This window comes from Sulfuriroseicoccus oceanibius, from assembly GCF_010681825.2.
In the GTDB taxonomy this organism is placed as follows: Bacteria; Verrucomicrobiota; Verrucomicrobiia; order Verrucomicrobiales; family SLCJ01; genus Sulfuriroseicoccus; species Sulfuriroseicoccus oceanibius.
On sequence record NZ_CP066776.1, the window covers coordinates 807,399 to 865,069 of the forward strand.

At 58.2% G+C, this 57,671-nt stretch carries 49 protein-coding genes and 1 tRNA gene (2 of these 50 cut by a window edge); 38 read left to right on the forward strand and 12 right to left on the reverse strand.

Annotated elements, in window-relative coordinates:
- A protein-coding gene (locus G3M56_RS03085; protein WP_164363214.1) for a discoidin domain-containing protein crosses the window boundary here: on the forward strand, nt 1-785 show its 3' portion. 2,380 nt of this gene lie to the left of the window's left edge; the window shows 785 of its 3,165 coding nt (coding positions 2,381-3,165); its start codon lies beyond the left edge, outside the window; its stop codon occupies nt 783-785.
- Nucleotides 786-1,127: 342 nt separating this feature from the next.
- Nucleotides 1,128-2,873: a PP2C family protein-serine/threonine phosphatase gene (locus tag G3M56_RS03090; protein WP_164363215.1), complete on the forward strand. Its 1,746-nt coding sequence runs from the start codon at nt 1,128-1,130 to the stop codon at nt 2,871-2,873.
- Between the two features lie 27 nt (nt 2,874-2,900).
- Here G3M56_RS03090 and G3M56_RS03095 read toward each other — a convergent pair whose 3' ends face one another.
- A complete protein-coding gene (locus tag G3M56_RS03095) occupies nt 2,901-3,395 on the reverse strand; it encodes a hypothetical protein (protein ID WP_164363217.1) in 495 nt (164 codons plus the stop codon).
- Between the two features lie 126 nt (nt 3,396-3,521).
- On the opposite strand from G3M56_RS03095, the gene G3M56_RS03100 reads away from it, so the two are divergent.
- Nucleotides 3,522-3,905, forward strand: coding sequence for a transmembrane 220 family protein (locus G3M56_RS03100; protein WP_164363218.1), 384 nt, complete (start codon nt 3,522-3,524; stop codon nt 3,903-3,905).
- 346 nt (nt 3,906-4,251) lie between these two features.
- On the opposite strand, the gene G3M56_RS03105 is transcribed toward G3M56_RS03100, so the two are convergent.
- Nucleotides 4,252-5,070, reverse strand: a complete 819-nt coding sequence (locus tag G3M56_RS03105) for a hypothetical protein (protein ID WP_164363219.1) — start codon at nt 5,068-5,070, stop codon at nt 4,252-4,254.
- Nucleotides 5,071-5,208: 138 nt separating this feature from the next.
- Here G3M56_RS03105 and tyrS point away from each other — a divergent pair, with 138 nt between their 5' ends.
- A complete protein-coding gene (tyrS, locus tag G3M56_RS03110; protein ID WP_164363221.1) occupies nt 5,209-6,378 on the forward strand; it encodes a tyrosine--tRNA ligase in 1,170 nt (389 codons plus the stop codon).
- Nucleotides 6,379-6,462: 84 nt separating this feature from the next.
- Complete coding sequence (locus G3M56_RS03115; RefSeq protein ID WP_164363222.1) at nt 6,463-7,095, forward strand: adenylate kinase family protein; 633 nt, start codon at nt 6,463-6,465, stop codon at nt 7,093-7,095.
- Nucleotides 7,096-7,180: 85 nt separating this feature from the next.
- Here G3M56_RS03115 and G3M56_RS03120 read toward each other — a convergent pair whose 3' ends face one another.
- The 6 genes from G3M56_RS03120 to G3M56_RS03145 all read right to left on the reverse strand — a co-directional run bounded on the left by G3M56_RS03120 (nt 7,181) and on the right by G3M56_RS03145 (nt 12,841).
- A complete protein-coding gene (locus G3M56_RS03120) occupies nt 7,181-7,720 on the reverse strand; it encodes a hypothetical protein (protein ID WP_164363223.1) in 540 nt (179 codons plus the stop codon).
- Nucleotides 7,721-7,741: 21 nt separating this feature from the next.
- Nucleotides 7,742-8,896, reverse strand: a complete 1,155-nt coding sequence (locus G3M56_RS03125) for an ABC transporter permease (RefSeq protein WP_164363224.1) — start codon at nt 8,894-8,896, stop codon at nt 7,742-7,744.
- 22 nt (nt 8,897-8,918) lie between these two features.
- Nucleotides 8,919-10,058, reverse strand: a complete 1,140-nt coding sequence (locus G3M56_RS03130; RefSeq protein ID WP_164363225.1) for an ABC transporter permease — start codon at nt 10,056-10,058, stop codon at nt 8,919-8,921.
- Nucleotides 10,059-10,070: 12 nt separating this feature from the next.
- Entirely contained in the window at nt 10,071-10,766 is a 696-nt protein-coding gene (locus G3M56_RS03135) for an ABC transporter ATP-binding protein (RefSeq protein WP_164363226.1), read from the reverse strand.
- Nucleotides 10,767-10,785: 19 nt separating this feature from the next.
- On the reverse strand, nt 10,786-12,189 hold the full coding sequence (locus G3M56_RS03140; protein ID WP_164363227.1) for an efflux RND transporter periplasmic adaptor subunit: 1,404 nt from the start codon (nt 12,187-12,189) through the stop codon (nt 10,786-10,788).
- Between the two features lie 208 nt (nt 12,190-12,397).
- Complete coding sequence (locus G3M56_RS03145; protein WP_235203562.1) at nt 12,398-12,841, reverse strand: hypothetical protein; 444 nt, start codon at nt 12,839-12,841, stop codon at nt 12,398-12,400.
- 113 nt (nt 12,842-12,954) lie between these two features.
- Between G3M56_RS03145 and G3M56_RS03150 the strand changes: the two genes are divergently transcribed.
- The gene (locus G3M56_RS03150; RefSeq protein WP_164363229.1) at nt 12,955-14,109 is read left to right on the forward strand and encodes a transposase; all 1,155 of its coding nucleotides are present in this window, start codon (nt 12,955-12,957) and stop codon (nt 14,107-14,109) included.
- A 294-nt stretch (nt 14,110-14,403) separates the two neighbouring features.
- Here G3M56_RS03150 and G3M56_RS03155 read toward each other — a convergent pair.
- A tRNA-Gly gene (locus tag G3M56_RS03155) sits at nt 14,404-14,478 on the reverse strand.
- Between the two features lie 150 nt (nt 14,479-14,628).
- Between G3M56_RS03155 and trpC the strand changes: the two genes are divergently transcribed.
- From trpC to G3M56_RS03170, 3 genes are all read left to right on the forward strand, one after another.
- Nucleotides 14,629-15,432, forward strand: a complete 804-nt coding sequence (gene trpC, locus G3M56_RS03160; RefSeq protein ID WP_164363230.1) for an indole-3-glycerol phosphate synthase TrpC — start codon at nt 14,629-14,631, stop codon at nt 15,430-15,432.
- A 20-nt stretch (nt 15,433-15,452) separates the two neighbouring features.
- Nucleotides 15,453-16,310: a formyltetrahydrofolate deformylase gene (gene purU / locus G3M56_RS03165; protein ID WP_164363231.1), complete on the forward strand. Its 858-nt coding sequence runs from the start codon at nt 15,453-15,455 to the stop codon at nt 16,308-16,310.
- A 428-nt stretch (nt 16,311-16,738) separates the two neighbouring features.
- Nucleotides 16,739-18,028, forward strand: coding sequence for an MATE family efflux transporter (locus tag G3M56_RS03170; RefSeq protein WP_268840013.1), 1,290 nt, complete (start codon nt 16,739-16,741; stop codon nt 18,026-18,028).
- A gap of 405 nt (nt 18,029-18,433) precedes the next feature.
- On the opposite strand, the gene G3M56_RS03175 is transcribed toward G3M56_RS03170, so the two are convergent.
- Nucleotides 18,434-19,162 (reverse strand): thermonuclease family protein, encoded by a 729-nt coding sequence (locus G3M56_RS03175; RefSeq protein WP_164363234.1) that lies wholly within the window; start codon nt 19,160-19,162, stop codon nt 18,434-18,436.
- A gap of 24 nt (nt 19,163-19,186) precedes the next feature.
- Here G3M56_RS03175 and G3M56_RS03180 point away from each other — a divergent pair, with 24 nt between their 5' ends.
- The 28 genes from G3M56_RS03180 to G3M56_RS03315 all read left to right on the forward strand — a co-directional run bounded on the left by G3M56_RS03180 (nt 19,187) and on the right by G3M56_RS03315 (nt 52,923).
- The gene (locus tag G3M56_RS03180; protein ID WP_235203563.1) at nt 19,187-19,324 is read left to right on the forward strand and encodes a hypothetical protein; all 138 of its coding nucleotides are present in this window, start codon (nt 19,187-19,189) and stop codon (nt 19,322-19,324) included.
- Between the two features lie 58 nt (nt 19,325-19,382).
- Nucleotides 19,383-19,967 carry a methyltransferase domain-containing protein gene (locus G3M56_RS03185; RefSeq protein WP_268840014.1) on the forward strand — a complete coding sequence of 195 codons (585 nt, stop codon included), beginning with the start codon at nt 19,383-19,385 and terminating at the stop codon, nt 19,965-19,967.
- Nucleotides 19,968-20,096: 129 nt separating this feature from the next.
- A complete protein-coding gene (gene dnaE / locus G3M56_RS03190; protein WP_164363238.1) occupies nt 20,097-23,687 on the forward strand; it encodes a DNA polymerase III subunit alpha in 3,591 nt (1,196 codons plus the stop codon).
- 225 nt (nt 23,688-23,912) lie between these two features.
- Complete coding sequence (locus tag G3M56_RS03195) at nt 23,913-24,452, forward strand: GbsR/MarR family transcriptional regulator (protein ID WP_164363240.1); 540 nt, start codon at nt 23,913-23,915, stop codon at nt 24,450-24,452.
- Between the two features lie 32 nt (nt 24,453-24,484).
- Nucleotides 24,485-25,027: a transcription termination/antitermination protein NusG gene (gene nusG, locus G3M56_RS03200; RefSeq protein ID WP_164363242.1), complete on the forward strand. Its 543-nt coding sequence runs from the start codon at nt 24,485-24,487 to the stop codon at nt 25,025-25,027.
- Nucleotides 25,028-25,600: 573 nt separating this feature from the next.
- The gene (locus tag G3M56_RS03205; protein WP_164363244.1) at nt 25,601-26,512 is read left to right on the forward strand and encodes an SgcJ/EcaC family oxidoreductase; all 912 of its coding nucleotides are present in this window, start codon (nt 25,601-25,603) and stop codon (nt 26,510-26,512) included.
- 862 nt (nt 26,513-27,374) lie between these two features.
- The gene (locus G3M56_RS03210) at nt 27,375-28,388 is read left to right on the forward strand and encodes a hypothetical protein (protein ID WP_164363246.1); all 1,014 of its coding nucleotides are present in this window, start codon (nt 27,375-27,377) and stop codon (nt 28,386-28,388) included.
- A 446-nt stretch (nt 28,389-28,834) separates the two neighbouring features.
- Nucleotides 28,835-29,215: a hypothetical protein gene (locus G3M56_RS03215; RefSeq protein WP_164363248.1), complete on the forward strand. Its 381-nt coding sequence runs from the start codon at nt 28,835-28,837 to the stop codon at nt 29,213-29,215.
- Between the two features lie 91 nt (nt 29,216-29,306).
- The gene (gene kdsA / locus G3M56_RS03220) at nt 29,307-30,101 is read left to right on the forward strand and encodes a 3-deoxy-8-phosphooctulonate synthase (RefSeq protein WP_164363250.1); all 795 of its coding nucleotides are present in this window, start codon (nt 29,307-29,309) and stop codon (nt 30,099-30,101) included.
- A gap of 81 nt (nt 30,102-30,182) precedes the next feature.
- Complete coding sequence (locus tag G3M56_RS03225; protein ID WP_164363252.1) at nt 30,183-31,151, forward strand: KpsF/GutQ family sugar-phosphate isomerase; 969 nt, start codon at nt 30,183-30,185, stop codon at nt 31,149-31,151.
- Nucleotides 31,152-31,198: 47 nt separating this feature from the next.
- On the forward strand, nt 31,199-32,296 hold the full coding sequence (locus G3M56_RS03230) for a DegT/DnrJ/EryC1/StrS family aminotransferase (RefSeq protein ID WP_164363255.1): 1,098 nt from the start codon (nt 31,199-31,201) through the stop codon (nt 32,294-32,296).
- 74 nt (nt 32,297-32,370) lie between these two features.
- Entirely contained in the window at nt 32,371-33,306 is a 936-nt protein-coding gene (locus G3M56_RS03235) for a UDP-glucuronic acid decarboxylase family protein (protein ID WP_164363257.1), read from the forward strand.
- A 134-nt stretch (nt 33,307-33,440) separates the two neighbouring features.
- Nucleotides 33,441-34,835: a UDP-glucose 6-dehydrogenase gene (locus G3M56_RS03240; RefSeq protein ID WP_164363259.1), complete on the forward strand. Its 1,395-nt coding sequence runs from the start codon at nt 33,441-33,443 to the stop codon at nt 34,833-34,835.
- A 213-nt stretch (nt 34,836-35,048) separates the two neighbouring features.
- Entirely contained in the window at nt 35,049-35,798 is a 750-nt protein-coding gene (locus tag G3M56_RS03245) for a WecB/TagA/CpsF family glycosyltransferase (protein WP_164363261.1), read from the forward strand.
- Nucleotides 35,799-35,816: 18 nt separating this feature from the next.
- Nucleotides 35,817-36,818 (forward strand): NAD-dependent epimerase/dehydratase family protein, encoded by a 1,002-nt coding sequence (locus G3M56_RS03250; protein ID WP_235203564.1) that lies wholly within the window; start codon nt 35,817-35,819, stop codon nt 36,816-36,818.
- Nucleotides 36,819-36,851: 33 nt separating this feature from the next.
- A complete protein-coding gene (locus G3M56_RS03255) occupies nt 36,852-37,619 on the forward strand; it encodes a WecB/TagA/CpsF family glycosyltransferase (RefSeq protein WP_164363263.1) in 768 nt (255 codons plus the stop codon).
- Nucleotides 37,620-37,699: 80 nt separating this feature from the next.
- Nucleotides 37,700-39,196, forward strand: coding sequence for a lipopolysaccharide biosynthesis protein (locus G3M56_RS03260; protein WP_164363265.1), 1,497 nt, complete (start codon nt 37,700-37,702; stop codon nt 39,194-39,196).
- Nucleotides 39,197-39,199: 3 nt separating this feature from the next.
- On the forward strand, nt 39,200-39,970 hold the full coding sequence (locus G3M56_RS03265) for a Stf0 family sulfotransferase (RefSeq protein ID WP_164363267.1): 771 nt from the start codon (nt 39,200-39,202) through the stop codon (nt 39,968-39,970).
- The gene (locus G3M56_RS03270) at nt 39,943-40,947 is read left to right on the forward strand and encodes a polysaccharide pyruvyl transferase family protein (protein WP_235203565.1); all 1,005 of its coding nucleotides are present in this window, start codon (nt 39,943-39,945) and stop codon (nt 40,945-40,947) included. Before G3M56_RS03265 ends, G3M56_RS03270 begins: the two co-directional genes overlap by 28 nt.
- Nucleotides 40,925-41,863, forward strand: coding sequence for a glycosyltransferase family 2 protein (locus G3M56_RS03275; RefSeq protein WP_164363271.1), 939 nt, complete (start codon nt 40,925-40,927; stop codon nt 41,861-41,863). The genes G3M56_RS03270 and G3M56_RS03275 overlap by 23 nt, the downstream gene beginning before the upstream one ends.
- Before the next feature lie 25 nt (nt 41,864-41,888).
- Entirely contained in the window at nt 41,889-43,061 is a 1,173-nt protein-coding gene (locus tag G3M56_RS03280) for a glycosyltransferase (protein ID WP_164363273.1), read from the forward strand.
- Nucleotides 43,058-44,650, forward strand: coding sequence for a hypothetical protein (locus tag G3M56_RS03285; RefSeq protein ID WP_164363275.1), 1,593 nt, complete (start codon nt 43,058-43,060; stop codon nt 44,648-44,650). Before G3M56_RS03280 ends, G3M56_RS03285 begins: the two co-directional genes overlap by 4 nt.
- Before the next feature lie 121 nt (nt 44,651-44,771).
- The gene (locus G3M56_RS03290) at nt 44,772-45,800 is read left to right on the forward strand and encodes an exosortase/archaeosortase family protein (RefSeq protein ID WP_235203566.1); all 1,029 of its coding nucleotides are present in this window, start codon (nt 44,772-44,774) and stop codon (nt 45,798-45,800) included.
- Nucleotides 45,801-45,835: 35 nt separating this feature from the next.
- The gene (locus G3M56_RS03295; RefSeq protein WP_164363279.1) at nt 45,836-46,552 is read left to right on the forward strand and encodes an exosortase-associated EpsI family protein; all 717 of its coding nucleotides are present in this window, start codon (nt 45,836-45,838) and stop codon (nt 46,550-46,552) included.
- Nucleotides 46,553-46,587: 35 nt separating this feature from the next.
- On the forward strand, nt 46,588-47,511 hold the full coding sequence (locus G3M56_RS03300; protein WP_164363281.1) for a UbiA family prenyltransferase: 924 nt from the start codon (nt 46,588-46,590) through the stop codon (nt 47,509-47,511).
- 77 nt (nt 47,512-47,588) lie between these two features.
- Nucleotides 47,589-49,307 carry a DUF2339 domain-containing protein gene (locus G3M56_RS03305; protein WP_164363283.1) on the forward strand — a complete coding sequence of 573 codons (1,719 nt, stop codon included), beginning with the start codon at nt 47,589-47,591 and terminating at the stop codon, nt 49,305-49,307.
- 130 nt (nt 49,308-49,437) lie between these two features.
- A complete protein-coding gene (locus tag G3M56_RS03310; RefSeq protein ID WP_164363286.1) occupies nt 49,438-50,850 on the forward strand; it encodes a sugar transferase in 1,413 nt (470 codons plus the stop codon).
- Between the two features lie 48 nt (nt 50,851-50,898).
- Nucleotides 50,899-52,923 (forward strand): O-antigen ligase family protein, encoded by a 2,025-nt coding sequence (locus G3M56_RS03315; protein WP_164363288.1) that lies wholly within the window; start codon nt 50,899-50,901, stop codon nt 52,921-52,923.
- Nucleotides 52,924-53,004: 81 nt separating this feature from the next.
- Here the strand turns inward: G3M56_RS03315 and recA are convergent, their stop codons facing one another.
- Both recA and G3M56_RS03325 read right to left on the reverse strand, forming a co-directional pair.
- Complete coding sequence (recA, locus tag G3M56_RS03320; protein ID WP_164363290.1) at nt 53,005-54,072, reverse strand: recombinase RecA; 1,068 nt, start codon at nt 54,070-54,072, stop codon at nt 53,005-53,007.
- Between the two features lie 123 nt (nt 54,073-54,195).
- Nucleotides 54,196-55,806 carry a beta-N-acetylhexosaminidase gene (locus G3M56_RS03325; RefSeq protein ID WP_164363292.1) on the reverse strand — a complete coding sequence of 537 codons (1,611 nt, stop codon included), beginning with the start codon at nt 55,804-55,806 and terminating at the stop codon, nt 54,196-54,198.
- A 610-nt stretch (nt 55,807-56,416) separates the two neighbouring features.
- On the opposite strand from G3M56_RS03325, the gene G3M56_RS03330 reads away from it, so the two are divergent.
- Nucleotides 56,417-57,671, forward strand: partial view of an exo-alpha-sialidase gene (locus G3M56_RS03330; RefSeq protein ID WP_164363294.1) — the 5' end (the start) only. It continues 4,631 nt past the right edge of the window; only the first 1,255 of its 5,886 coding nucleotides appear in the window; its start codon is at nt 56,417-56,419; the stop codon falls past the right edge of the window.

Here is a 57,671-nt window from a genome sequence, read left to right on the forward strand (position 1 = left end):
ATTCGCCGACAGGATGGACGGTGATTTCGGTTAGTAGTGAGGAGGGGGCTGAGCCTGGAAGTTATGCGATCGATGATGATCCATCGACCAACTGGCACACGGATTACGCTGCGGCGGCTGCGCATCCGCACCACCTGACGGTGGACATGGGAAGTGTCCGCTGGATTGGTGGGTTTTCCTACCTTCCTCGGGGTACTGGAGCCAACGGAATCGCGAAGAACTATGTGTTTGAAGTGAGTACGGACAACTCGGAGTGGACGACGGTGGCTACAGGCGAGTTCTTGAATATCAAAAACAACCCAGTGCTGCAGCAGGTGCCATTCGATGCGATCGAAGCGCGTTACTTCCGCTTCACCGCGAGCGATGAAGTGAATAATGCCAACTGGACCTCTGCTGCGGAGATTAATGTCCTGCCCGGTGGGTTTGATGGGTTCCGTCAGCAGCACGGACTCCAAACATCGGCGCCGACATCTGATTCGGATAACGACGGACAAGACTTGCTTGCCGAGTACTACTTTGGCAACAGCCCGGTGACGAAGGAGCAGATGCCGGTACCGATTGTGGCGGCTCCCGTTGCAGGCGGTGTGGCATTGGAAGTGGTACGCGATTCGTCGGCTGTCGGGGTGACCCCGAGATTTGAGATGACCGAGACGCTGGATGGCTGGGAGCCCGTGACACCTTCGTCTGTAAGCTCGACTGAGCTCGGAGGCGGGAAGACGCGCGACGTCTACAGTTTCCCTGTATCGGGGCTGCGTCGGTTCTTCCGCGTGCTGGTGCAGCCGTAGCTGAATATTTTAATTTGAGTTTCGGTTAACGCCTCGGCGAGGCTGTCCATAGGAAGGGTGACACAGTGCAAGATGTGACGATCACAGCGGTGCCTGAGCCTTCCCCTGCCTTTTTGCTCGGTATGGGAGGCTTGCCGTTGGCTTTGTTTCGTCACGGATAAGTTTGTTCTGTTGTTTGTTGCGTGTAGTCACCCCGGTCCGTTCTTTGCGGGCTGGGGTGATTTTTTGTGCTCTGATGCAGCCTTTGGTTGGATTTGAGACGTAGGGTGGGGGAGACGTTGGGGCATGGTGAGGACTGGGAGATTTACCGGCGTCTGAGAGTTTGTTTTTTCCCTCAGAGTGATGGCCATCAAGCATTTGTTTATCGGGGTGGTCGTTGGTTGGTCGGTGCTGGTGATTGCGTTGGTGGCTTTGGTGTGGGCATCGGGGGGGGCGCACAAGGATGTCGCTGTCGGGCAGCACCGGCGGTATGAATCGTTTCACCTGGCGGATGAATTGAGACAGAGCTCGGATGACCTGACGCGCTTGGTGCGGGCTTATGTAGCGACTGGCGACCCGCGCTATCGCCAGTATTTCTATGAGGTCGTGGCGATTCGTAATGGTGAGAGCCCCCGTCCGCAGCGTTATGAACGGTCGTATTGGGACCTGGTCGGGCGGGACGGTACCCGGCCCACCGAGCAGGGTGAGGCGAAGTCACTCGAGGATAGGATGCGTGAGCTGCAGTTTACCGACCACGAGTTTGAGTTGTTGCAGCAGGCGAGGGAGAAGTCGGATGCGCTCGCTACTGTGGAGGAAGACGCGATGCAGGCGGTGAATGGAGTGTTTCGTGATGAGGAGGGGAATTTCACCGTCCAAGCCGCACCGAACCAGCATTTGGCGATGCAGCTGGTCTATAATGATCGTTACCATCGAGCGAAGGCGGAGATCATGCGGACGATCAACGAGTTCATTGATCACGTCGATAAGAGGACATCGGATGAGGTGATGGCGAGCTTGGATCGCGAGCGTTTTTACCTCTATCTGTCGTGGCCTTTAGGGGGCTTGGCAGTGTTGGTGAGCCTGGCCCTTTTTGGTTTGATCGCGAAGTACGGGGTCGTGCCTTTGCGGCGGTTGCGGGCGGCTGTGGTGGAGTTTTCCGACGGGAAATACCATCGGCGTCCGCAGGGAGACCGTGCCGCGTTCTCTGAAGTCCAGGACTTGGCCAGATCGTTCGACAGTATGTCCGACGTGATCGTGCGTGATATTGACCACCGCAAGAAGGTGGGGCGTGAATTGGAAGTGGCGAAAAATTCGGCCGAAGCAGCATACCGTAAAGTGAAAGAGGACCTGGAGGCCGCGGCCAAAATCCAGCATGCGTTGCTGCCTTCGAATATGCCGGTTCTCAAGGGTTATAAGTTCGCCTTTGCGTATCAGCCCTGTGAGGAGTTGGGAGGAGATACGCTGAATGTGTTCCCGCTCGATGAGGATCGCGTTGGTGTTTACCTACTTGATGTGAGTGGGCACGGTGTGCAGGCGGCTTTGTTGGCCTCCACGCTGAGTCACGTGATGTCGCCGATGCGATCGGATGATTCGGTGTTGTGGCAACGGGATGTCGACGGAGGCTACACGTTGGCGCCTCCTCGGTTGGTAGCGCAGAGGCTGAATGTGCGGTTTCCGATCAACATGGAAACGGTCCAGTATTTTACGATCCATTACGGGGTGCTCAATGTACGGGAAGGCTCCTACAGGTTCATCTCCGCCGGGCATCCCGGGCCGCGGTTGGTCTCAGCCAGCGGGGACTGCCGGACTTTGGATGCGATGGGGCCTGGGATTGGATTGATCGAAGGTGCGAAGTTCGAGGAAGGGGAAGCCCAACTGGAGCGAGGGGACCGCGTTTTGTTCTTTTCCGACGGGGTTTTGGAGGCGGCCAATAGCGATGGAGAGTTGTATCAAGATGCGCAGTTGCAACGCTGTGTGAAGCGGTTGCGGAAGCATGGGCTGAAGGATTGTCTTCGGGCTCTGATTGTCGATGTCGTGGCGTGGTCGGACGGTGAGCAGGAAGACGACGTCTCGGTTGTAGCGATCGAAGTGACTGGGGATTCGGGATAAGTGGGGCGACGCATGGCCAGCCTTGGGCTAGCTGGCATCAGGTCCCTGGGTTCGTCCTTCCAATGCCCTGCGGAGGAGTGTGCGGGATCGGTGAGTGAGAGGAGCCAGACTGAGCACCACGCCACCCCCGCCCTTCAGATCAATGGTCAAATGAGGGGGCGCTTCGTCGATTTGAAGCCGCTTGATTTCGGACCAATGAATGATGCGGAAGTTGGTTGCCGGTCGCCAGAATGGAAAGATCTCAATCCCGAGGGGTGTGAGTAGCAAATAGGCGTGCACGGTGAGAAACGCTGCGGCCCAGAAACCGGCGGCCGCGACGACAGCCAGAGGGATCATCCACCACCAGGCGATGGTCGGAGTCAGTCCGGTGGCTGCCGCTTGCCAGTGGTTCACCGCGGCTACGATCAAGCCGGCCATTGCCAATCCGCCTACCGCCGCAAAGCCTGCAGCCTGTCGGGACCGGGTGAAGCGAAGTTCCTTTTCAGGTTCGGTGGGGGTGATTCTGGAGGCGGGGTTGAACATGGGAGAAGGCCAGAGGATGTGAGCGATGTCGCGACGCGTCAATCTTGGGGTTCGGTACTGTGAGGTTTGCGATGAACAGCATGAGCGGACTTGCGCCGGGCGGCCTCTTCACTAACATCAGCGCCTATGAGTGAGGGGGCTAAATCGCAATCCGGTAAGCTGAAAATTCTCCATGCGGGTGCAGCACTGCTTTTTCTAACGGTGGCCTTCGTGCAGATGAACGATCCAGATCCTTTGTATTGGATTGTCGTCTACTTGCTTGTTGCCGGCGTTGCGGTCGCTCGTTTCATGGGCCGACGCATGGACTCCGCGGTGAAGGTGGTCGTCGGGATGGTGATTGCGGGGTTGCTCGTATCGGGGCCTGGAGTTGTCGGTTATTTGACGTCAGGGGACTTTAACTCGATCTACGGACAAATGGCGATGGAGCGGCCCTACATTGAATCGGTGCGCGAGTTCCTCGGGTTGTTCGTCGCCGGGCTCTACCTTGTACTCGCAGGTGTCCGCCGATAGAGCGCAGGATTTCTGCCCGAGTGCGGCTCATCGACAGATACGTTCGACCAATCATTTGATGCCAGCCATCAAATAACGCGATGCTGATTTGTTGTCGGTAAAACCGTGGTTTGCGCGCGGATCGGGGACTTCCGTTTGGCGCAGGATTACACTAAATCAGGTGTGGTGAGGGGATCGAGCCCGCTGCCTGAGGTTCCGGGCAAGCGGAGGCTGGCATCTGCGCACGGACGTGGTGGGATGCAACGCAATTTGATGCCAGGCATCAAATGTGCGGGTGCGGCGGGAACGCTTGTGGTAGCGTGGATTTGGGGCTGAGCCGCTGGTGCGCAATTGGCGCAGAATGGGGCTAGCCGAGTTTGACCAGGTCTTTGACGAACTGAGCCCAGAGGAAGAAAAGCCCGCGTGGGGAGTAGCGGAAGAAGCCTTCACCTGCGGGACGGATGATGCCGCGGTCGAGGTTGTGGTCGACTTGCTCGCTGAACTCGATCTCCAGCTGGCGCGGGAATTCGTCATCGGCCGGGGTGACGATTTGTTCCGATGTGACGAGGTTGTCGTCGAGGAACTCGATGTGGCGGTCGATGAGCTCGTTGAACGATCGGGCTTCCGCTGCGCGCAGGGTGTGCTGGTTTGGCGGCATCACCATGCTGTAGGAGAATGGATAGTTCCACGTGCGGAAGAGCCGGCCGTCCTCAGTGCGGCTGGAGAGCGAAACGAAGAGAATGGCATGACCTGCTTGTTCGTGGAGGCAGAGCGTGGCGGTGGTGTGGTCTTCGTCGCGGTGGAAGATGCGGAAGAATTGCCGGGACTGGTCATCCTGCCAGCCGACGTTGTTCATTTGGCGGAAGCCGGCGTTGGCGATTTCCGTGGAGACTTCGTGAACCTGAGGGAACTCGGTACGGGTCGGGGGGAAACGTGAGTCGATGGACTTGCGGGTGGGCAGTCGCAGCTTGCGGATCCGGGTGAGGATTTCCAGCCATGGGAGCAGGAACCAAACCGAGAGGGAGATGAGTCCGCCGCCCCACGAGTTGCCGGAGACGAAGAATCCGATCAGAAATGAGGCGCCGAAGAAGGCGATCATCCCGAGCTTTCTGGGGACGGGGTGGCCGAAGGTGCGAAGCCCCAGGCCGAGGACGATCACGCCGATGATGTAAAGGAAGTCACTCACGTTGATTGAGAGGGAATTGCGTGGCGGATGGTAAACAAATCCGCTGATAGGTACGATACGGGAATCCTTCTGATGTGCAATTCGGCGTTTGTCTGTTTGCGGATCGCCAATTGGTGGGCAAATTGTGCATCTCCCGTCATGAACGCTGCAGAACAACTCGAACTACTCACCCGCGGAACCGCCAAGGTCATCAGTGTAGACAACCTGAAGGCCAAACTCGAGGAAGGGCGCCCATTGCGCGTCAAACTCGGAGTGGACCCGACCGCCCCGGATATTCACCTTGGTCACACGGTGGCATTTGAGAAGCTGCGTCAGTTCCAGGAGCTTGGGCATCAGGTGGTTTTGATCATTGGTGACTTCACCGCGACGATTGGTGATCCATCCGGCCGCTCCGCGACGCGTCCGCCGCTGACGCGTGAGCAGGTGTTGGAGAACGCGAAGACCTACACTGATCAGGCGTTTAAGATTCTCGATAAGGAGTCGACCGAGGTTGTGTTCAACGGTGACTGGTTCGGCAAGATGAGCTACCACGAGGTGCTTGAGTTGAACTCGAAGGTGACGATGCAACAGATGCTGCAGCGTGAGGACTTCCGCACCCGCGTGGAAAAGGGGCAGGAAGTGCGTTTGCACGAGATGCAGTACCCGATCATGCAGGGCTGGGACTCGGTGGTGGTGCGTGCGGATGTCGAGATCGGCGGGACTGATCAGTTGTTCAACATCCTCGTGGGCCGCGATTTGCAGAAAGAGCAGGGCATGTCGCAACAGGTTGTCATGCTGGTACCAATTCTCGAAGGCTTGGACGGCGTGAAGAAGATGTCCAAGAGCTTGAACAACTACGTCGCGGTGAACGATGCGCCTGATGACATGTTCGGCAAGTTGATGAGTGTTTCGGACGAGTTGATGTCGCGCTACTACACCTTGTTGCTTGGTGAGGACGTGCCGGAGATCCACCCGATGGACGCTAAGAAGCAGCTGGCGAAGCGGATTGTCTCGCGTTACCACAGCGATGCGGATGGCGATGCGGCTTTGGCTGCGTTTGAGGCGCGCTTTTCAAAGAAAGACGTCGATGCCTCTGATTGGCCTGAGTTCACGCCGCCGGCGGACCGCAAGGATCTGATCGCGGTGGTGGCGGCTGCCTATCAGAATGCCTACGATGCCAAGCGCTCGAACTCGGATGTGCGCCGATTGATCCAGCAGGGGTCGATTCAAATCAACGGCGAAAAGGTAACCGATCCGAAAGCCGAGCCTGAGCTGAAGGCTGGTGACGTGATCAAGCTCGACAAGAAGCGCTCGGTGCGCGTCGGCTAAGCTTCGGGACTGGAGCAGTTTTCGGTCGGGTGCCCCCTCCGGCCACGTAACCTATATTCAACCAACGACTATTTATTTCAGACCGTGACAGCTGCAGCTCATTCACATGGCAAGCATAAGAGCATTTTGATCTTTGGCGCTCCGGGGAGCGGCAAGGGTACCCAGGGGGTGATCATTGGCCAGATCCCGCGTTTCTACCACATGGCTTGTGGTGATGTGTTTCGCCAACTCGACACCCGGACCAAGATTGGTCAGGAGTTCGTGAAGTATTCCTCTAAAGGGCAACTGGTGCCGGATTCGGTGACGGTTGAGTTGTGGCACGCCGCGCTGGAAAGCCGGGTGGACAGCCACGCTTATAAGCCGGACATCGACTTCCTGGTGCTCGACGGAATCCCACGCAATGTCGAGCAAGCGCGCATCATGGAAGCGTACATCGATGTGGTGAAGGTGTTCCACTTGTCGTGCCCTAACCGCGAGGAGCTCGCCAAGCGCCTGCGCAAACGTGCGCTGAAGGACAATCGCCTCGACGATGCCAGCGATGAGGTGATTGAAAAACGCATCCGCACGTACGAAGCGGAGACCAAGCCTGTGCTCGATTTTTACGCTGGCGACCGCGTGTGTGAGATCGATGCGACGCGCCAGCCGGTAGAGGTTGCGCACAAGATTCTCGGCGAGATCATGCAGATGCCTGCGTGGAAAGAGTCGGTCACCGTCTAACGGTTGGGCTACATTTTATACTCAATGAAAAACCCACAGGTTCCGCGGAGCCTGTGGGTTTCTTTTTGATCTGATTTCGTGGCGCTTATGGCTGCACGTAGATCGAGCTGGCGTTGATGATGAGGTTGTCGCCGTTGGATCCCTCGGCGACGACGCCGGTCACGGTGAGTTGGCTCAGTTCTTTGATCCCGCCGACGCCCTTGATGCCTTGCTTGAGGAGCTTGCCTTCAGCGTCGACTACCTGGATGGTTGCGACGGACTGTTTGATGGTTTCCGGGTCGTCGCAGCAGACGTCCCATGGGGTTGGGCAGCCGTCGCCTTCGATCATGTCGCAGGATGTGATTTCGTTGGGGTCGCCAAGAACCAGCATGGCTCGTCCATCAACAAATGGGTCTTTGCGGCCCATGACCTTGCCTGAGACGGTGACTTCATCGCCGGGTTGCACGGAATCCTGCGCCTTGGCGATGGCAATGGCATCAGCGGGTGCGGTTGAGGCAATGATGGATTCGACTGTGATCGAGCTGGCAGCGTTGGCTGGCGTGGAGCTCTCGTTGGTGGCCTTTTCTCCACACGAGGTGAAGGCGAAGGTGGAGCAGAGAGCGACGAGGATGGGTGTGTATTTCATAGGTGTTATTTTCTACTGATTTTAGGAGGATCTGAGTGCTTTTGGAAGCGAGGGAGAGAGGCAGCGGATTGCCGGGGGCAAGGTGCCAAGTGTGCCGAGGAGCACGCCGGTAATGAGGCCGGTCGCGATCACCGATGGTGTGAGGTTGAGGGTGAAGGTGCCAATTGAAAATGGAACGGTCACGCCGTCGAGCAGGAAGTACGCAGCGACAAAAGCTAGCAAGGTCCCGGTCAGAGTGGCGAGCAGCGATTCCTGAACGAGCGAAACCATGAGCGCACCACGGGTGAATCCGATCGATTGGAGCGTGGCCATCTCGCGTATCCTGGAGGCAAAGGCCGCGTACAGGGTGTTGAGCCCGCCGAAGATGGCTCCTGTGGCTACCAAAGCGGCAGTAACCCAGGTCATGATTTTGATCGGTTGGTAGAAAACGCCGAGTTTGCCGTAGTAGTCGGACTCGCGGATGGCTGCCAGTTCCAGGTCGTTGCGCTGGAGGGTGAAAACCTGGACGTCATCGAATTCGGCGTCGTCGAGGCGGAGGGTGACCGACGAGAGGGTGTCGCGCTGGGTGAGGGAGGCGAGGTCGTTGCGGTCGAACCAGATTTCCGATTCAAGGACGGTGCCCGGGGCTTCGAAGATGCCGACGACGGCGACGGGCGATCGACCGAAGTAGAGAGTCTCGCCGAGGCCCGTGGCGTGAGATTCGACGCCGAGTTTGCGGTGGGCGAGCTTGCCGACCATGACCTCTCCGGGGCCGGGGAAGCGGCCGTCGATCAAGCGGACTGAGCGATGTACCAGTAGGGCCTTTTCGTTAACTCCGCGCAGCAGAGCCTGGCTTTCGTGATCGGTGGCGGTACGGATCGGCGCCATGTAGGTGATTTCTCCTGAGGCGGCGGTGACTCCGAGTTGTTCTTCGAGCCCGGCGACCGAGGTGGCGGCGCTGGATTCCGCCTCGAGATGAACCTCGGAACGTTCGACGGATTCCTCGGAGCCTTTGCTGAGCAGGATTACGTTTTTTGGAGATCCTGATGCGGATAACACCGAGTCCATTCCCTGAGTGAGGGCAACGGCCGCGACCAGCAGTAGAACGACGATTGCCGATCCTCCAACCGTTTGCGCCAAGCGCGTGGGGTCGCGGAACAAGTTTCGCAGTGCGTAGGTAAAGGGGAGAAGAGTCATGGGGTGAATGGGAAAGTGAGGGTCATGCCGCATTGAGTGAGTGCGTCAGTGGCTGCGACGTGGCTTTCCATGCCGGGTAGAGCGAGGCGAGTAGTCCCAGAGCCAGCGAGACGAGTAGGCCGGTGGCCATCACGCCAGCTGTGGGCGAGATCGCAAGAGTCAGCCCCTCGTTGCCCAGCGTGAAGGACTTGAAATGGAAGAATCCGGTGGCCGATGTGATGCCGAGCACTCCTCCGATGAGTCCGAGCAGCAGCCCTTCGCTGATGACGATGAGCGCGATGGCCGCGCGGGAGTAGCCGATGGTCTGAAGGATGGCAGTCTCTTTGACCCGTCCCCGGACGATGAGCAGCACTGAGTTGGCGACGAGCCCGAGGACCGCACAGACGGCACCGAGACCGAGCCATCGGGTGAAGCCGATCAGTTCGATCATTTCCTTTGCTGTCTCGGCGAAGAATGCCTTTTCGGGACGGGTGTGGGTTGGCTGCTGGTCGGACTTGAAGGTTTCGTCGATCTTGGCCGCCACGGAGTCGAGCTGGTCGGCAGAGTTTACGCGTACGTTGAACTGAGTGACCACTCCGAGCCCGACGCGGGAGGCTTGCTGTAGGAACGGTAAGTGGACGTAGGCGACGTTGTTGTCTTGTGGCGAATCGGAGCGGATGATGCCGGCGACGTGAACGTTGACTCCGACTGCTTCGAACTTACTTCCCGGCGTGAGTCCGCGGCGCTGGGCGAAATGCTCGCCAACCAGTGCGGCGTCGCTGCGCTTGGTGAACTCCTCGTAGGATCCGGACACCACGACGATGCCTGGGTTGTATGATTTGAGGGTTGCTGGAGGTACTCCGCGGAAGGTGATGACGTCGAGGGACGCGCCACAGTTGTTTACTGCGATCTGGATTGGGATCACGCTGCGGACGCCTTCGATTTGTTCGATCGTGGTCTGGTAATGCTCTGGCAGGCGCGAGGTCGACGGGCAGAACCGGTTTTCGCGGTAAACGACGAGGGTGGTGTCGTCTGCGTTGCTCCGGGTCGCGACTTCGAGCGACTGTTGCATGGTTTGCACCGAGGCATAGAGAAACATGCCGGCCGCGACGCCGAGGATCGTTAGCGTGGAGCGCAGACGATGGCGGGTCAGGTTTTTGAATGCGAGCGATAGCAGCTTCATAGCGATCTGGGGTTAGTGAGCTTGAGCCTCGGCAGCCTCGATCAGTTGACCTTTTTCCAGGTGGAGCGTGCGGTGGGCTGCTGCGGCGGCCTTGGGATCGTGGGTGACCATGACGATGGTCTTGCCGTGGTCGTTGGCGAGAGAATCGAGGAGCGAAAGGATGGAGTCCGCGGCTTCCCGGTCGAGGTCGCCTGTGGGTTCGTCCGCTACGAGGAGTCCGGGGTCGTGGACGATGGCGCGGGCGATGGCGACGCGTTGTTCCTGGCCGCCTGAGAGTTCGGATGGGCGGTGGTGTGCGCGGTCGGCCAAGTCTACGAGTTCGAGCGCGGCTTCGATTTTTTCCTTCCGCTGAGCTTTGGTGAAATTGCCGAGCAGTAGCGGGAGCTCGACGTTCTCGTAGGCGGAAAGGATGGGCACCAGGTGGTAGAGCTGGAAAATGTAGCCGACGTGGGTGGCTCGCCAGCGGGTGAGCTCGGCGCGGGACAAATTGGCGATGTCCCTGCCGTCGATGACCAGTTCACCCCGGCTGGGGGAGTCGATGCCGGCGATCAGGTTGAGCAGAGTGGTTTTGCCAGACCCTGATGGGCCCATCAGAGCGAGAAATTCGCCGCGTGGTACGTCGAGCGAGAGGTTCTCCAGTGGAGTGATGTGGCTCTTTCCTTTGGTGTAGGATTTGGTCAGGGAGTGAATGGAAATGAAGGGATCCATGGCGAGAAGGTGTTGGAGATTAACGAAGTGAGGCGCTTTTGACGCGGCTGCCGGGCTCGAGGTCGTCGTGAGGCGGGAGGATTATTTGTTCTCCCGAGCGGATGCCCTTGATCACGCGGCGGTGACCGTCGCGGGTGTCGTTGCCGAGGGTGAGTGGGCGTAGTTCGGCGGTGCGCTCGGGCGAGACAACCCAGACCGACGACTCGTTGACCAGTGCCTGTTCTGGAACGTAGAGGGCTAGACGGGTGGAGGTGTTGTTGTCGAGCGGGGCGCTGGCGGTGCCTCCGGTGAAGAACTTGCCGCGCACCAAGGTCTCGGGGCGGATGCGTGGGTCGGGGGAGTCGATGGCGACTTTGGCTTGTAGCGTATTGCGCTGAAGGTCGGCTTCTCCGGCGATGCTGGTTACGGTGCCGGTGAGGAGTTGGTCGGGAAGTAGCTCGCAGGTGAGCTCCACTGGCTGGCCGATGCGTAATCCTGCGGCTTCGTTGAGCGGCACGTCGATCCTGGCTTGGAGTTTGGTGGGATCGTAAAGCTCGACCACCACCGCGGAGAGAGGGTCGTCCGCGGCGAGGAGCCGCTTTTTGCCGGGCGTCGCGTGACGTCGTAGCACGATGCCGTCCATGGGGGCTTTGATCTGCGTGCGGTCGAGCGCCAGTTGGGCCCGGGCTCGAGCCGTCTCAAGCTCGGTCAAGGTTGAGTCCATCATTTTGCGCTCGGCATTGAGTTGCGCGACCTTTGCCCGCAACCGCGGAATCTCGGCGCTGACTTCCGCCAGCTGCGCTTCCTGCCGCTTCACGACCAACTCGGCTTGGAAGATGCTCTGCTCGGAAACCGCACCGCTACGTACGGTGCGCAGGCGCTTCAGGTTGTCCTGGGCTTCGGCCAAGAGAGTTTCGTTGGCCTCCTTGTTCTTCTGTGCTGCGTTGAGTTCCGCATTCAGGATGTCCAGTCCGATGCAGTGGGCTTCGATGCGAGCCTTTTGGCTTTCAATTTGCTGAGTCGCCTGGGTCAGATCGAGCTTGGCATCGTCGGAGATCAAGGTGGCTAGCACTTGCCCCTCTTTGACGGCATCCCCGTCTAGAACGAAGACCTCATCGATTACTCCGTTTACCAGAACTGGGACGTAGGTGACATACGGGTCGGGTTCCACCCATCCTGAGGCTTGGAATAGGAGCTGTTTGTTGATGGACCCTGAGGTGTTGGCAGCGTTCGCTGCATCTTGTTGCCCGAGGCGTACGGTCACGACGGGAGCGGTGGTGACTTCTGTCGCCGGTAGTAATCGAGAGCCGAAGAGCAGGGCGATGATGGACAGGAAGCCAAGCAGCAGTCCGCCGGGGAGCAGCCAGGCCCACGAGCGGGTGCGGCGGGGCGGGGCGCTGCTTTTGCCGGGATCTGCGGATTGGGTTAGTTTTTCTAGAGACATAGAGGGCACAGTGAAGCCTGAGGGCCGAAGGTCATGAGAGGACGTAGGAGTACTCAGACGGTATGAGTGAAGCGATGCGAAATGCCTGAAGGGCGTAATTCGTTGGCCCGATGGGGCCAATGCGGAGGGCTGATGGCGCGGCGCAATAGGGCCGGCGCAGGCACTGAAAACCAGCCTGTGAAGAGGCTGGGGGTGGTAGCTCTGACGGCTACATCAGCAACGCGGAGTGTCTCAAGAAAATCGGGGCGCGGTAAATCCGAGGAGGCGGTGACGGACCGTATGCTGGTCGGTTCACGAGGTGCGCGAGTGCAGGCACCAAGTGGATCACATTCCAATCGGAGAGCTCAAGCGGTGCGGCCAATGTCAGCCCCTCCGAGGCAGGTGCGATGAAGTCGCTGACGTCGATCGCAAGTTCATCCGTGCAGTGGTCACAGGGAGCGGGGCGCTCGTCTGCGGCTGTGTTGATCCCGCAGGAAGAATCTTGGCAGCAAGCATGGGCCGCGACTTCTTCTGCACACTCGCAGTCTCCCAAAAAGAAGGTTTCCACGCAGCTGCAGTAGCCCAGCACCGATCCCTTCATCACGACGAAGAATGTCATGATGATCACAAAGATCGAAACTGTGAGTTGGCGGACCATGTGCTCATCATCCATCGCACACCGCGTCGATCATTGTCAAGGTTGGCAGCAACTCACCGATCTCCCGATACATTTTGATGCCAGCCATCAAATGTGGCCGCGCATCACCTAGCGACGTAATAGTTGGTATGAAAACGACAGCGAAGTCCGGTGGGATGGGCGATGATTTGCGTAGGGCGTTGGTTGGTGTTGAGGCGAAGACCGCGGCGAAAGTTGGCGCAGGATGGTGGGATTTGCGCGAGGGGGCGGATGGAAAAGTGGTGAGTATGCAGCGCAAACGGAAGCGGATTCTCGGGGAGAAGGGGCGTGATGCTTGTTACCATGTGATGAGTCGCACCGTGGGCGGGGATGTGTTCTTCGATGATGTGGAAAAGGAGGCTCTGAGAAAGCTGATCTGGAAGATGGCGCGCTTTTCGATGGTGAAGGTGGTGACGTACGCGGTGATGGGAAACCATTTCCACGTGTTGGCCGTGGTGCCGGACGCGGAGAAGACGTTGGAGAAGTTCAGGCAACCTGGCGGAGAAAAATTGCTGCTGAAGCATATCTCGTGTTTGTACTCGCTCGATGCGGTGCAGATCCTGGAGAGCCAGCTGCAGACGCTGCGCAAGCGGGGAGAGGAGAGGGCGAGACAAGAGATTATCGAGCGGTTGCTGGCGCGGATGTGCGATGTGTCACGCTTTGTGAATGAGGTGAAGGTCAGGTTTACCCGTTGGTACAATCGTCGGCATGATCGCAAAGGCACGCTGTGGATGGAGCGATTCAAGAGTGTGTTGATTGGCAGCGATGCGGCGATGCGTAGTGTGGCGCTGTATATTGACCTGAACCCAGTGAGGGCCGGGCTTGTAGACGATCCGGTGAACTATCGCTGGTGTGGATGGGCGGAAGCTGAAGCTGGTGGGAGTCGCCGGGCGCGCCGAGGGATCTGCAAGGCGGTGCACTGTGCAGTGGACAGTTGGGAGCGAGGTGACGGGACGGCGCGCAAGCTCTACCGGGATGCGCTGGATTGTGTGATGGAGCGCGAAGGGAAGTCTCGTTTCGTAGAGGATGAGGCACGCAAGCCTGGTGTGATGAGGTACTTATTGCGACGAACTCGGTACTTCAGCGATAGCTTGGTGATTGGGACGAAGGGGTTCGTGGAGAATGCGCTGCGTCGTCATTCCGGGAGCTTTTCAGAAAGGCGGCGGACGTTGGCGAGTCCGATGCGGGCGCCTGACGGTGGTGGCAGGTTGCGAGATGACGGGCACTTCACGTTGAAGAACCTGATAAAGGAGGCGTGGGGCTAAGCGGGCCAGCGAATTGGGTCAGGGCAAAAAAACGCCGTTAGTCAGAACAACCCCAGTCTAACTAACGGCTAACGGAGCTTGGCGCCGCAACATAAGCGCGAGGGCGTCCGCTATGTGATAAACGGTGTCGTTAGGAGTTTGATTAGATAAAAATGGAAAAGGTTTCATTTTTATCTGATCGAGGCTTTCTGGCCGATCCTTGAGAGTCGGGCTGAGCCTGGTGCTTCCGTATTTCAAAAGGCGGGAGAATAAAAAAAGGCCGCTCTGTTATGAGCGGCCTTTTTGTTTTGAAAGTGGAGCGGGTGAACGGATTCGAACCGTCGACATCGACCTTGGCAAGGTCGCGCTCTACCACTGAGCTACACCCGCACGCTTTGTGCGATTTTTTGTGAGGCGTTCGGCGCTTGCTGCGCGTCCCGTTCACGGCGATATAGGTAGCCGGATTCGGAAGGCGTGCAACAAATAATTTGAGGAAATGTTGAGGAAAACGTGGGGCGCGTGTAAATAGGCGGCGAAATCATGGACAAATTACGCGAAATTATCGACCACAAACGGAGCGAGATTGAGGGCACAGTTGCCCGTGCCGACAAGCTGCGTGCAGCGGCTCTTGCTCGCAATGACTTCCGCTCTCTCTACGATGCGCTTTCGGGTCACGGTCAGGGACTTGGAATGATCGCCGAGGTTAAGAAGGCATCGCCTTCAGCGGGAGATATTGCGTTGGACATTGACCCCGTTGCACAGGCAGTGAAGTACGCCGAAGCGGGGGCCAGTGCGGTGTCGGTGCTGACCGATGAAAAATATTTCAAAGGGAATCTGCAATTTATGACGCAGGTTGCCGATGCCGTGGATATTCCGGTTCTGCGGAAGGACTTCATCATCCATGAGGCGCAGATTTTCGAGGCGGTGGTGGCGGGGGCTGATGCGATTTTGCTCATCGTCGCGGCGCTGACCCAGGATGAGTTGGTGCACTTGCTTGATGTCGCCCACACCTACCAGCTTGATGTGTTGGTGGAGGTGCACAATGAGGAAGAGTTGGAGCGGGCGTTGGAGACGGATGCTCGTATCATTGGGGTGAACAACCGCGACCTGAAGACTTTCACGGTGAGTCTTGAGACGACCAAGCGCTTGTCCGAGCTTATGGATTCGAGCGTCTTGTTAGTGAGCGAGAGTGGAATCAAGACCCGCAAGGATTGTGAAGATGTTCACAGTTGGGGCGCTGATGCCGTGTTGGTGGGTGAAACCTTGATGCGTGCCGATGACGTGGAAGCGACTGTGGCGGATTTGATGCTGGCGGACCGCGTCAATCCCTCAGCGGCCGAGTAATCATCGCTGATCTCGATCAAATGACTGCTGACACTACTCCGACGGTTCGCGTGTTGCGTGTCCAGTGTGCTGACGCCACGGGAATCATTCACCGCGTGACCGGAGTGTTGGCTGCGCAGGGGTTGAACGTGATCGAGCAGGAAGAGTTCGTTGATGCTCCGACCGGGCGCTTCTTTTTGCGTACTGCATTTACGGGGGCAGCGGACGATGTTGCGGTTGCTAAGGCTGTCGCCGATGTGGTCGACGATGCGTCGACTACGGTTCATGTGCGGCCGCGGCAGAAACGCCGCATTGCGATACTCGTTACCAAAGAGGCACATTGCGTTGGCGATCTGTTGGTGCGTGATTTCAGTGGTGAGCTCAATGCTGAGATTGCCTGTGTCGTGGGGAACCACGAGACGCTTCGGCCGTTGGTTGAGCGGTTTGGGCATCCGTTCGTGCATGTTCCCAGCGATGGGTTGAGCCATGCCGAGCATGATGCTGCCGTGCTGGATGCGTTGGATGGCTATCAGGTGGAGTTTCTTGTGTTCGCTAAGTACATGCGGATTGTCGGGCAGGGCTTCATTGATCACTACAAGCATCGTATCATTAACATTCACCACTCGTTCTTGCCGGCGTTTATCGGGGCGAAGCCCTACCATCAGGCGTACAAGCGGGGAGTGAAGATCATTGGGGCCACCGCGCATTTTGTGACGGGGGATTTGGATGCCGGGCCGATCATCGCGCAGGATGTGGTGTCGGTGCGGCACAGTCACGGTCTGGGGGATATGATCCAGTCCGGGCGAAATGTGGAGAAGATTGTGTTGGCGCGTGCGCTGCGGTTGGTTTTTGACGATCGGGTATTCGTGCACGGCAACCGGACGGTGATTTTTGATTAACGCACCCGCTCCCTCGATGGGGTAGGTCGCTGTTCGGCAACGTATTTGATGCCAGGCATCAAAGTGGCTTGTGGGCGGCGGATGCTGAAAAATGGAGGGCTGCGCGTTTATTGGGCGCGTGCGAGGTGGCGCAGGATGAGGGGTGTTGCGGGTTGATCAGGCAGGTGGTCGAGATCGCCGAGGCATCTGGGACTGGTCAATTTGATGCCAGGCATCAAATGCGATGATGAGGCGCTGTCTCCCTTAGGAGCGGGGATTGGTGAGTGTTTGGTGCACTCTCAGTTGGCGCAGGATGGGGCTAACGGGGAGGTGGGGGAGCGGAAGCTGCCGGGAATCTATGGGTGTGCTTTGGGTTGCGCTTGATTGGCGGGCGGCGATGGTTGGGTGTGTCCGAGGCCAAGAAAATTTTATCGCTCGCTGGGCCGCTCGTGATTGGGCAGGTCGGGCAGATGCTGCTTGGCGTGGCAGACACGTTGATGGTGGCCAAGCTCGGCGTGGTGGAGTTGGCTGCGTTGACGTTTGCGACGTTGATTTTCCACGTGCCGTTTGTGTTTGGGATCGGAATGCTGACCTGTGTTGCGGTGCGGACCTCGGTGGCTCGGGGTGCCGGTGACCGGGCCAAGGGGAGGGCGGTGTGTCGCAATGGCTTGTACCTTGGCGCGGCGACGGGGATTTTGTTGTTTTTGCTCGTTGGCTTGGGTTTGGTGCCGTTTCTCGGGTGGTTCGGGCAGCCTGAAGCCGTCGTGACGCGCACGCCTAGTTACTATTTGTTAATTATGGCGTCGGCGGTTCCGGCGCTGATGAGTATCGCGCTGAAGAACCATGGCGACGCGATGGACCGACCCTGGCCGTCGTTCTGGATTTCGTTTGCGGCGATCGTGCTGAACATCGGGCTCAACTGGGTGTTGATCTATGGCAATCTGGGAGCACCTGCTCTGGGGCTTGAAGGGGCGGGCATCGCGACATTGATCGCCCGCATTTTGATGTTTGTGGCGATGGTGGTTTGGTTGACGCGATCCAAGGTGTTGCACGACTGGGTGCCGCGTCGGTGGTTGAGGGTTCCGGATTTTGGTGAAATCCGGCAGCAGTTGAAGCTTGGTGTGCCGGCGTCGTTGCAGACGGTGGCCGAGGTTGGAGCGTTTTCAGCTTCCGGGTTGTTGATTGGCAAGTTTGGTGCAATCGCGTTGGCTGCGCATCAAGTGGCGATCACGTGTGTGGCGACGGCGTTCATGGTTCCGCTGGGGTTGTCGATGGCGCTGACGGTGCGGATAGGCGAGGCTTACGGGGCGGAAGATGGTCCGAGAATGCGCCGGATTGTGCGTGCGGGGTGGGGGATGTCGGTAGGCTTCGCGTTGTTCAGTGCGGTGGTCTTCTTGTGCTTTGGCGAGCCGCTGGCTGCGATGTTCCTAGAGGAACCTGATGTAATTGTGCTGGCGGCGGCGTTGCTCGGGGTTGCCGGGCTTTTCCAAGTGGTAGACGGCCTGCAAGTGGCGTCGCTGGCGATGTTGCGGGGAATTGAAGACGTGCGGGTGCCGGCGCTTTACGGGTTCGCTGGGTACTGGCTGGCGGCGATCCCATTGGCGTACGTGCTGGCATTCCACACATCGCTCGGGGCGGTTGGCGTGTGGTGGGGGCTGGCTGCCGGGCTGACGATTGCCGCGGTGGTCCTTGGTGGGCGGCTGTGGAAGAAGGTCGGGAGGTATTGCGATACCATTTAAACGGTCATCTTGGAGTAACCGATGGGAATTGAATGAGTGGGTCAGGGATGAAGGAAGTGATCTTGGCGGGGGCATTTTGAGTGATGCCGCGTTTATCACCGCTCAAGTTGCCCACTAGCATCGCGGTTTGCGCCTTGCCTTATTCGAAAAAGCTCTCCGCCATTCCGCCAAATTGACCGTTTGATTGGTATGACTTGAGAGGGGCAGTCGTGTCGGGCGCGGCCATCGGGATTGCTTTGGGCTTCGGCCGCGTCATTGGCTCGGCCGGGTAAATCACTCCCTTTTACCTGGGGTGGCGCTCGCCTGATGCTCGCTGACCCCAGGCTGTTATGAGGCTCGCCTTCAGCGAGGGGTTGGCGGCGCTTGGGCTTGAGTTAGCGCTATCTATATCATTTCGTTAGTCCGCTAATCTTGGGCTTCGCGTTGTTTGGCGGCTTGTTGGGCGAGGCGGCTGATTTTCCAAATGCCGAGAAGTTCTTGTTGGGCGGCGCTTCGTTCGTCAGTGAGGAATTCCAGATACTTGCGTTGGTTGCGGCCGAACGGAGTGTGCGATGCCTTGCCGGTGATGGCTGCGAGCCCTTCGCGAACGAGCATTGCGGAGAGGTAACGACGTTTGTTGGCGGCTTGGTCGTCGACTTGAACGAAGGCGAAGCGCCGGTTGTTGGGGTCGCCGGTGGGTTGGAATCGGGTGATGATGCGGAAGTTGTTTTCCTGCAGGGTCTTCAGGGTGAAGTCGCGTGCCGCATTGCTCATGGCGAGCATTTCGTCCATCGGGGGCGAGCCAAAGTAATCGTGGAGCGCTGTGATTTTCGTGCGTGTGCGGTCGGTGAGTTCGCCTGGTGGGCATTCCACGAAATAGAGTGCCAAATGATAGATCTTGCCGTCTTCCTTGACTGTGATGTGATCTCCTTTCCACGTCTCCAGGGATTCGAGCGAGCAGTTTGCCTTTTCGATCACGGTGTATTGCGAGTCGATTCTCTCGTTGGGATCGGGCTCGGCGGTTTCTGTGGGTGTTGGGCGTTCGCCGGCGTCGAGATAGGCGGGGCGACGTTCGACGATAGTGGATATGATGTAGCCGATGCTGGCGAGGACAGCCAGAGTGAGCACGATGTTGAGGGCGAGTCGCTGGTTCATGGTAGCAGGAGGATGGTGGCCAAGGTGCCAGATGTGGGCGGGGGATGGGAAGTCTGGAAGTCTGGAAGTCTGGAAGTCTGGAAGTCTGGAAGTCTGGAAGTCTGGAAGTCTGGAAGTCTGGAAGTCTGGAAGTCTGGAAGTCTGGAAGCTGGGGGGAAGTGAGGAATTCGGGAGATTTGGACTGCGGTGGATCTTGGGGCGGGGTAGGATGGGCGCCACAATGGATTGGGATGCACGATATCGGGATGGCAGTATGCCGTGGGATCAGAATGCGCCACACCCGTGTTTGGCGGGGATGCGGCGTCGGGCGAGGTGGCGTGGGCGGGTATTGGTGCCGGGGTGTGGGCGTGGCCACGATTTGGTGTCGCTTGCCGAAGCGTTGCCGGGTGGCGAGGTGACGGGGATCGACATTGCGCCGGCGGCTGTCGAGCGGGTGGTGGATTTGCCGGTGAATGCGTCGGCTCGCGTGGGGGACTTGTTCGATTTGGGTGACGACTGGGCGGGCGCGGTTGATTTGGTGTGGGAGCACACGTGCTTTTGTGCGATCGACCCATCGTTAAGGGCTGGCTATCGAGATGCCATGGCCCGCTTGATCAAGCCGGGAGGGAAGTTGGTTGGCGTCTTCTTTCTGACGATGGTGGAGGGTCCGGGCGGCGGGCCGCCTCACAACACGGAGATCCACGAGTTGGTGTCTTTGTTTTCGCCGGAGCACGGGTTCCGTGTGCGGAGGTTGGGGCTGTTGGAGGCTACGTTTCCACAACGGGTTGGCGAGGAGTGGCTGGCGGTGATCGAACGGTTGGGGTGAGATTTTCCGATCTCTGGTGCCAATCCATGGTGGCGCTGAGACGGAGTGAGAGGCGAGCCTGGGACTTTTTTTCGATTCGGGAACTCTCAACTTTCGGGGGGCGGGGGCATCGGGTATGGTGGCCGCCCTATGGCCGAATCCGGAGCAGACGAGACAACGCAGACCACGACAAAACCAGCAAACCGCGACGGCGATTTTGTCCATTTGCACCTGCATACGGAGTATTCGACGCTGGATGGAGCGGTGCGGATTGGAGATCTGGTCGAGCGTGCGGCCAAGCTGGGGATGCCTGCGGTGGCGATGACCGACCACGGAAACTTGTTTGGCGCGGTGAACTTTTTCCTCAAAGCGAAGAAGGCGGGGATCAAGCCGATCTTTGGCTGTGAGATGTATCTGGCGCCGGGCAGTATGCACGACAAGAAGCGCTTGCCGGGGCAGAAGATCGCGTCGCATTTGACGCTGTTGGTGGAGAACGAGACGGGGTATCAGAACCTGACCAAGTTGGTCTCGATGGCGCATTTGGATGGCTTTTACTACAAGCCGCGGATCGACAAAGACGCGCTGCGTAAGTATTCCGAGGGCCTGATCTGTCTCAGTGGCTGCATTGTGGGTGAGATCAACCAGCACATCCAGGACGACCAGCTGGATCTGGCGCGCCAGAGCATCCGCGATTTCATCGACATCTTCGGCAAGGAGAACTTCTTCCTTGAGATGCACAACCACGGGATGGAGGCGCAGATCAAGTGCAATGCCCAGTTGGTTGAGTTCGCCAAGGAGTTTGGGCTTCGCACAGTGGCGGCGAACGACGTGCATTTCCTGGATCGCTCCGACCATGAGGCGCACGATGTGATGATTTGCATCGGCACCGGGGCGCGGGTGATTGATGAGAACCGGATGCACTACTCCGAGGAGGTGTATTTCAAGACGGGGGCCGAGATGCGCGAGTTGTTTGCCGACCATCCGGAGGCCTGCGATGTGACCCTGGAGATTGCCGAGCGTTGCAACTACGAGATGCACTTGGACTCGGCGAGTATTGCCAAGTATCCGGTGGTGGAGTCGCCGGATGGAGGTGACCGCAACCAGTACTTCCGCAAGCTGTGTCACGAGGGATTGGTGTGGCGTTATGGCGAGGAGCGTGCGACGACCGACCAGGAGTTGATCGAGCGATTGGACTACGAGATCGGCGTGATGGAGAAGATGGGCTTCGTGTCGTACTTCCTTATTGTGCGTGACTTCATGGACTGGTCGCGGCGTCAGGATATTCCGTTGGGACCTGGCCGTGGATCCGCGGCGGGCTCGTTGGTGGCTTATGCGCTGGGGATTACCGATCTTTGTCCGATCCGCTTCGGGTTGATTTTCGAACGATTCCTGAACCCGGAACGTAACAGTCCGCCCGACGTCGATATCGACTTCTGTCAGACGCGGCGTCCGGAGGTGATCCAGTATGTGCGTGAGAAGTACGGTGAGCGTGCGGTTTCCCACATCATCACCTTCGGTACCATGGGTGCCAAGAGTGTGATCCGCGACGTGGGACGTGTGATGGGGTGGTCGTTTGGTGAATCGGACCAGGTGGCGAAGATGATCCCTGCCGAGTTGGGGATGACGCTTTCCAAGGCGCGCGAGACTAATGCCGAGTTGGCAGCGTTGATTGAGAACGATGGGCGGGTGCAGGAGTTGTGGCGTCACGCGACCTTCCTTGAAGGTTTGACCCGCGGTACCGGTATCCACGCGGCGGGTGTGGTGATCTGTGACACCGACATCGACAACTTCGTGGCGCTGACCCGTGGTAACGAGGGGGAAGTGGTGACCCAGGCGGACATGGGCGCGATCACTGAGATCGGCTTGCTCAAGATGGACTTCCTCGGGCTGAAGACACTCACGGTGATTCAGGACGCGGTGAACTGGGTGCGTCGTCACACGCCGGACTTCGATATTAACGCGCAGCCGTTCGATGATAAGAAGACCTACGAGTTGCTGCAGCGGGGTGAGACCAAGGCTGTGTTCCAGTTGGAATCCGGTGGTATGGCTGCGACCTGTGTGAACCTGGGGGTGGACCGAATCGAGGACATTATCGCATTGTTGGCCCTGTACCGACCGGGGCCGATGGACCTGATTCCGAGCTTCATCGATCGTAAGAAAGGGATCGAGAAAGTGGAGTACATGCACCCGCTGCTCGAGGAGGTGAGTGAGGAAACCTTCGGTATTTTGATCTATCAGGAGCAGGTGCAGAAGGCGGCCAACCTGTTGGCGGGATACTCGCTGGGTGAGGCTGACTTGTTGCGTCGTGCGATGGGTAAGAAGAAGCTCTCCGAGATGGTGGCCCAGCGGAAAAAGTTCGTCGAGGGCGCGGCCCGGGTGAACAACATTCCGGCAAAGCAGGCCAACGATATCTTCGACTTGTTGGAGAAGTTCGCGGGTTACGGTTTCAACAAATCGCACTCCGCTGCGTATGGCTTGATCAGTTACCGCACCGCGTTCCTGAAGGCGAACTATCCGGTGGAGTTCATGTCGGGCGTGATGTCCAACGAGATCAACAACACCGAGAAGATCTCGTTCTTCGTCGCCGAGTGCATGGCGATGAACATTCAGATTCTGCCGCCTGATATCAACAAGTCGCTTTCCAAGTTTGCTCCGGAAAACACGACCGGTGGTCCGATCGAGGATGCGGATGCGATTCGTTACGGGTTGTCGGCGATCAAGAACGTGGGTGAGGGTGCCGTGGCGTTGATGATCCAAGAGCGCGACAAGAACGGTGAGTTCAAGTCGATGGAGGATTTTGCATCGCGCGTGGATGCCAAAGCGGTGAACCGGAAGCTGCTTGAGAGCTTGGTGCGTGCGGGTGCGTTCGATTGGACGGGCGAGCCGCGGTGGAAGCTGTTTGGCAAGATTTCGACGGTGTTGGCTGGGGCTTCGGCGGTGCACAAAGACCGTGCGAGCGGTCAGGTGTCGTTGTTTGACGCGTTGGAGCTGTCGTCTGCGGCGGCGCCACCGAAGCCGGCGGATGATGATCAGAACACAGAACCGGAGTGGACGCGCAAAGAGATGCTCGACTTTGAGCGTGAGTTGCTCGGGTTCTACGTCAGTGGTCACCCGCTGGACGATTACCGCGGGCATTTCTCGTCTGGAGACCATTCCTTGCTTGGTGATATCGACCATTTGGTCATGAGCGACGTGTATCGCGGCCCGTGGAAAGACCGGCCGAAGGGGCACAAGGATGAGAAGCATCCGTACTCGTTTGTGGCGTTCATCCAGGGGGTGATGACGAGGTTCTCAAAGAACAACAACAAGCCGTTCGCCATCTTGACCGTGGAGGATTACTCCGGATCTCAAGAGGTGGGGGTGTTTGGTAAGACCTACGACAGGTGCTCCGAGTTGTTGGTGGCTGGGGGTGTGATCAAGATCGACGCGTTGGTGTTGCCTGACGAGCGCTCTGGCGGGCGCAAGTTGAGTGTGGAGAAGGTATCGGCGGTGAGTCCGCGCGAGCATTCCTACGAGCTCGATGGCGTGGTGACGCTGGTGGTGGACTGCCGCAAGCCGTTGGCGAAGGAGTTGGCCGACGTGAAGGACGTGGTGAGCGAGTATCCTGGGCGGGTGCCGTTGCATTTGCTTTTCCTGCAGAAAGACGGAAGTCAGATCCGAGCGGAAGCGGATGAGAAGTTCGCGGTGGAGCCATCCAGTGGGTTCAAGGTGGCGGCTTCGCGTTGGTTGCCACGGAGGTAGTCATACCATTTTTGCACACAGCTCAGGTAGCCCGCTAGCATCGCGCCTTGCTTCACTCGAAAAATCTCTCCGCCATTCCGCCAATTTGACCGTTCAAATGGTATGGCTGTTGGGGGCACCGTGCTGCGATCGGGTGGGTTGTGCTGGAGGTCCCATGGGTTTGCCATGGGGGGGCGCTTGGCGGGCGTTGACTGAGGTGGGGCAGGCAGTGTATGATGCTGCGTCATGGAGTCAGCGGAGAAGCTCGATCAGGTGGAAGTGGGGGAAGCCTCTCTTGATGAGGTGCGGGGCGAGGTGGTGGAGGTTTTTTCGGATATTGCGCGGTTGTTGGGATTGCCGAAATCGGTGGGTGGAATTTACGGGTATTTGTTCACGTCGCGGGCACCGAGGAGTCTGGATGATGTGGTGACTGAACTGAAGGTGAGCAAGGGGTCGGGGAGTCAGGGGTTGGCGGTGTTGCGGCAGTTGGGCGCGGTGCGGTCGGTGACGCTGGAGGGGAGTCGGCGTGATTATTTTATAGCGGAGACTGAGTTGAAATCGTTGGTGGCTGGGTTCATTCGTTCGGAGTTGGCGCCGCAGGTTGAGCAGGGGTTGGAGAAGTCGGTGATGCTGCAGGACAATGTGCGGAGGATGCGCGAATTTACGGCTGGGCGCGGTGAGGATTTTGAGGAGGCTCAGTTCATGCAGGAGCGGCTGGACAAGCTCGGGCAGTGGCATCGGCGGGCGAAGTGGGTCCTCCCTTTCATTGCGCGATTTTTGGGCTAGGGTGCCGACGAATTCCCCCCCCCAACTTCGTCATGTCAAAATCATCCGAGCAAGAGATCGAGTACGGCTGGATCTGCGCCCGTACGCAGAAAAAGAGTGAACACATCGCAGCGGCTACGCTGTCGCAGATGGAGGATGTTGAGGCGTTTTGCCCGCGGTTGAAGTTCAAGCGCAAGACGAAGCGCGGCGTGGTCTGGTTCACTGAGGCGATGTTCCCGTGCTACATTTTTGTAAGGTGCCCGTTGGGGGGCTCGTTCAGCGCGGTGCGGTATGCGCGTGGTGTGGTTGGGTTGGTTGAGTTTGCCGGCGAGGTGCCGACGATCCCTGACCATCAGATCGAAGCGTTGCGGCAATTGGTGGGCGACGACGATGTGCGGGTGATCGAGAAGGCGGTTGAGCCTGGTCAAGAGGTCGAGGTGACCGAGGGGCCGTTGAAGGGCTTGGTGGCCGTGGTGACCCAGGTGCTGCCAGCGACGGACCGTGTGCGTCTGTTGCTTGAGTTTCTCGGGCAATCGCGTGAGATCGAGGTGCCGATCGATAGTGTGATCCCGCCGAAGCGCCCGAAGGGTGAGTGATTCTAAGTAGGCTACCGAATTGCCGCGATGCTTGCGGGCTGTCTGAGCCGTGAGCCCGCCGCCTGTAAACCGTCCCTACGGGACGCATCATCCTTGCGCTTATGTCCGGAGGTTGGAACCTCCGGCTATGCGGTAACCTGTCGCTTCGCGACGCTCTCGATCAATCGGAGTTAGTTCTTGCTGGTTGAGCTTGTAGGAAGGTGCGGTCCCGGTCGGTTGAAGTAATACCATTTCAACGGTCACCTTGGCGGAACCGATGAGGATTGGATCAGTGGGAGATGAAGTGAAGACAGCGATCTTGGCGGATCTTATTGAGTGGTGCGGCGTTGCTCATAGCTCAGGTAGCCCGCTAGCATCGCGGTTCGCGCCTTGCCTCTCTCGGAAAAGCTCTCCGCCATTCCGCCAGATTGACCGTTCAAATGGGATAAGGCGACTGTTCAAATGGAGTGAGATGCGCTTGAGGGGGGGGGCAGAAAGAATTGAAGATCGCATGTGTCCCCGCGTGCGTGCGCGTTCGTATCGGGAGATTGCACCCCTGTTTTTTTGGGGCGTGGTCTTTTGTGAGTGTGCGCTATGAAACGATTGCTTCGATCCGTGATGTTGGCTGTCTGGTTAGGCGGGAGTTTGTGTGGTGTCGGGTTGGCAGATGAGGAGGTTTCCGAGGCCGACAAGGTGGTAGCGGATTTGGCGGAGGCGTATCGCAAGGCGTATGCGGCGCGGGATGCGGATGCGTTGGCTGCGATGTATGCGGAGGATTGCCGGTACACGTGGGGCGGGAGAGAGCCGATCATCGGACGCGATGCGGTGAAAGAGCGGGTGGTTGAGTTTTTCACCGGGGCGAAGTCGGCGCAGATGGAGATTGTGACGACGGATGCGCGGATGCTGACGCCTGAGGTGATTGTGGAAAAGGGCGTGGTGTCTGTAACCGTGGACGGGGAGGAGAAGCCGGAGGTGGCGAAGTACTCGGCGACTTATGTGAAGCGGGGGGACAAATGGTTGATAGCGGATTTGAATGAGTCGGCGGTTCAGGTGCCGGAGGACCCTGCTGCGGAGGCGTTGTTGGAGTTGGACTGGTTGATCGGGGATTGGAAGTATGGGGAGCCAGGGCGTGGGGCGAAGATGGCCGTGCAGTGGGCTTTGGGCGGGAAATTCATTTACCGGTCATATGAGATTGAGCGGCCGGAGCGCGAGTTGATGCGTGGGGCGGAGATGATCGGGTACGATCCGGCAAAGGGAGTTTTGAGGTCGTGGGTGTTTGATAGCGAAGGGGGGATTGGAACCGCGACGTGGCAGCGCGAGGGGGATAAGTGGCTGGTTTCGGTGAAGAGCATTTTGCCGGATGGTACGCAGTCTAGTGAACACCAGATTTATACTGTGAATGGCGATGTCTCGTTCTTCTTTGAGGGGATGAACCGGATGGTGGATGGCGAGGCGTTGCCGAATACCGAGCGGGTGGAAATTATGAAGGTGAAGCCTGCGCCATAAGTCGGGCGGAAGAATCCAACGAAAGGGGAGAGGTATGAAGATTTTGTTCAAACTGGTGCCGACCGTGGCCATTGCGCTGGTGATGGCGCTGACCTTCGAGCCGTTGATGGCGAGGGGGATCAACCGTGAAGGCGGGCGGGGAGGAGGGCAGTCGGTGAAGCGGCCACAGGCGAGACCTGCGCCCAAACCAGCAACGCGGCCTGCAACAAGGCCAGCAACAAGGCCAGCATCGCCGCCGAAAGGGCGGCCGGCGAACGCACACACGAGGCCCAGCCCCAAGCCCAGCAAGCCGCGTCCGGTGAAGCCACCGAATGGTGGACGGGTGCCGGCGAAACCTCAGCAGAGGCCGCAGACAAAGCCGAGCCAGAGGCCGGGGCATTTGCCGTCGAATTCGACCCGCCCGACGAAGCCGAAACCTCGTCCACCGATGACGAAACCGGCGCCTAAGCCACCTGTGACGAAGCCTGCTCCGAAGCCCGGGAAGCCGGCCAACCGTCCAGGGAGGCCGAACAAGCCGGAGAACCGTCCGGGGAATGGGGTGGCGTTACCGCCTGCTCAGCGTCCGACTGTGCCGCAGCGTCCGGGGAGGCCGGATAAGCCAGCCAACCGACCAGAGAAGCCTGGGAAGCCGCGGCCGCCGATGACCAAACCTGCGCCCAAGCCGCCGGGAGTGGGGGACAGGCCGGGGCGCCCTGTTAAACCTGGCAAGCCTGGGGATAGACCCGGCAAACCGGGAGGGCGTCCGGACAAGCCGGGGATTGGAGATCGTCCTGACCGTCCGGGGAATTGGCCGGTGAAGCCTGGCGATCGTCCAGGGCGACCCGGGGATCGTCCAGGCATTGGGGATCGACCCACCAAGCCTGTGATTCCGCCGCCTCCTGGGCGGCCGTCGCGTCCGCAGCGTCCGCAGTGGGATGAACGCTGGAATGGGCGTGACCAGAAGTTTACGACGGTGAACAAGAATTGGTATGTCGACAACCGGACGACGATCAATCGGTTTGAGGTGAACCGAGCGAATGAGTGGAAGTCAGTGCGTTACCACTGGCAGGGGCGTGATTGGCGGAAACATTGGGGCGGTCCGGAATACCGTCGTTGGCGACATGACGTGTGGGGGTATCGAGGCAACCGCTGCCGTCAGATCTGGCAGCGCACGGCGCACTTCCATTATCACAACCACTTCTTCAACCGTCACTGGTGGGGGACCTGTTGGTGGCACCGGCGTCCGGTGGTGTATCATCACTATTCGCCGTGGTGGTGGTGGCGTCCGCTGACGTGGGGATCCGTTGGGTATTTCTGGGGGTCGTCAATTCAGAGTCAGCCGGTGATCTATGATCCGGGGACGACGGTGGTTTACCAGGGCGACACGATCTACATCAACGGCAACGCTGCTGGGAACGCGGATGATTACCGTCGGGAGACGATTGCTTTGGCGAACCCAGAACTGGATGAGATTCCGGTGCCAACGCCGCCGGAAGAGGTGAGTGAAGCGGACGTGAAGCCGGACCAGCCGCAGGGCGATTGGTTGCCGGTTGGGGTTTGGGCGCTGACGCAGCAGGAGCAGGGGGATGCGACGATGTTCTTCCAGATGTCGATCGACAAAGAGGGCATTGTTGCCGGGGCTTACAAGAATGTAATGACTGGCGACGAGCAGCCGATTGTGGGTCGTTTGGACTTTGAGTCACAGCGGATCGCGTGGCACGTGGGCGAGGTGACGACGACGGTGTATGAGACCGGGTTGTCGCAGTTGGAGAATGACGTGGCGAGTGTGTTTGTGCACTTTGGCGAAACGCAGACCCAGACGTGGTTGATGGTGCGGATGCCGTCGCCGGAGATGCCGCCGGGAACGGTGAAGTTGCCGGACGTGCCGAAGGAGTAGTGGCATCCAGGGGGTGCTGTTCAGAAGGGCTTCGCAGGGAATGCGAAGCCCTCTTTTTGTGGGCGCGGCGAGTTGGATTGGTTGAGCATTTTCCCAAATGCGGGAAAGGGGTGTCCTGTTTGTTCAAAAATTATTGAACAAACTCGTCCGACCGCATAGGAATCTGCGTGCCACAGGAGACGGGAGCGCTTTGAGCGCTGGTCGAGCCGTGGCGGTCCGGCGGATGGGTTGGATGCGAAAAGATGAGATGGCTGTGTGCACGAGGCGCGCGATGATGGGGCTTGCCGCTGGCATGTGACCAATGGCGGAGCCTGCGGTGATGGTGGCGCGAAGTGGATGTGTCGGTGGTTTGTGGAAACAGGTAAGCTTGCGGATGACGCTGGATTTCGGTCTGGTGGTTGATAGCCGGTTTCCGTGATCAGAGAGAAAAGAATCAGGAAGAATTGATGCCGAACGTTCTGAGATCGAGTGAGTTTTTGATGCCGATGGTGATCTGCCTGCTGGCTTCTGGCTTGGTGTTGTGGTTTTACCGCACGCGCAACCCGGTGAAGAAGTTCCGTCCGGCATGGGGTGAGTTGGTTTTTTGGGGGCTGATGTTGGCGGCGATCTCGACGGTGGTGAGCTTTTTTGTGTTCAAGACCATTACCGAAGGGCAGCAGGGGATTGAGAGTTTGAAAAAGCAGGCCGAGGGCTTTGTGCCGGGTGGCCGGGGTGGGGCTGACGAAGCCGGTTCTGGGGCGGCTGCTGATTCTGTATTCGAGCAATCGCTCAGTGACTCAAGTGAGCGGCGTCAGAGCCGTCCTGCGCCGCCGCCGTCTGGAGACTGATGGGTTTGGGGGAATCTGGCGGCGTGGGTTCGACCTGCGGAGTGGGCGATCGTGTGCGATAGATGAGAGAACCAAGAAAATCGTTTTTGAGATGAAGTTGTATGATCCTGACAAGTTGTTGTTGATTGCCGGTCCGTGCAGTCTGGAGTCGTGGGACGTGTGTGAGACCGTGGCGACCGAGTTGAAGAAGCTGCAGGCTGAGTTGCCTGAGCTGAACATTATTTTCAAAGGGTCGTTTGATAAGGCGAACCGCACGTCGCTTGGCAGTGATCGTGGTCCTGGCATGGACGAGGGGTTGGAATTGCTGGCGCGGGTGAAGCGTGAGTTTGGCTTCCCGTTGCTGACTGATTTCCATCTGCCTGAGCAGGCCGCGCCCGTGGGCGAGGTGGTGGATGTGTTGCAGGTGCCGGCGTTCTTGTGTCGTCAGACCGACTTGTTGGTGGCTGCCGCGGCTACCGGCAAAGTGGTGAATGTGAAGAAGGGGCAGTTTTTGTCGCCGCAGGAGATGGAGTTTGTGGTGACCAAGCTCGAGGGTGCGGGTGCTGCTGAGATTTGGCAGACCGACCGCGGGACGCTTTTTGGCTATCAGAACCTGGTGGTGGACATGCGTTCGTTCCCGATCATGGGGGGCTTCGGGCATCCAACGATTATTGATGCCACCCACAGTGTGCAGTTGCCTGGAGCGGCTGGTGGCAAGAGTGGCGGCCAGCGTGAGTTTGTGCCGGTGTTGGCGCGTGCGGCACTGGCGGCTGGTGCTTCTGGTGTGTTCATGGAGACGCATCCGAATCCGGATGAGGCGATCTCTGATGCAGCATCTCAAGTGCCGCTTGGCGAATTGCGCTCAGTCCTTGAGCCGCTGCTTGCAGTTTGGCGTGCTGTGCGTTGATCTGTGATCGCCGGAAAGTCCGACGAGAGAGGTCGGGCTTTCTGCGCATTTCTCTGATCTTCAGAATCCCCCACTCCTTTTATGAGCGAGCGACTTCCTGATCCGTCTGTCGAGGCGGCCCGTGTGTTTGATGCGGAAATTGCGGCCCTGCACTCGGTGCGTGATTCGGTTTTGCCGACATTCAATAGGGCGGTCGAGCTGATATTGGAAGCATCTGGCAAGGTGGTGGTGACCGGGCTTGGAAAGTCTGGTCTGATCGGGCGCAAGATTGCGGCGACCATGGCGTCGACCGGGCGTACTGCCACGTTCATCAATGCGGCGGACGCCTTGCATGGTGATCTGGGCATGGTGGCCCGTGGCGATGTGGTGCTGATGTTGAGCAACAGCGCGGCGACTAATGAATTGGTGTTGATGATGCCAACCTTGCGCCGCTTGGGGGTGAAGGTGATTGGGATTTTCGGTGAGACTGAGACGGAACTGGCGCGATCTGTGGACGTGGTGTTGCACGCGCGGATTTCGGCTGAGGGGTGTCCATTGGAGTTGGCTCCGATGAGCAGCAGCACGGCGGCGTTGGTCGTTGGTGATGCGTTGGCCGCGGCGTTGATGAAGGATGTTGGTTTTTCCGAGTCGGACTTTGCGTTGTACCATCCGGCGGGGTCGTTGGGGCGTCGGTTGTTGCTGACTGCGGAGGATGTGATGCATCGTGGCGAGTCGTTTTCGGTGGTGACTCCGGAGACAAGCTTCCGCGAATTGGTTTCCGAGATGACCAGGACCAATCTCGGAGCGGTTTGTGTGGAGAATGGCGATGGCACATTGGCGGGAGTGATTACCGATGGTGATGTGCGGCGGACGATCATGCGCGAGGATCCATTCCAGTTGGTGGCGCGTGACATCATGACCGAAAACCCGGTGACGATCCGGCCGCAGGCCAAGTTGGCCGAGGTGTTGGCTGAGATGGAGATGCCGAAGCGCCGGATTTACGTGATTCCAGTGGTGGATGACGAGCAGCGCATTGCAGGACTGGTGAGAATGCACGATATCGTGCGCTAAGGGTTTGCCGTAAGGCGGGCTGTAAAATTTACGACAACGAAAGATCCATGGAGTTTATCGATTTGAAGAGTCAGCAAGCGCTGATCCGCGAAGATATTGAGAAGCGAATCGCGGCAGTGCTTGATCACGGGCGCTATGTGTTGGGGCCTGAGGTGGAAGAACTCGAGGAGAAGTTGGCGGATTACGTGGGGGTGAAACATTGCCTCACCGTCTCCAGCGGAACCGACTCTCTGTTGATTGCGTTGATGGCATTGGGGATCGGGCCCGGGGATGAGGTGATCACGGTTCCTTATACGTGGATCTCAACGGCGGAAATGATTGCGCTGATTGGCGCCAAGCCGGTGTTCGTCGACATCGACGAGAAGACCTGGAACATGGACCCGGAGAAGCTTGAGGCGGCGATTACCGACAAGACCAAGGCGATTATGCCGGTCGGGATTTATGGCCAGACCGCAGACATGGCTGCGATCAACGCGATTGCTGCGAAGCATGGCAATCTGCCGGTGATTGAGGATGCAGCTCAGTGTTTTGGTGCGACGCACCACGGCGTGAAGTCGTGCGCGTTGTCGACTATTGGCAGTACGTCGTTTTTCCCATCGAAGCCGCTTGGATGTTATGGTGATGGCGGTGCGTTGTTTACCAACGATGACGAGATCGCGCAGATGATGAAGCAGATCCGCGTGCATGGTCAGGCGCAGAAGCATCAGCATCCGGTGCTCGGTTTGAATGGTCGCTTTGATACGATTCAGGCTGCGGTGGTTTTGGCGAAGATGTCGTTGTTCGACAACGAAATCGTCCGACGTAACCAGGTGGCTGCTGCGTATGGCGAATCGATTGCCGCGAGTGAGTTGGTTCAGCGTGGCTTGCAGTTGCCCCATGTTGCCGAGGGCAACACATCGGTTTGGGCGCAGTACACCATGTTGTCGCCAGACCGCGATGCGTTGCATGAGAAGCTCAAGGAGGCGAACATTCCGGCCGTGAGCTACTACGCGGTACCGCTTCATTTACAGCCTGTGTTTGCGTATCTCGGGCATCAGCAGGGAGATTTTCCTGTGGCTGAGCGGGTGGCATCCGAGGGCATCAGCCTGCCGATGAACCCATACCTCAGCGATGATGAGATCGCGCAGGTGGTGGGGTGCTTTTAGGTCTGGATGAACGGCGTTCTTTCTCCAGATGAGAGGTTGACCCTCTTGGGTTTCTCTCCTTTTGTCCTGACACCATGAGAATTCTTGTTACAGGAGGCGCAGGCTTCCTCGGATCCCATTTGTGCGAACGCCTGCTTGGCGAAGGGCACGAAGTCATCTGCCTGGATAATTTCCACACCGGGCGCAAGGTGAACGTCGCGCATTTGATGTCGAACCCACGGTTCGAGGTCATGCGGCACGACGTGATTGATCCGTTCAAGGTTGAAGTGGATCAGATTTACAACCTGGCTTGTCCGGCTTCGCCGGTGCACTACCAGCACAATGCGATCAAGACGATCAAGACCAACGTCATGGGGGCGATCAACTGTCTTGGCTTGGCGAAACGGGTGGGGGCACGGATTTTTCAGGCCTCAACCTCCGAGGTCTATGGTGATCCGGACGTGCATCCGCAGCCGGAGAGCTACCGCGGCAATGTGAACCCGATCGGGATCCGTGCTTGTTACGATGAGGGCAAGCGTTGTGCCGAGACGTTGTTTTTCGATTACCACCGCAGCAACGGTGTCGATATCCGGGTGGTGCGTATTTTCAATACATACGGCCCGCGAATGTTGGCCGATGATGGTCGTGTGGTTTCCAACTTCGTGGTGCAGGCGTTGCGCGGCGAGGACATCACGGTGTACGGCGACGGCACCCAGACGCGCAGCTTCTGCTACGTGGACGACCTGATCGAAGGCTTTGTCCGCCTGATGAACAAAGAGGGCATCACCGGGCCGGTGAACATTGGCAACCCTGGTGAGTTCACCATGATTGAGTTGGCTGAGAAGGTATTGGCTCAGGTTGGTGGATCGTCGAAGCTTGTGTTCAAGCCGCTGCCACAGGATGACCCATTGCAGCGTCAGCCGGATATCAGCTTGGCGAAAAGCGAACTTGGATGGGAGCCGAAGGTTGACCTCGATCAGGGCTTGGAGCGCACGATTGCCTATTTCCGCGGCCAACTGGGTGTTGGTTAGCATCTGGTTTGAACAGCCGACCGCTGACGCGGTGCCGGATTGATCGCATCCGCACTTGATTCATCTCATTCTCTCTCCGAGAGTTCCAGCTTCCCGAGCTGGCAAACCTTTCTTAATTATTCCCTAGAAATCTTATGACCACCCCAACAGACGTGAAGCGAATCTGCTGCATTGGAGCAGGATATGTCGGCGGACCGACCATGGCGATGATTGCCGCCAAGTGCCCGGATATTCGTGTCGACGTGTGCGATATCAACCAGCCACGTATCGATGCTTGGAATTCCGACGAGCTGCCAGTGTATGAGCCAGGTTTGGACGAAGTTGTGGCAGGAGCCCGTGGCAAGAACCTCTTCTTCACCACCGCGGTGGAAGAGTCGATCGCCGCAGCGGATTTGATTTTCGTTTCCGTGGGAACACCGACCAAGTCGTATGGTATCGGCGCAGGTCGTGCAGCTGACCTTTGCTACATCGAGAGCGCAGCCCGCATGATCGCGGAGAACGCGAATGGTCCGAAGATCATCGTGGAAAAGAGCACGATCCCAGTGCGTACTGCCGAGGCGATCCGCACGATCCTGGCGGCCAACTCGGAGAACGGTCAGTTCCAGGTCTTGTCGAACCCAGAGTTCCTTGCGGAAGGAACCGCCGTCGAGGACCTCGAAGCTCCGGACCGTATTTTGATCGGTGGCGAGCGCACACCGGAAGGCGACGCAGCAGTTGAGTCGCTGGTTCGCGTTTACGCAAACTGGGTGCCGCGTGAGCGCATTCTTACCACCAACCTGTGGTCGTCCGAGCTTTCGAAGCTGGTTGCCAACGCATTCCTGGCTCAGCGTATTTCGTCGATCAACGCGATCTCGGCGCTGTGCGAAGAGACTGGCGCAGATGTGGACGAAGTGGCCCGCGCGATCGGATCCGACTCGCGCATTGGACCAAAGTTCCTCAAGGCATCGGTCGGTTTCGGCGGATCGTGCTTCCAGAAGGACATTCTGAACCTGGTCTACCTCTGCGACCACTTCGGTCTGCCAGAAGTCGCCAAGTACTGGAACAGCGTGGTCACCATGAACGACTGGCAGAAGGAGCGCTTCTCCACCCGCATCGTGAAGACACTCTTCAACACCGTGCGTGGCAAGCGCATCGGCGTGCTCGGCTTCGCGTTCAAGAAGGACACCAACGACACCCGCGAGTCGGCTGCGATTTACGTCTGCCGCGACTTGTTGCTCGAGGGCGCGAACATTGCACTCTACGATCCGAAGGTGCCGGTTTCGACCATCCGAGCCGATTTGAACTACGTCGGTATCAGCGACGAGGTGATCGACAAGCAGTTGACCATTTGTGACAGCGCGGTGGAAGCCACCAAGGCAGCTCACGGTGTGGCGGTGCTTACCGAGTGGGACGAGTTCAAGACGCTCGATTTCGACACCATTTACGACAACATGTTCAAGCCGGCCTTCGTGTTCGATGGCCGCAACATCCTGCCGCATGACGAGCTTCGGGCCAAAGGCTTCGAGGTCTACGCCATCGGCAAGGGCTAAAGCTCTGAGCCACCTCGCTGATGCGGGGTGGCTTTTTTATTTTCAGCGGCATTCACCTGATGCAGATAGGTGAGAGGTTGTGTTTTTCCGACCTGGCTGCGACTCGTTCTTCTGAGCGCGCTCCATTGCGACTTCAGCCGGTAACGCCGAGCGCTGCGTGCCCGCAATTACGGGCATTGTTCTCGGAGGAGGGCTGTTCCTGATCGATCATCCATGAAGCGGATTTCTGTGATTGGCTTGCCAGTTGCCTGCACGACGTATGCGGGGGCGGTAGCCTGGGTGAAAGCGGCCGCACTCAAGGCAGACCGCGCCTACGCGGTGGAGGCTGCGAACACACATGTGGCGGCACTCGCCCGGAATGATGGTGGGTTCGGTGATGTGATGGCGCAATTTGACCTCATCTGCCCGGACGGGATGCCTTTGGTGTGGGCGCTGAACCGGCAGTTGCCCGATGGAGAGAAGCTGAAAGACCGAGTCTACGGTCCTACGTTGATGCTCGAAGTGATGCGGGCGACGCAGGGTGATCCGCGGTTCCGCCACTTTTTGTTTGGCGGAAAGCAGAGCACACTCGACCAGCTGGAAACCCGATTCGGTGAGCAGTTTCCGGACACGACCATCGCCGGGAGTTATTCGCCGCCATTTGGCGAATGGCCGGACGACGAGTTGGAGCGGGTTTGTGGAATGATCCGCGAATCCCGGGCGAACCTGGTGTGGGTGGGGCTTGGCTGTCCGAAGCAGGAGCGTTGGATTGCTTCAAACAAAGAGCAACTTCCTCCTGCGGTCTATTTTGGGATCGGTGCTGCGTTTGCTTTCCATGCCGGCGAAGTGAAGCAGGCTCCGGCGTTGGTTCAAAGGCTAGGCCTTGAGTGGTTGTTCCGGCTTTGTGCCGAGCCCCGCCGGCTTTTCCAGCGCTACTTCAAATACAACTCACTTTTTATCTACTACCTCCTGGGTGGAAAATAGATTGCGTACAAAATCCTCATGATGACAAAAGCAAAGAGAATCCTTGTAGCAGGCGGGGGCGGCTTTATCGGCGGTCACCTGGCAAAGTCATTAATCGATGCCGGACACGATGTGGTCGTGGCGGATATCAAGCCGCAAAGTCAGTGGTATCAGCTGCACGATACGGCTGAGAATTATTCGCTCAATCTGGAGGACAAGATTGCCTGCTTCAAAGTAGCGGAAGGGTGCGACCTTGTTTATAACCTGGCGTGCAACATGGGCGGCATGGGCTTTATCGCGCACAACCGAGCGCTTTGCATGGAGTCCGTGCTGATCAACACCCATCTGCTGATGGCGGCGAAAGAACATGGCGTCGGGCGCTTCTTCTATGCTTCGTCAGCGTGCGTATACCCTGATTATCGCCAAGAGGATGCGGATGTGGTGGCGTTGCGCGAGCAGGATGCGTATCCGGCGATGCCGGAGGATGGCTATGGTTGGGAGAAGCTCTTTTCCGAACGGATGTGCAAAGTATACGAAGAAGACTTCGGGCTGAGCACCCGGGTGTTCCGCTTCCACAATGTGTATGGTCCGAATGGAACCTGGGACGGCGGTCGTGAGAAGGCACCGGCTGCGGTTTGTCGCAAGGTGATCGAGGCAATTGACCGAGGCGATCACGAAATCGAGATCTGGGGGGACGGTGAACAGAGCCGTTCGTTTATGTACATTGATGACTGTTTGACCGGTCTCGGAAAGCTGATGGCATCGGACTATAATGATCCGCTCAACCTCGGTCGCAGCGAGTTGGTAACCATTAATCAGCTGGTCTCGATTGTAGAAGAGATCGCCGGAGTGGAGTTGAAGCGAAAGTACAAACTCGATGCTCCACAGGGCGTGCGTGGGCGCAACTCTGATAACACGCGAATCAACGATGTGCTCGGCTGGGAGCCTGGTATCGATTTGAAGACTGGTATGGCAAAGACCTACGAGTGGATCAACGAACAATACCAACGCCGTAAAGCAGGAGAACTGGTGGTGCAGTAAGAATGCTCATTCCGGAGTGGTTCTTGGAGAGTAATGGAACGTTCTGAGGTACTAGGGGTCGGGATCAGCCCGATGACATTCCAGCAGGCGGTCGACCGTGCATTTGATGCGGTGGCGCGGCCGGGTTTTGCGGGCTATGTGACCGTGACGGGAGTGCATGGGGTGATGGAGTCTCAGGATGATCCTGAGTTGCTGCGGATCCACAATGACGCCTACATGGTCACTCCGGACGGGATGCCGATGGTGTGGATGGCATGGGCCAATGGCTATCCAGCGACTGAGCGGGTCTATGGTCCCGATTTGATGCTTGCGGTGATGAACCGCAGCGTCAGTGAGAGATCGAAGCATTTTCTCTTCGGCGGATCTGATGGAGTGGTGGATCAGCTCGCTGATTGCCTGCGGCGTGATGTTGGCGACGTCCGCGTCGTCGGCAAAGTGACCCCTCCGTTTCGTCTGCTAACCGATGAAGAAGAGCAGCAGTTGGTGGCGGATCTGCAGCGTGAGCAGCCGCATTTCCTGTGGGTCGGACTGAGTACCCCCAAGCAGGAGCGCTTCATGGCGAGCTTTTTGGCAAAGTACCCTGATCTCACCGCCAGGTGGGACCATGGGTTGTTGCTATTTGGAGTCGGGGCGGCCTTTGACTTCCACGCGGGATTGGTCAAACAAGCGCCATCGTGGATGCAGGAATGTGGTCTCGAGTGGTTCTTCCGTCTGTGTGTCGAACCTCGGAGGTTGTGGAAACGTTATATGAAGAACAATCCGCGGTTTGTTTGGAAGGTTTTGCGGAGAAAGCTGGGCTGATTGATTAGATCAGCCTGCGCTCGTTGTCGGGGAGAGGCTCTCGTATGTCCTTGAGGAAACAGGTTTCAAAAAACTTTGCGATGAACGTTGTAGCGATTGTCTGCAACGTATTCGTGGGGTTGTGGCTTGCTCCGTTTTTGATTCGGAGCATGGGGGTAGCGGCGTATGGGCTGGTGCCGCTGGCGATGGTATTTAGCGAGTATGTGAGTATCGTCGCGCAATCGTTCAACGCATCGGTGAACCGAAACCTGACGGTTTCGTTCAGGCAGGGGAGAGTTCGTGAGGCGGTTGGTATTTTCAATAGTTCATTCGCCGTACTTGTTGCGCTGGGCGTTGTGCAGGTTATTGGCGCGGTATTTCTCGCGGTGCACTTGGAGTCGTTTGTGTCGGTTCCTGATGGGTTGGCGTCCGATGCGTGCTGGCTGTTTGTTTTCACAGCGATAGGATTTACGGTTTCGCTGATAAGTTCAGTTTTCTCGGTTTCGATGTATTCGTCGAATCGGCTGGATTTGATGCGTATGGCGGATGTCCTGCGGATCTTGACCCGGGTTGGATTGATCGTTGGGCTGTTTTCTTTTGGAGGTGCTTCTCTTGCTGCGGTCGGAGTGGCGAATCTTGTGGCGAGTGTTGTGGTCCTCGGATTCAATTTGTTCCATTGGAAGCGCCTTACCCCTGAGCTGGTGGTCGATTTTGGTGCTGTAAACCGTCCGGCAATCAAGTTGCTTTGGGGGATGGGGGGCTGGATGTTGGTCAATCAAGTGGGGTTCCTGTTGTTGGCGCGAGTGGATTTGTGGGCGGTGAACAAATATCTGGGGCCAGATGAGGGGGGGCGGTATGCGTTGGTGTTGCAGTGGGTTCTTTTGGTCAGAGTGATGGCTGCGAGTGTAACCGGGTTGTTTGGTCCGGTGATCACAATGTATTATGCCAACAACGACCTTACGAAGATCCGCGATGCGGTTTTCGGAGGAGGTCGCGCCTTGTGTTTGGCCTTGGCGGTTCCGCTGGGAATGATGTGTGGGTTCTCCGCAGATTTATTAGCGGCGTGGGTTGGTGATGAGTTCCGGGACACCGGGGGGCTCCTAGCTCTTCAATTGGCTCCGCTCGTGTTTTCGCTTTCCACTCTGCCGTTTATGGCGGTGAAAACGGCATTCAACCGAGTGCGTGTGCCGGGAATGGTAACTTGTGCGCTGGGTCTGTTGAATGTCGGCTTGGTCGTGTGGATTGCCACCATGACGGAGTACGGAGTCATTGGGGTGGCGTGTGTTGGGGTGGTGGTGCTATTGGCGAAGAACCTGGGCTTTCAGGTGATGTATTGCTGTTCGGTGATGGACGCTGGAAGCGGCTATTACAGGTTGTTGCTTCCCGGTGGTGTGGTTTTCGCATCGGTTTGGTTGGGGGCCTCGTTTGTTTCCTCAATGTTAGGCGGGTTGTCGCTTCTTCAGCTAATCGTGGCGGTGATGGTTGTTGGTGGGATTGGATGGTTATTGGTCTCCAGGTTGATATTTCAAGGGGCGTACGGTGCATGGTTGCATGAGGTGATGCCGGGACGGGTGAGGCGATTGTTTTCGAAGTGTTGATCAATGGCTCTTTATAAAGATCAGTTTAACGGCAGGTATGATTTTCCTGTCTATGAAGGCGCTGCACGTAAATTTGTGGTGATCGCGTCGACGGGGCGCTCAGGAAGTCACATGTTAGGTCATGTGATGCATGAGACCGGTGCCTTTGGAGCTCCCTTTGAATACTTTAACCTGGAGAACCTCTTGGAGTGGAAGCGGATCTTCGGCGCGCGAAGCACCGATGATGTCATCCATCGCTTGATGGCTAAGAGAACTTCAGAGAATGGAGTTTTTTCGATGAAGTTGCACTACTCGCATTTGCTACGCTTCGGTGGGATCGATGCCTTCATGGAGCGATTTCCCGGTGCGAGATTCATTATGCTTGAGAGGCAGGACGTCTTGAGGCAGGCGGTCTCGACGGTAATCGCCAGGCAGACGGGTGTTTGGATTGCGGGGCAGGAAGGCAGCGGGCAAAAGCCTGTTTATGACGCCGCTGCAATTGATAAGGCATTGGGCGAGATTATTTTGGATACGGCATCCTGGAGATATGATCTTAGCACTCGAGGTTTGCGGAAGGCGGAATTGCGCTTTGAAGATTTTTGCGGTGATGTTCCCGGCGGGATCCAAGGGATTGCTGACTTTTGTGAAGTCAATTTACCAACACTTCCGGAAACCCCCGTCACTACCAAGCAGTCTGGTGCGATCAATGCCGAGTGGGCCGAACGATTTATACGTGAGAACGCAGGTGGCTCATTAATACGTCGCAGATGGGAGTTGTTAAAACGTTTGGTTTAGCAAAACGGGGAGAAGCGCCCATGAATCAAGTTTTGAGAGTTCGTCGAATAGTGAAGCGAAGTGTTGTTCTGCCGCTGTGGCGGTGGATTGGGCTTCCTTTTTGCGGTGTCGTCTCGAGGATTCTGCGCAGAAGCGGGTCTCAAGGGGTTCCTTTGGTTTGGTTTGACGTGGAGAACTGGGGCGATGCGCTGAACCCATGGTTGGTAGAGCGTTTGTCAGGAAGTTCGATATCCCAGGTGAAGATCCCTTGCCGGATGCACTATCTTGCGATCGGAAGCGTGATGGACCGAGTGACCCAGTATTCCGAGGTATGGGGGAGTGGCTTCATCGAAGAGGGGCAAACGCTTTTAGCACATCCTGTGGCGGTACATGCGGTGCGTGGCCCATTGACTCGTGAAGCACTGAGGAAGCAAGGGGTGGAGTGTCCTGAGGTGTATGGCGATCCGGCTTTACTAATGCCATTCTTCTATGACCCTGATGTTAGTGAATCATATGAGTATGGGATCATTCCTCATTTTGTAGATAAGGCGAACCCGTGGGTAAAAGCGCAGAGCGAGCGCTCCGACGTGTTGGTGATTGATATCGAATCAGGGATTGAGGAGTTTGTTCGTCAGTTGAAGTCGTGTCGGAAGATTTTGTCCAGTTCGCTGCACGGGCTGATTTGTGCGGATGCCTATGGAAAGCCCAATGTATGGTTAGGCCTGTCGGATCGGGTTATCGGAGGTGCGTTCAAATTTGACGACTATCGGTTGGCGATTGGCGCCGAGCGTCCGCGTCGGATCGACGTGAGAGCTGACGATTCCGTTGATGAGGTGGTGGCTCACGCCGAGCGGTATCCGGTGGAACTCGACTTGCTTCAGTTGATCAGAGCTTGTCCGTTTTTGAGTCCGGAATTAGCCAAAGCGGTGGCAGATGCAGGGGCGATCGAGGAGTTGCGTCCTTTGTTGGCGGTAGATGCTGGAGGTCACAATGGGTAGCGATGCGATTGCCAGCGGGGGGGGCATTGCTCTTTGTGTTACCACCTGTCGACGAGATGAGGGGCTCGAGAGGTTGCTGGCGAGTATCTCCGATCTGGATGATTTGGAGCAGGTTCCTTTGACCGTGGTGGTTGTGGACAACGCAGGAAGTTTGGAAGCAAAGCGAATCAGCGAGTGCTGGGGAAGGAAGCACGGTATTTCGGTGCGTTACGCGCATGAGTCCCAACGAGGGATTTCGTACGCTCGGAATCGGGCGCTTCGCGAGGTTCCGGAGGATGCTGAGTTTGTGGCATTTCTGGATGATGACGAGGTGGCCACCCCGGGGTGGTTGACTGCGATGATGGAGGGCGTGAATCGCTTTAATGCCGATGTGTGGAATGGGCCTGTGTTGTCCGAATATCCGGCGGACACGCCAGATTGGGTGATGCGAGGAAAGTTTCACGAGCGGCCGCGTCGGGCAAGCGGGACTGCCAGGGATAGGGCAAACACGGGGAATGTGATGTTTCGCAGGTCCCTTCTGGATCGCTTGGATCTGTGGTTCGACCCCGAGTTGGCTCGCTCGGGAGGGGAGGATGACGACTTCTTTGGCAGGGCTGTCGTGGCGGGGGCTAAGATTGTTTGGGTCGATGATGCGGTGGTCTACGAGCGGTTGGAGCAGGCGCGGGTATCGGCGAAGTGGATTTTACGTCGGGCATACCAGTATGGCTATGCGAGCACGGTGATACGGCGGAAGCGAGGTGGGGCAGGTAGAATGGGTGCGGCCTTGGTGAAGGCGTGTGCGAGAGTTTTCCTGACGCCTCTCACGTTTTGGGTCGGGCTTTTGAGGGTTGAATGGGGGGTGAAAGCGGTGGGCTCGGGTGCCCGAGGGCTCGGAGTTTTCGCCGCTTTACTGGGAAAAGATTACAAAGGGTACTGAGTGCAGCGGAGCTGTAGTTGAGAGAATGAAAGTGTTGATGGTTCATAACCTCTACCGAGTGAGGGGAGGGGAGGACGAATCGTTTGCGTGCGAGTCGAAGGGGCTAGAGGCGGCCGGGCACTCGGTAAGGCGGTTGGTGTTCGACAGTTCGAAGATGTCGTTTTTCGAACGAGCGCTGCTGCCATTGGTGCAGATTTGGTCGTTGAAAGGGTATCGTGAGGTGGCCCGGGCGGTTGAGGAGTTTCAGCCTGACGTGGTGCACTTTCAGAACACATTCCCGCTGGTATCGAGATCCGCGTATTTTGCGTGCCGCCGGGCCAAGGTTCCTGTGGTTCAGTCATTGAGAAACTTTCGCTTCTTGTGTCCGGGAGACCGGGTCTTCTTTCCTGGGCAAGAGGTTGCGGGAGAGCGGAGCTACGGCTGTGGTAGCTTGCGCGCGAGTTACTACAAAGGTTCCGCTCTGGCGACTGGGTTCCTGAAGCTGGGCAATTGGCTGCACCGGAAGATGGGAACGGTTGAGATGGATGGGGTGACGTATGTGGCTCCCTCATCTTTTGTTAGATCTCAGTTTGTCGAGGGTGGGTGGAATCCAGATCGGATTCGAGTGAAGCCCAATGTGGTGCCCCCGTCTGGAGAAGGGCGTTTGAATAGGACACGATCCGGGGCGGTTTTTGTTGGTCGACTCTCTGAGGAGAAGGGACTTCGCGAACTTCTCAATGCCTGGGAGCATGTGGACAGCGATCAGCCACTCACCATCATAGGCGATGGGCCGCTGGTCGGTGAGGTGGAGGCGGCCGCTGAGCAGGATCGGAGGATTCGGTATCTCGGACGGTTGAAGCTGGAGGATGCGTTGCAACATGTCGCTGAAGCACGGGTTTTGGTTCAGCTGTCTAATTGTTGCGAGACTTTCGGGCGATCGATCGCCGAAGCGTTTTCAGTGGGCACACCTGTGATTGCCTCTGTTGGTGGGGCATTTGAAGAATTGGTGGATCGCTCTCGGGGCGGATTGCTTCCGCCTGAGCAGGATCACATGTGTGCTCGGGCGATTTCCCGTTTGTTGGACATGCCTGAGGCGGAGTGGGACAAGTTGTCAGATGGGGCGCGGGAGTTCTATCGATTGACACTGAGCCCGGATCTGGTTACCGAGCAGTTGGTGGATGTGTACCGGCGAGCGATAAACAACAAAAATGTACGATGAATAAAGGGTTGATGCAGATACTCGTCGCAGGCGGTGCGCTGTTTGTTGCCGTGTTGTTGATGATGGGGGCGGTCGAGTCCTCTACCAGTGCGGTGGCTTACGTTGTGAAGTACTTGGGGGCGGGACTGGCTGTCCTTGCAATGTTGAAGCCGCGTTGGGGGCTGTTCATTGTGGCGGGGGAGGCGTTCACCGTGGACTTCTTGAAAAAGGTGGCGGTTTACTACGGGAGCCCCTCGATGATGACGATTATCGAGGTGATGGTGGTGGTGATGTTGGCGCTGGTTGGCGCGATTTTGGGGACTTTGCTGGGAGCTGTGCGCAGTAAAGAGCTTGTGATCGGCAAGCAGGGCTGGATGTTTTTGCTAGGAGGCTTGGTGATAGCCGGGCTGGCCGTTGTGTCGGATATGATGCTGGGAGAAGGTATGATGGCCGCGGTGCAAAGGGGCTTTAACCTTGGAGCTTACGTGGCTGTGGGGATGGTGATGCTGGTCTTTTTCCGTGGTAAGGATGATATCGAGAAGTTCCTCAACTGGTGCCTGATGTTTGTGGTGGCATCGTGCCTGTTGGCGATGAAGCAGACCTTTTTCGACTTTAGCGAGATGGTCTACTTTTACATGAAGACCGGTCTGTCTCCGGTGGCCTCGCAACAGTTCTACAACGAGTTGATGATCGGGCGGGATCCGCGGGCGTTTGGCTTGGCATCGGGTGTTCAGAACTTCAATGCGGTGGCCGCGCTGGTGCCATACTGTATTTACCGATTGGTCTACAATCCTGCGGCCATGCGGATTGTGTGGGGGGCAGCCTTGGTTGTGATTGTTGGAGCGCTGTTTGTGGCTCGAATCAAGACCGGCTTCGCCGTGGCGTTGTTGTGTCCATTGGGGATGTTGTTATTCCGGTCCCGGGCGGCGATCCTTTCGTTCTATGCGGTTGGCACGGTGTTGTTCCTTTTCCTTGTGATGAATGCCCAGCATTTAAGGGACAACATTGCGGTCTATGACAACGCGTTCCGTGGATTCTTCGGGCTCGACGCGACGTACTCGATTCAAACCTTCGAAGCGCGTTTGCATGGTTTCATTTATCTGACCAAGCCCGAGTCTTGGAGTCTCTTCGGGCTTACGAACTTCGAGAACACAGAGTTGGGCGAAACCTCACACGATATTATTTCCAGCGTGCTGGGGCGCTTTGGTGTTGTTGGGTTGCTCGGGTTGTTGGGAGCCTGTGTCGTGGCAGCCTTTTTCCTGCATCGGGCGTATTTCCGGATTCAGACACGCACCGAGCGCGGGTTCTATCTGGCGTTGATGACGTATTTTGTGCTGGGGATTATTTCCAACGTGGTGGGGGGAAGTAACCTGCACTCTTGTCCGGTGAACCTGGTGGTGTGGAGTTTTGCCGGGGGGATGGCGGTTCTTTACCGTGACTACGGCTGGAAGAAGAATTCGCCGCCGCCGGCCATGTATGGCTACGAGGAGGAGATGGATCAGTTCTATGCCGAGTGGGCGGAGGCGGAAGGATATGTGGAATATGATGATGGGGAGGAGTCTCCAGAGGAGGCATTTCCACAACCCGTCGGCTCGTTCGGCCGGGGGTAGTTCCGGATGGACCGATCATTAGTAATAATGAGCGATCTGTGGACGAATTAGCTTGCCTGATCCGTGTGGGCTTCGCATTGGATGTGTGGCCTGTGGAATTTTGTAGGTCTGTTTTTGTGAAATGATGATGACTTCTTCTGACTCGAATCGAAAAGTTGCCTGGGGTCCGGTGGCGATTGTGCTGGCCTGTTTGGTGGTGATGTTTGGCTTTCAGGGGTATGCGACGGGCTACATGTTCGAGCGCGATACGCTGGCGTCTTTGATGGCGCATGGCTATCAGGTGGATGGCGCTGAGTGGGGGTTCGGGTGGTTTGTTCTGCCTGCGATTGCGGTGTTGCTGTGGCTTACGCGTGATCGTTACAAGGACCTGGCGATCGAGCCATCGCCGAAGATAGGAGCGGCGTTGTTGGTGCTCGGGTTTTTCCTCTACTTCGGTGGGTACAAAGCGAACCAGCAGTACTTCGGCTATGCGGCGGGCCAAGTGATTGCCGCTGGGTGTATTTTCTGGTTCCTGGGCAAGCGCTGGTTTTTCCAAGCGTTTTGGCTTTGGTGTTTGCTCGGGATGCTGTGGCCTCTTCGCTTCCTGATCGAGCCGGTGAGCTTCCCGTTGCAGTTGGTGATGGTGAAGATTTCGGCCGGGGCGTTTAACTTGCTGGGCGATCCGGCGGTGGCCAACGGTACGGCCATCACGACGACCAAGATTGACCCGATCACGGGCGAGACGATCCGCCTCAATGTGGCGGCGGCGTGTAGTGGTCTGCGCTCGCTTTTCGCGCTGACAATGATCGGACTGATCTTCAGCTATGTGGTGCTGAAGAAGAACTGGCAGCGTGTTGTGTTCATGTGCATGGTGCCGGTTTTCACAATCGCGGGCAACTTTGTGCGGATGATGATGCTGTACTTCGGTGCGGCGGCGAAGGGGAGCGAATGGGCGATTGGCCAGGGAGAGAAGGATCCGTCGAAGTTCCACATTTACGCAGGTTTGGCGGTGTTTGTGGTGGCGCTGCTTTGCATGATCTCGGTGGGCGACTTGCTCAACCGTGGCGGCAAGATGTTCAAGCGCCGCAAGACGGTGGTGCGGAGCGTGAAGCGGGGGCAATCGGCAACGACTCCGGTGCCCGCGGAAGGAAATGATGAGGCGTCGAAGTAGCCCCGGGGTGTGAGATTGAACCAAAGGACGAGAGCATGAAGAGTTTGAAGTTTCGATTGGCGTTTTTTGTCGGGCTTGTGGGCGTGACGTTGGGGCTTTGCCAGATGTTTCCGAACGCGGCATTGGACCCGGCGGCGGGGGTGGTGATGAAGTTGCCTGATGTGATCCCGGGCTTCACCAGTCGCGAGGTGGAGATGAGCGACGAGGAGAAGTACTGGCTGCCTCCGGAGACCAGCAGTGTGAAGCGCGTGTACACACCGATTCATGGGGAAACCGCGGATGAGTTGGCATTCGGAGGAATCACCGCGTCGATCATTCTCAGTGGTGGTGACCGGCGTAGTCTCCACCGTCCTGAGGTCTGCATGACCGGACAGGGGTGGACGATCGAGAAACGTGAGGTGGTCAGCTTGGAAACCGAAGGCGGTCCGCTCGACGTGATGGACCTTTATTTGAAGCGCAAGATGACCGATCCGGACGGAACGGAGTGGGTGCTTTATGCCAACTACATCTATTGGTGGGTCGGGAAGGAAGTGTCGACGCCGCACAGCTGGCAGCGCATCCTGACAACCTCGCTGAACAACATGTTCTTCAACATCAATGACCGCTGGGCCTATCCGAGCGTGATGGTGTATACGGCGAAGGATGCTGGCTCCGTGGGGCGTGTGGTCGCTCGTGATCGCGCGTTGAAGTACATCCAGCGATATGCGCCGACCTTCCAAAAGTCACTCGGTGCGAAAGGCGGCGACGAGTAATGGAGAGTGGCCGCCAGAGCAGTGCGCATCTGAGCATGAGTAAACAGGGGCACGGATCTGAATCGGTGGCGACTCAGCCTCTGGCGCTCGTGCGGGCGATGCGTCCGCATCACTGGGTGAAGAATGCCTTTTGCGCGGCGGCGATTGTTTTCAGCGGCAACCTGACTAAGCTCGATCTCTGGTGGGATCTGCTGGTTCTGGTTGTCGCTTTTTGTTTCGCCTCTAGTGCGGGTTATCTGATCAATGACGTGGTCAACCGTCATGAGGATCGGGAACATCCCCGCAAGCGGATGCGGCCGGTGGCGTCGGGACGGGTGAGCGTGCTAGCTGCGTGCCTGGCGGCGGCAGGGCTTGCGATGGTGGCGGTGAGCGGCGCCGGGCTTTGGTTTGCAGAGTCTGGGAGCGACGGCCAGCGTGCGGTGGCCTGTGTGGCTGGCTATCTTGGGTTGTCGTTGGTGTACTCTTTGGTTTTCCGGCGGGTGCCTGTGCTTGATGTGTTGGTGTTGGCGATTGGATTTGTACTGCGTGTGATGGCGGGGGCGTATGCGATTGGTGTGGCTCCGAGCGGTTGGTTGATTGGGGTGACTTATGCTTTGGCTGTTCTATTGGGGCTTGGAAAACGGCGTGGTGAACTGTCTGTGCTCGAGCGTAGCGGGGGCGATTTGGGGAGCACTCGGCATGCACTGATGCGTTATGTCTCTCCATTGGAGAAGGGTGCGGTCGAGCTGGCTGCTGTGGTGGTGGCTGCGGTGTATGCGATGTACTGTGTGCACCACCCCCAGGCGCCTTGGTTCTTAATTACGGTGGCGCCTGTATTTCTTGGTCTTTGGGACTATGTGCGGCGGACTCGGCGTTCGGTAGAAGTCGAGGTTCCAGAGGCTTTGATGTTCAAGTTCGGGATGCTGCCGATTTGTTTGTTGGTTTGGGGTGCGTTGGTAATTTGGTTTTCGTTGGTATGAAGCATCGGGGGAAATGGATTGCGGTTCTTTTGGTCGCGGGCTTTTTGGCGTCCGTGTTGCTGGCTCTCGGGCCGGTCATGCGTGAGAGCGATCAGGCATCGTTGGTCGATGGTGGCTTGCAAATTGCCCGCGACGGTGACTGGCTGGGTGAGAGTTATTACAACTACTCGCGCCAATATGTGAGTTACTGGGTGGTGGCGTTGGGGCTCTTGCCGCAGCTTGACGCGGGGATCGATGCGCTGGTCGAATCCGGCAACCGGAGCGCTGCTGCGGTGTTGGCATTTGGGCTCGCTGTGATGGCATCGCGGCGCAGGCGCTGGAGTCCGGTTGAGTTGATTGTTCTCGGGCTGGCGTTGTTTTGTCCGGTGTGGTGGTTCAGCGCTCCGTTGCTGGCCTCGAATGGAATTGCGGCGGGGTTTGTGTTGTTGCTGGCGGTGGTTCTTGCCACCAGGCGCTCAGGGGGGCGATCCGCGGCGGCGGCAGTGTTGACTTTTCTGGCGGTAGGGGCGCGATCGGACGTCGCCTTGATCCTGCCGATGATCGTACTGCTGGCGGCTCCGGTAGCGCGGGTGCCGCGGTTGATGCGCGATGGCACGACGTGGGCCATGGCGGGCTCGGCTGTGCTGGCTCTCGTGGTCGGGCGCCTTATCACCGAGAGCCCGACAGGAATGCCGTCGACGTTTTTCGATGTGCGTTTGTTCGGGGCGTATGTGGTGTTTGGTCTCAACGGTCTGACCTTGGCGTGGGCGGTCTTTTTCTTGCTTGTGGTTGGTCGGGCATGGTGTGGGCGTTCGTTATGGTGGGCTGGTGTGGCTGTGGCGGTCTTGTTGCCGTGGCTTTTCTACGCTCCGTTATTGTACTCACCGCGGCACTTGGTTGTGGTGGTGGCTGGTGTTCTGACGACCTTGGTGCTGCCGCGAGGGCGCAATGTGTGGTCACAGGTGGCGCGGGTCTGGTGGGCGCGATGGGGCGTGGCGTGCGGTGTGGCCGCGAGTCTCATGTTGTCGCTAGTTGGCTTGCGGATGAACTCAATGAAGGACATCGCGCCGGTGGTCGGCGAGTCCACGTGGTATCCCACCGCGGATGGTCTATGGCCCATGGGGGCGAATATTCCGTTCTTTGTGAGACTGGCGCAGGCCGATGAGCGGCCGCTCGATCACAACCAGTTGGTTTGGAATGCGTGGCGTCAGGTGGAGCAGGTGCCCGCCGATGGGCCGGTAGCGGTTTTCTCCTCGGGTCTGACTACGTACGGTGAGCTGCGGCTGCGTGCGTTGGGTGTCGATGCAGCTCGCGCCGATGAATTGACGGAGGGCGTCGTGTTCGACAGTCGGTCGTTTTTGCGGCGCAAAGTGGACCGCAACCAGATGACTGGGGCCACCGTGGCACCTCATGAGAAGATCGGCGCGGACCAGCTCGCCGCGATGAGCCTTGTCGGATGTTCGTTTGGTGCCGAGGTTTACTGGTGGGGGGCGGAGAATGGCGGCGCGAGCAAAGCGCTCGAAGTGCGCCAATTGTTGGCCTCACTGACGACAAATGACAGGATGACGCTGGGGCGGGCGGGGGATGCTTGGCAGGAATTGGCCCATGCCGGCCGGTTCGAGTGGGTGGTAATGGTACCGGGATGGTACGGGCATCTGGAGGTGCACGGGGCGCGGCGGCTGCGTTGGCGAGGTGGCGACTGGTCGGTAATTCAGGCTGAGGGCGAGGCTGGGTGGATTGATGGATTACGGCACAACCTGCCCGAGGATGCCTGGGTTGCGAGATCGACAATGGTGGTTGCATTCCAGCTGCAATGATTCATTGATGAACAATGCTGCCTGCAGAGTCAGTGTGTTAGGAGAATTTTGGGCTCGACTGTGTCCCCTGAAATTCTGCTAATTCACCGGCACGAAGGCCGCACCGCCCCCAAACGCGGGTACACTTGCTATGAACAAAAACGCGATATCAACTCAGGCTTTGCAGTTGATCGACGCCGCACTGGTGTTGCTGGCGGCGTTTTTGTCCGAAAAGATCTGGCAGCACTCGTGGGAGTGGCTGGATAGCTTTGAGCGGATTGTCATCGAGCGGAAGTCGTCCGACGGGTTCACCCAGTTGGGTAACAATGTGTGGGTTGTGGCGGTATTCATTCCGCTGGTGCTGGAGATGTTCGGGTTCTACAAGCAGCGTTACAAGCGCAGCTTGCGGCGCGCGGTGGTGCCGATCTTCGAGACTTTCATGGTGATCTTTTTCCTGCTGGGAGTGATCACGATGTTCTTCAAACTGGATTTGCCGCACCGTCCGACTCTGGTGATGGTGCCGAGCATATTCACTGTGCTGGTGTTGTTGAGGGAGTGGGGATTGCAGGCTTATTACCGGCATGTGGCGACTCACGACGAGGCGAAGATCCAAGTGATTTTGGCGGGTGCTCCGGGGGCGATCGAGGAATGGGAGGCTAGCCTCAAGAGAGCAGACCGTGACCGCATGCACGTAGTCCAACGTTTCAACCTGCGCGATCACGACGAACTTGAGCTCGACTCTATGTTGGCGAGCCATCCTGCCGAGCGAGTGGTATTCCTGGTGCGTGACATTGCCTTCGACAAAGTGACCAAGGCTGTGGAGACCGCTGAGCTCCAAGGGGTGGAAGCTTGGATTGCGGCTGACTTCGTACGGGCCCGCATTGCCAAGCCGACCTTCGACCTTTTCAATGGGCAGTCGATGTTGGTTTTGCGCTCCACGCCTTCGTTGTCGTGGGCGCTGTTAGCAAAAGACTTCTTCGACCGGATCTCGGCGGCTGTGTTGCTGGTGATGAGTTCACCGATTTGGTTGATCGCCGCTGCAGGGATCATGATTTCCAATCCGGGGCCGGTGTTCTTCCGTCAGCGCCGAGCCGGACGCTACGGCAAGCCATTCGGGATGTGGAAATTCCGCACTATGTATCAAGACGCCGAGGCACGATTGGCCGAGGTGAAAGAGAAAGCGGGCAACGAAATGGACGGTCCGGTTTTCAAGCTGGAGAAGGATCCGCGTGTGTTCAAGTTCGGTGAGATTTTGCGACGCACGAGCATTGATGAACTGCCACAGCTCATCAATGTGCTCAAAGGCGAGATGAGCATGGTTGGTCCGCGCCCTTTGCCTATTTACGAAGTCGCCGCGTTTGAGCGCTCGGCCCACCGGCGGAGGCTTAGCGTGAAGCCAGGCATCACGTGCACCTGGCAGGCTGGGGGGCGGAACAAAATCACCAGCTTCGAAGAGTGGGTGCAGATGGATTTGGAATATATCGACAACTGGTCGCTGTGGGAGGACTTCAAGATTGTCCTCATGACCGTGCCTGCCGTGTTGTTTGGCAAGGGGGCGAAGTGACGTCTTCTGTGTTTCGATTGAGTTAGTTGAATGGATAAAAGTAGCTGGATGAGCAAAGTTCTCGATTACGCAGGCCAGGCATTGACGATGCTTGGCTTTCTTTTTGTCGCGGTGCTTGGTACGGCGGACAACGTTCCCATGGCGTTTCCCGGCGTGTCCGTGATGGGGCTTGGGGCCGTGCTGACGGTTGCCGGATGGGGTCTGCGTGAGCGCGGGAGAATCCGCTGGGGCAGCGTGCTGCTGGCATTTGCCGGGGTGGGGGTGCTTGGGTGTTTTCTGTGGAGGGCGATGATGTCGCCGGTAGCGCATTTCGCCCAGCTTGATGTGGCGTTGATTGCTGCGTTGGCGGCGGGATTGGTGGTGATAGTTTTTGGTCGCTGGCCGGTGAACCTTCGTTGGTTCGGAGCGCTTCTGTCGTTACTGACCTTGGTCAATTTGTGGATCGCCGTGGTTCAAGTGGTTGTCGAACCGGGGTACGCGCCGTGGGCCTCACTCGGCTTGGAGCGGCCGCTGGACAACCCGCAGGCATCCGGATTCTTCTTCCATCAGAACCCATTCGGTGCGTTCTCTGCGGCAGCGGGGCTGCTACTGCTGGGAATGGCGCGCGCCAAGATCGGAACCGGCTTCGAACGTGCGGTCCACGGATTGGGCTCGCTGGCTGCTTTTGTCGGCGTTTACCTCTCATTCTCCCGTGCGGCGATGCTTGGTGCGGTGGTCGGGCTGGCTGTGATGGCGGCGGTGGTGGGTGTGACTGCTGTGATGCGTCGCCGGATGTCCGGCCCTCGGCGGGCGGCGGTGATGGCCGGTGTGGTGCTTGCTTTGGCAGGCATCGGCTACGGTGCGATGTGGGGGGCGGAAAGGATTATCAGCCATCGTTGGGGCGATCGAACCGGGCTCGAGCAGCTGGGTAAACTGGATAGTCGCGGCGATTCCTGGCGGCTGGCGATGGATGTGTTTCAGGGCAGTCCCGTCGTGGGTGAGGGCAGCCGTGGATTCCAAGATCGGCAGTACGACTACTGGGCGGCGGACGCCTACTCGCTCGAGGCTGACTACCACTACGCGCATAACGAGTACCTGCAGGTGTTGTCCGACTATGGGCTCGTGGGTGGCTTGTTGTTGTTGTTGGCGATGGCTGCGCTCGGGATTCGCGCAGTCGTGTTGATTGGGCGTGGGGCCAGGGCCGAGAAGGAGGCTCCGGCAATGCCTCTGGTCTGGCGCGGTGCATTTGCCGGGTTGTGTGCGCTGGCAGCGGACGCGGTATTCAGTTTCAACCTGCACTTCGTACCAGTCGCGGCGTTGGCCGGGGTGATGCTCGGCGTGATGATGCGCAATTTGGCACCAACCTCTAGCGGCGGAGCTCGGCAGGTGGTTCGAAAACCGGATGTGATGGCTGCCGTAGCATGGGGTGGTCTGTTGGTGGTGTCGGTCGCTTCGGTGATCGCCGTGGTGAAGCCGGTGGCCGGATCGTGGTGGCGTTGGCAGTTGGCCGAGCCAATGGTGGCTGATGGTTCGCTCGGTGATCTCGATCAAGTCACACTCGCGCGTGAGCTGTATGCGGAGTCTGGTGATTATTGGTCGTCTTTGCGAATGGGAGAGGTTGCTTGGCGGGTCGCACGTTCTGATCGGTTGGAGTGGAGCGACCGGAAAGCGTTGGCTGAAGAGGCCCTGGAGGCCTACGCCGCGGCGGCGGATGTGTGGCCTGCGGATCCATTGCCACATGGAAAGCAGGCGGAGATTCTCTTGGCGCTTGGGCGTTTCGACGAGGCTGAGGCCGTCTATCAAGTGGCGATCGAACGTAGCGGCAATCGTGACCGCTGGTTCACCTACGGCTTCGACCTCGGGTTGCTCTATTTCACCCGTGCACGGATCGCGATGGAGGACTGCGACCACCACGCCGCGACCTATTGGCTGACCCTTGCCAAAGAGACGCTCGATAGCCAGCCATGGCCGGCGGTGCCTGAGCGTCGGAAGCAATGGGATGACGCCCGAGCCGCGGTGGATGCCGATATTGCTTTGCTCAAGGGCTTGAAAGAATGGTTCCCCGAGAGCACTGACGTGCGCCCTCCAGAGTAAGGCGCAGCGCCTCGCGAATACAAAAAACGCCCGGCTCACGAGATTGGTGAGCCGGGCGTTTTTGTGGGATGAGTCGGGAGCTTACGCCTTGGCTGGGGCTGGCTCGTCGGCAGCTTCTTCAGCGGCCTCCGGGTTCATGCGGGCTTTGACGATTCCTTCGATCTCGTCGTAGAGCGCGTTGTCGGCCTTGAGGGCTTCCTTGGCGGCGTCGCGGCCCTGGGCGAGCTGGTTGCCGTTGTAGGAGAACCATGAGCCGCGCTTCTGCAGGATGTCGAACTCCAGCGCAAGGTCGAGCAGTGAGCCGACCGATGAGATGCCTTCGTTGTACATGATGTCGAACTCGGCCTCACGGAATGGTGGTGCCACTTTGTTCTTCACGATCTTCACCTTGGTGCGGTTGCCGTTGACGGTGCCGTCGGTGCCTTTGATCTGGCCGATGCGGCGGATGTCGCAGCGTACCGAGCTGTAGAACTTGAGGGCGCGTCCACCAGGGGTGGTTTCCGGGTTTCCGAACATAACGCCGACTTTCTCGCGGATCTGGTTGGTGAAAATACACACGGTGCGTGCCTTCGCAATCATGGCGGTGAGCTTACGCATGGCGGCCGACATCAAGCGGGCCTGGGCGCCGACGGTCGAGTCGCCGATCTCGCCTTCGAGTTCCTGGCGGGTGACGAGTGCGGCCACCGAGTCGAGCACGATCACGTCGAGTGCGTTCGAGCGGATGAGCGTTTCGCAGATGCGGAGGGCTTCCTCACCGGAGGACGGCTGCGATACGAGCAAGTCGTCCATGTTGACGCCGAGGCGCTTGGCGTAGGTCGGGTCGAGTGCGTGTTCGACGTCGATGAAGCCGGCGAGTCCGCCCTTTTTCTGAGCCTGGGCGATGGCGGTGAGGGTGAGCGTGGTTTTACCCGATGATTCTGGGCCGAAGATTTCGATGATTCGTCCGCGAGGGAAGCCGCCAACGCCGAGTGCGCGGTCGATGAGCAAGTTGCCGGTCGGGATCACGTCCACATCGACGCGGTGTTCGTCGCCCATGCGCATGATCGATCCTTCGCCGTACTCCTTTTTGATATTGGAGATGGCGGCGTCGAGGTTCTTGAGGCGCTCTTTGGCGAGCTTGTCGGCTGCGGTGTCTGCGGATTTTGCCATGGTCGTGATGGTTTGAAATGGGATGTCCGTGAGTGGAGGGTCCGTGTGTTCGCTCAACGGTGTAGCGTGTTCGGATGAACGGCGCAAGCGTTCAATTGAACAGTATTGAAGATTTTTTGAAAATCAGTTCTTTGGTTTGATCTGTTTGCCATCGAGCGGGCCGTCGTAAAACTGGATTCCAGCGGCTTTCCAGCGGGCTTTGTGATGGTTGAGGCGCTTGGTGAAACTTTCGAAGTCGCGTTGGTCTGCCGGGCTCCACGCGACTTCGGACAGTGCGGGCATGCGCGGGAAAATACGGGCTTCGAGGTGGTCCATGTTCTGGATGTACTCGGTCCAGACCGTGCCCTGGACGCCGAGGATCAACGCGCGCTGGGCGTCGTTGGTGGCGACTGATTCCGGTTGGAAGCTGTAGACCTTGGTTGTCGGGGTGAACCCACCGATCGCCGGTGGCACCGAGTTGTGGTCTTCGGTTTGGTAGTAATCGAAATAGCAATGGGAGTTCGGGCACAGGACGACGGGGTGGCCGTGTTCCAGCGCGGATTTGGCGAAGTTGGCATCGCGCCAGACCATCACCGCGGCGTCCTCAGGCAGCCCGCCCTCGATGATCTCGTCCCAGCCGATGAGCGTGCGGCCTTTGCTCTTGAGGTAGGCTTCCATTTGTTTGACGAAGTAGCTTTGCAACGCGTCGCCGTCGGCGAGTCTTTGATCTTTCATCAATCCTGTGCACTTCGGGCATTCGAGCCACGCGGACTTCGGTACTTCGTCCGCACCAATGTGGATGTACTGCGACGGAAAGAGCTCGAGCACTTCGTCGAGGATGTGCTGGAGGAACTCTGTGGTCCCCGGGTTGCCGACGCAGAACACATCCTTGCCACGCAGTCCTTCGGTGAGGATCTCATTGGTCGGGCAGGCGAACTCGGGATGCGCGACGAGCACTGCGTACGAGTGGCCGGGCATTTCAATCTCCGGTACCACGGTGATGAAACGTTCTTTGGCGTAGGCGACGATTTCTCTGATCTGATCCTGAGTGTAATAGCCACCGTAGTCGCCTTGTTGTTGGCCCTTTGGGTTGATCTCTGTGGCTTGCCAGTTCCACGGCTCGGAGGTCTTGTCCTTGCGCCATGCGCCGATCTCAGTGAGCTTCGGGTAACGTTTGATCTCGATGCGCCAGCCCGGTCCGTCGACCAAATGCCAGTGGAAGACATTCATTTTGTAGGCCGCCATGTGGTCGAGGAATCTTTTTACTTCGTCTACCGAGTAGAAGTGGCGTGACACGTCGAGGTGCATCCCGCGCCAGCGGAAACGCGGGGCGTCGGTGATGGTGGTGGCGGGAATGGTGGCGGCCTCGTCTGCGGAGAAGAGTTGCTTCAGCGATTGGACGCCGTAAAAAACGCCTGCCGCATCAGCGCCGGTGATGGTGATGGTGTGGTCTCGCGTTTCCAGACGGTAGCCTTCGGCGGGGAGGGTGCCGCTGGTGTCGATGGCGAGAGTGACCTTGGTGGTGGCTGGCGGTTGTTCGGCGTTCGTAGCTGGGGCGCGTTCGGTGAACCATTGCTCGAGGGATTCTGCGATCGCTTCCAGTTCCGCCGGAGTGGTGACGGTGAGCTTCGAGGTCAGGGGAAATGCGTCGCCGTGCGTGGTCATCTCCTTTGGTTGGGGGATGATCGATGCAGTGGCAGTGAGTGTGCAAGTGATCCAAAGAGCCGCGAGCGCGGGGAGAATTCGGCCAATCATGCCGCAGGCTGGCGGATTCGTCGGATTGGATCAAGTGTTTGTGCGGGGGATTGGACCGCCTCGTAGGAGCTCAGGTGGGTTGTACGGTCCGATCCCATGGCGCTGCCATGGGCTGTGTTGGAGTGCACCTCCGGTGCGGGGAGATGTGCGGCTGCGCCGGTTGGGTTGGATTGCCAAGGCGATGCTTGGCGTTCCAGATGGCGGGCGCTGCGATGGCCTCCGCAGGTCATCGCTCCAGTGCCAGTCCAACGACTACCATTTCCCGCTGGAGCTACGGCACTCCTGCCGTAGAACGTGAGGCTCCGTTATTTGGTTAGCGCGAGAGCTGTCCTGAATCGGACTCAAGCGGCTGAAAATGGATCCGTGATCATGCACGCGCAGCTCTGGTGAGACGGCATTTCTGCTGTCTGGGCGGTGTGGCTTTCGGTTCGGGGTTCACATGATGGAAGATGTGCGGCTGTGCCGGATGGGGGTGGATTGCCAAGGCGAGGCTTGGCGTTCCGGATGGCGGAGATGGATAATTGGTGTCTTTATGACACCTCTAACGCAGGGGGCGGGAGGATGGTCTTATGGGGTACAGGTCGTTGTCTGATCTTCTGAGTAGGTTCTTATGAAATTCACCAAATTTGCTGATTCCCGTCGTTGCTTGTGGCGCGCATTTTCCGTCTCGCTTGGGGCGCTTGCTTTGATTGGAGGAGCTGTCGAGTCGGCGTCGGCGCAGACTACGGTGGCGATTACCAATGGAAGTTTCGAAGACGGGGTGGCCGGGAATGGTGCGCCGTCGGGGTGGGAGCTGACACGGGGAGGAACGAATGACCTGGGCGTGGCGACTGGTGGGATAGACGGTTCGCGGATGTTGTGGATGGGGCCGGACACGGCGATTCGCCAGGATTTGGGCTACACCCTGCAGGCGGGTGAGACCTTGACTTTGCAGTACCGGAGTTCGCGCGGCGCGAACTATGGACGACGGATGCAGTTGTTGGCGAAAGATGGCTCAAGCTATCAGCTGATGGCAGAGACAACCACGCAGACGGGGAGCGGTAGCTGGCCGAATATCACGCTGGAATACACGGTGGCGGCTGGTTACGCGGGCAAGGAGTTGGCGCTGCAGATCGTGGGGGATGACACCAACGACCTGAATACGGAAGACTATAATGAGTTTGATCACTTCCGCCTGACGACATCGCGCACCGTGCTCACGCCGTATGCGTGGTATCGCGCCGATAGCGGGGTGAGTGAGGACGCGGGCGGCGCGGTTTCCAACTGGGCCAACCAAGTCGGGACCGGCGACGACTTGGGCAATGTGGTCGGGCGCCCGTCGATGGTTGCGCTGTCGCGCAGTGGTGGCGGATCCGCCGAGGTGGTGGCATTCGACGGCAGCTCCTCATTGTGGGCGCCAACGTCGAGTTGGGGGAGCGTGGATGGCAACCGAACGGTGGTCGTGCATGCGCGGGTCACAGCGGCCCGTGACGGCTTTTTGTTCGACGGTAGTACTGGTGTCGGATTAACCCGTGCCCAGGTGCGCTCGAACACGTGGCAGGCAGGGGTGGCAAGCTCAGGTGGGTTTGCCAACGCCGATACCGACACGACAGGGGTCACTCTGAACACGTGGCAGACACACATTTTCACCTACGCCGAATCGGGCGGAAGCACACAAGTCACGCATTACATCGATGGATCCGAGGTGGGAACGCATTCGGTGGCGCGGGACGGCGCGCTGGGTGGCTTGATCATCGCGGGCAACGGCGCCGCAGCAGCCACGCTTCCGACCCAGGTGGCCGAGGTTTTGGTGTACAACAGCGCACTGAGCGCAAGCGAACGCAGCGAGGTGACGACCGACCTGACCGCGCGTTGGGGGGATCTGA

Excerpts from the sequence above, each read along its gene's own strand:
- G3M56_RS03090 (WP_164363215.1), top strand. The coding sequence starts at position 1,128 with ATGGCCATCAAGCATTTGTTTATCGGGGTGGTCGTTGGTTGGTCGGTG.
- G3M56_RS03095 (WP_164363217.1), bottom strand. The coding sequence starts at position 3,395 with ATGTTCAACCCCGCCTCCAGAATCACCCCCACCGAACCTGAAAAGGAA.
- G3M56_RS03100 (WP_164363218.1), top strand. The coding sequence starts at position 3,522 with ATGAGTGAGGGGGCTAAATCGCAATCCGGTAAGCTGAAAATTCTCCAT.
- tyrS (WP_164363221.1), top strand. The coding sequence starts at position 5,209 with ATGAACGCTGCAGAACAACTCGAACTACTCACCCGCGGAACCGCCAAG.
- G3M56_RS03120 (WP_164363223.1), bottom strand. The coding sequence starts at position 7,720 with ATGAAATACACACCCATCCTCGTCGCTCTCTGCTCCACCTTCGCCTTC.
- G3M56_RS03125 (WP_164363224.1), bottom strand. The coding sequence starts at position 8,896 with ATGACTCTTCTCCCCTTTACCTACGCACTGCGAAACTTGTTCCGCGAC.
- G3M56_RS03130 (WP_164363225.1), bottom strand. The coding sequence starts at position 10,058 with ATGAAGCTGCTATCGCTCGCATTCAAAAACCTGACCCGCCATCGTCTG.
- G3M56_RS03135 (WP_164363226.1), bottom strand. The coding sequence starts at position 10,766 with ATGGATCCCTTCATTTCCATTCACTCCCTGACCAAATCCTACACCAAA.
- G3M56_RS03140 (WP_164363227.1), bottom strand. The coding sequence starts at position 12,189 with ATGTCTCTAGAAAAACTAACCCAATCCGCAGATCCCGGCAAAAGCAGC.
- G3M56_RS03145 (WP_235203562.1), bottom strand. The coding sequence starts at position 12,841 with ATGGATGATGAGCACATGGTCCGCCAACTCACAGTTTCGATCTTTGTG.
- G3M56_RS03150 (WP_164363229.1), top strand. The coding sequence starts at position 12,955 with ATGAAAACGACAGCGAAGTCCGGTGGGATGGGCGATGATTTGCGTAGG.
- trpC (WP_164363230.1), top strand. The coding sequence starts at position 14,629 with ATGGACAAATTACGCGAAATTATCGACCACAAACGGAGCGAGATTGAG.
- purU (WP_164363231.1), top strand. The coding sequence starts at position 15,453 with ATGACTGCTGACACTACTCCGACGGTTCGCGTGTTGCGTGTCCAGTGT.
- G3M56_RS03175 (WP_164363234.1), bottom strand. The coding sequence starts at position 19,162 with ATGAACCAGCGACTCGCCCTCAACATCGTGCTCACTCTGGCTGTCCTC.
- G3M56_RS03185 (WP_268840014.1), top strand. The coding sequence starts at position 19,383 with ATGGATTGGGATGCACGATATCGGGATGGCAGTATGCCGTGGGATCAG.
- dnaE (WP_164363238.1), top strand. The coding sequence starts at position 20,097 with ATGGCCGAATCCGGAGCAGACGAGACAACGCAGACCACGACAAAACCA.
- G3M56_RS03195 (WP_164363240.1), top strand. The coding sequence starts at position 23,913 with ATGGAGTCAGCGGAGAAGCTCGATCAGGTGGAAGTGGGGGAAGCCTCT.
- nusG (WP_164363242.1), top strand. The coding sequence starts at position 24,485 with ATGTCAAAATCATCCGAGCAAGAGATCGAGTACGGCTGGATCTGCGCC.
- G3M56_RS03205 (WP_164363244.1), top strand. The coding sequence starts at position 25,601 with ATGAAACGATTGCTTCGATCCGTGATGTTGGCTGTCTGGTTAGGCGGG.
- G3M56_RS03215 (WP_164363248.1), top strand. The coding sequence starts at position 28,835 with ATGCCGAACGTTCTGAGATCGAGTGAGTTTTTGATGCCGATGGTGATC.
- kdsA (WP_164363250.1), top strand. The coding sequence starts at position 29,307 with ATGAAGTTGTATGATCCTGACAAGTTGTTGTTGATTGCCGGTCCGTGC.
- G3M56_RS03225 (WP_164363252.1), top strand. The coding sequence starts at position 30,183 with ATGAGCGAGCGACTTCCTGATCCGTCTGTCGAGGCGGCCCGTGTGTTT.
- G3M56_RS03230 (WP_164363255.1), top strand. The coding sequence starts at position 31,199 with ATGGAGTTTATCGATTTGAAGAGTCAGCAAGCGCTGATCCGCGAAGAT.
- G3M56_RS03235 (WP_164363257.1), top strand. The coding sequence starts at position 32,371 with ATGAGAATTCTTGTTACAGGAGGCGCAGGCTTCCTCGGATCCCATTTG.
- G3M56_RS03240 (WP_164363259.1), top strand. The coding sequence starts at position 33,441 with ATGACCACCCCAACAGACGTGAAGCGAATCTGCTGCATTGGAGCAGGA.
- G3M56_RS03245 (WP_164363261.1), top strand. The coding sequence starts at position 35,049 with ATGAAGCGGATTTCTGTGATTGGCTTGCCAGTTGCCTGCACGACGTAT.
- G3M56_RS03250 (WP_235203564.1), top strand. The coding sequence starts at position 35,817 with ATGATGACAAAAGCAAAGAGAATCCTTGTAGCAGGCGGGGGCGGCTTT.
- G3M56_RS03255 (WP_164363263.1), top strand. The coding sequence starts at position 36,852 with ATGGAACGTTCTGAGGTACTAGGGGTCGGGATCAGCCCGATGACATTC.
- G3M56_RS03260 (WP_164363265.1), top strand. The coding sequence starts at position 37,700 with ATGAACGTTGTAGCGATTGTCTGCAACGTATTCGTGGGGTTGTGGCTT.
- G3M56_RS03265 (WP_164363267.1), top strand. The coding sequence starts at position 39,200 with ATGGCTCTTTATAAAGATCAGTTTAACGGCAGGTATGATTTTCCTGTC.
- G3M56_RS03270 (WP_235203565.1), top strand. The coding sequence starts at position 39,943 with ATGGGAGTTGTTAAAACGTTTGGTTTAGCAAAACGGGGAGAAGCGCCC.
- G3M56_RS03275 (WP_164363271.1), top strand. The coding sequence starts at position 40,925 with ATGCTGGAGGTCACAATGGGTAGCGATGCGATTGCCAGCGGGGGGGGC.
- G3M56_RS03280 (WP_164363273.1), top strand. The coding sequence starts at position 41,889 with ATGAAAGTGTTGATGGTTCATAACCTCTACCGAGTGAGGGGAGGGGAG.
- G3M56_RS03285 (WP_164363275.1), top strand. The coding sequence starts at position 43,058 with ATGAATAAAGGGTTGATGCAGATACTCGTCGCAGGCGGTGCGCTGTTT.
- G3M56_RS03290 (WP_235203566.1), top strand. The coding sequence starts at position 44,772 with ATGATGATGACTTCTTCTGACTCGAATCGAAAAGTTGCCTGGGGTCCG.
- G3M56_RS03295 (WP_164363279.1), top strand. The coding sequence starts at position 45,836 with ATGAAGAGTTTGAAGTTTCGATTGGCGTTTTTTGTCGGGCTTGTGGGC.
- G3M56_RS03300 (WP_164363281.1), top strand. The coding sequence starts at position 46,588 with ATGAGTAAACAGGGGCACGGATCTGAATCGGTGGCGACTCAGCCTCTG.
- G3M56_RS03305 (WP_164363283.1), top strand. The coding sequence starts at position 47,589 with ATGCGTGAGAGCGATCAGGCATCGTTGGTCGATGGTGGCTTGCAAATT.
- G3M56_RS03310 (WP_164363286.1), top strand. The coding sequence starts at position 49,438 with ATGAACAAAAACGCGATATCAACTCAGGCTTTGCAGTTGATCGACGCC.
- G3M56_RS03315 (WP_164363288.1), top strand. The coding sequence starts at position 50,899 with ATGAGCAAAGTTCTCGATTACGCAGGCCAGGCATTGACGATGCTTGGC.
- recA (WP_164363290.1), bottom strand. The coding sequence starts at position 54,072 with ATGGCAAAATCCGCAGACACCGCAGCCGACAAGCTCGCCAAAGAGCGC.
- G3M56_RS03325 (WP_164363292.1), bottom strand. The coding sequence starts at position 55,806 with ATGATTGGCCGAATTCTCCCCGCGCTCGCGGCTCTTTGGATCACTTGC.